This is a genomic window from Fusibacter bizertensis (genome assembly GCF_029914245.1).
In the GTDB taxonomy this organism is placed as follows: domain Bacteria; phylum Bacillota; class Clostridia; order Peptostreptococcales; family Acidaminobacteraceae; genus Fusibacter_C; species Fusibacter_C bizertensis.
In genome coordinates, this window is sequence record NZ_JARYZI010000012.1 from 1 (window position 1) to 57,671 (window position 57,671).

The following is a 57,671-nucleotide window of genomic DNA, read 5'->3' on the forward strand; positions in this document are numbered from 1 at the left end:
CTTTAAATCGACATCTTCAAAAGAATTACGTTTTTGGTTTTTTTCATTTGCGCTATTCAATTTTCAAGGTCCTGTTTCACCTCTTTGTTGTAAAGTTATAAGTTTTAAAACTTAGCGTTTACAACGCCGACAGCTATTTGATTATAGCAAACTTAAAATTCATTGTCAATAGAAAACTTTGTTTTTTTTAATTTGCTTTTTACATTGTTGCCGCAACATTTAACATTTGTTTTACTGTTGTGAAGCGACTTGATAATAATAACATCTCCATTAGTTAGTGTCAACAACTTTTAGCAAGAAATTTCAACATCTAAAAAGAAAATGTATTCGTAATTTTCAGACGAATTCTTCTGTAAAAAAAGGAACTCATTTTTTGAGTTCCTTAAATTAATCATTGTAAAGTTCCTACATTATATAGCTAATAATTATATTCACTTCTAGCTTCAACCGTTATCCATCGTAGATAGCTAATTGCTGATATATATACATCAACTAATCATTGCCATCAAAGGATATGGTGTAGATTTAAATCAAATCAAAGATTTCTCGAGTTGTTACTTCAAACACTAAGTAGCGATTGAAGTAATTTCGTTTTGTTATGAGGATTTCATATCCATCTTTTTCAAAGATCATACCTCTACCGTAGTGTTTCAGAAAATGCCAGCCCATCTCTTGCATCCTTAATATAAAAGCATCTTCACTATCGGTATAACCGACAAATGACAAGCTTTTCATAGAAATACGTTGTATTTGACCTTTTCTACTCGTTTCTAATCTACAAATTCCAGTTGCTACATCTAGGTACTTGAGTTCATAACTTGCTTTTACGATAAGCCCAATTGCTAAAGCCATAATAGTATAGCGAAAAGCTTTTTTTGTACGTTCACTAACATTACACATACCCGACCTCCTTAGAAAGACATTTTATGTTATACCCTTTAAATTTAAAACTTAATCCACTTATTTATAGTTAATTTTTCTAGAGGATCAATTTCTTCTCCAGATTTTGGTATATCAGTTACGCGGAATCTTTCAATATTTTCAAATGGATGTAGTTCAGTTTGAAACATTGCCGTCATTGTTGAGCCTTTTTTCAACCTAAAAGTTTGTATCCCTTTAGTATTTTTCGTTACTTTTTCAGTTATAACACTAGTATTAAATACAATTGCACGGATTTCTTTGCTTGATTCACGGATTGCTGTTATATCACTTTCCTCAGAAAAATACATAATCTTTACAACTTTAGATTCATCTGAGTACGCTTTAACCAGTTTTTTTCTATTGGTTTTAGTCTTGTAGGCTTCAAGAGGCACTCTTGCAACTTTACCATTTTCAAATCCAAATATCATAAAACCAGCAAAGTCATTTGTTACTACACAATATAAGACTTCTTCATTGGTCTCAAGACCTAAAATATTTGGTAAGTATACACCTAAATTACTAACTTTATGATCTTCTATTTCATGAAGTTTCATTTTATAAGCATTGTGTTGATTTGTAAAAAATATAATTTCATCTTTATTGGACCCATCTATTTCTTGTAGAATCTCATCTTCTTCTTTCATCTTGTGATCACCACTTGATCTCCATGAAACCAAAGAAACTTTCTTCAAGTAATTGTGAGCCGTGAAAAATACTTTTAAATTATAATCTTCAATATGTTCCTCTGGAACATGCTGTACAACATCGAGTTCAGAAACAAGATTTGTCTTTCTTGGTATACCAAATTTCTTGATTATACCTTGAAGTTCTTTGATGATAACTTTGTCAATTTTTTTATCATTATTGACTAGATCCATTAATCTTTTCATTTCGGCTTCTAGTCCTTCAATTTCGCTTACTCTATTAAGAATATATTCTTTATTCAGACTACGAAGTCTAATATCCGCAACAAAATTAGCTTGTATTTCATCGATACTAAACGCTGTCATCAGGTTGGGAATAACGAGTTTATCTTGTTCTGTTTCCCTGATAATCTTGATTGCAGCATCAATATCTAACAAGACTTTCTTCAAACCGTAAAGCAAATGAAGTTTCTCGTTTATCTTATCAATATCATAAAGGGCACCTCTTTTGATACAGTTACGCCTGAACATTAACCATTCCATTAGAATGCCTTTTACACCTAATACCATCGGTCTACCTGAAATAAGAAGATTCATATTACATGAAAAGCTATCTTCTAGCGTTGTAAATTTAAACAACTTAGCGATTAACTTCTCATAGTCAGTCCCTCGTTTAAGATCAATTGCAATTTTAAGACCTTTTAAATCTGTTTCATCACGAATATCATTTATCTCTTTTATTCTACCAGCCTTGATCAGTTCAACTACTTTTTCAATGATCTGTTCTACCGTCGTTGTATAAGGAATTTCAGTAATTTCAAGCATATTTTCACTTTTAAGATACTGAACCTTCCCCCTTATTTTAAAAGATCCCAAACCTGAATCATAAATTTTATGCATATCCGATTTGCTATAAATTAATTCTCCACCTGTTGAAAAATCAGGTGCAGGCATGATATCGATTATTTCAGCTCCAGGATTTTGAATAAACGCGATTGTCGCTTCACAGAGCTCCTTTAGATTAAAACTAGGAAAGTTGCTTGCCATTCCTACTGCGATTCCCTTGTTTGGGTTTGCCAATATATTAGGAAAAGTTGTAGGCAATAACATTGGTTCTTCCATTGTACCATCATAGTTGTCAACAAAATCTACTGTGTTTTTATCTATATCACCAAATATTTCTTCACATATCGCGTCAAGTTTGACTTCGGTATATCTAGGTGCTGCAAATTTCATATCTCTAGAAGTAACCTTACCAAAGTTTCCTTTTGAATCGATAAATGGAAGTAATAATGATTCATTGCCTTTTGCGAGTCTAACTAATGTTGCATAAATCGCTTGATCACCATGTGGATTTAATTTCATAGTTTGTCCAACGACATTTGCTGATTTCGTTCGATTACCTTTTAGTAATTTCATTTTATACATTGTATAAAGAATTTTTCTATGAGAAGGTTTAAAGCCATCAATCTCAGGTATCGCTCTTGAAACAATTACACTCATAGCATAAGGCATGTAGTTCTTCTCAAGCGTTTCGACGATCACTTGATCTGTATAATGTAGTTTCTTCATTTTGCACCTCTATTCTATGAATTAGCTTAAGTCGAGCATTTCTAAATATTGTTCTCCATGATCTTCAATAAACTCTTTTCTGCCATCTAAGTCATCACCTAAAAGCACATCAAACATATGTTGCGTCTCTATAATATCACTTGGTGTAACGCGGATTAATCTTCTCGTATCAGGACTCATAGTCGTTAACCACATCATGTCTGGATCATTTTCACCAAGACCTTTTGAACGTTGAATTGAGTATTTCTTGTTAAGCTTTTTGACATAATCATTCTTCTCTTTCTCATTATATGCAAAAAAAGTCTTTCCATCATGTGCAATTTCAAACAATGGCGATTCAGCAATAAATACATTTCCTCTTTCAATCAAAGTAGGAATCAGTCTATAAATCATTGTTAAAACCAGTGTCCTTATCTGATAACCATCGACATCAGCATCCGTACATATTATAATTTTATCCCATTTTAGATTTTCATAACTAAAGGTATCTAGATCTTTATTATGACGCGTTTTTATTTCTACGCCACACCCTAAAACTTTTATTAAATCAATAATGATATCAGACTGAAAGATCTTCTCATAATCTGCTTTCAAACAATTTAATATCTTTCCTCTGATTGGCATTAAAGCTTGAAACTCACTATCTCTAGCAAGTTTACATGAACCTAGGGCTGAATCCCCTTCTAGAATATAGACTTCTCGTCTATTCGTGTCTTTGGTGCGACAGTCAACAAATTTTTTCACACGATTCGTTACATCTATCTTAGAACTCAATGTCTTTTTCAGATTTAACCGCGTCGTTTCAGCCTTCTCGCGCGACCTCTTGTTGATTAATACTTGTTCTGCTATCTTCTCAGCATGTTCTTTGTTTTCAATAAAATATATTTCAAGGTTTTTTTTGATCATATCGGTAATAAACTCTTGTACAAATTTATTAGTGATTGATTTCTTGGTTTGATTTTCATAGCTAGTTATCGTTGAGAAACTCGTTGTAACTAAAATCAAACTATCTTGAATATCAATAAATGAAATCTTTTTCTCGTTTTTGGTGTATTTATTTAATTGCTTGATAAATTTGTCTAGTTCATATACAAAAGCATTTTTAACTGCTTTATCAGGAGAACCACCGTGTTCAAGGTAACTTGAGTTATGAAAATACTCAAGTGTATTTACTTCGTTATTAAATGCAAAAGCAACTTGGGCTTTTGCTTTATACTCAGGCATATCATCACGATCACGACCTCTGCCTTCATCTTCAAAGTATACAACACTTGTAAAATTCTTTTCCGCTCCAATTTCAGAGACATAGTCTTCTATCCCGCGTTCGTACATAAACTCAAAAGTTAGTTCAGAAAACTCATCTTTCAAAACAAAATTTATACCAGGATTTACAATTGACTGCTTTTTCATAATATCTTGAAAATATTCAATTGGAATATCTATGTCTTTAAAAACATCGAGATCTGGTCTCCATCTTATTTGTGAACCAGTGCTTTTATACTTTGCTGGTGTTTTTTTAAAGCCACCTTCAGCAATCTCGCCTTTCAAGAAATGTAATTCATATTCAAATCCATCTCTATGAATAATTACATCCATATACTCAGAACTATATTGAGTCGCGCATAATCCCAGACCATTTAGTCCCAAACTAAACTCGTATACTGAAGAATCATTGTTATTATATTTACCTCCAGCATAAAGTTCAGTAAAAACTAACTCCCAGTTGTATTTTTCCTCTTTGCTATTATAATCAACTGGAATACCGCGCGCTTGATCAATAACAGAAATTGATAAATCTTTATGCCTAATTACTGTTATTTCTTTACCAAAACCGCCTCGTGCTTCATCAATTGAATTCGATAATATCTCGAAAAAAGAGTGTTGACAGCCTTCAAGTCCATCAGATCCAAAAATTACCGATGGTCTTTTTCTTACCCTATCAGCACCTTTTAAGGACGTAATACTTTCATTATTGTAATTGGTTTTACTCATTTGTCACCTCTTTAAGTTATCTATCATTCTTTATAATATCAAACTTACCTATATTTGTGCAAGGACTTTCATCGGAACGTACGTTCTTGCTCAAAAAAAACCAGTCGCTAACACCAAAATGGCATCAACGCTGGTTTTATATTATTCAATCATAGTCACAATTTCGATATCAATATGTCGCCTTAAATCTATATAATCCTCACCCACTCTTACAAGCGGTCTTGCAGGATCATCTTTATATGTCATAATGATTTCGCCGTGCTGCTCGTTGTTTAAAATTACTTTATGTCCTATATAAAAATGAGAAATATTTGATAAAAACGTTTTAGACATTGAAAAATCTAAGGATTTATGGCATTTTTCTAAGATATAACTTATTGCTTCAAATGGATGCATTGCCTTTTTATAAACTCTGTCTTGTGTCATTGCACAATATACATCTGCTACTGCAACTATCTTAGCTAAATAATTAATCTCATTTCCTTTCAATCCGTTTGGATATCCAGAACCATCCACACGCTCATGGTGTTGCATCACACCTTGAAGTACGTCATACGAAATATTTGGAATATCTTTAATTAAAATATAACCAAGTATTGCATGCGTCTTCATAACTTTAAACTCTTCAGCTGTTAAAGTAGTAGGTTTATTTAAAATCTGATCTGGAATATTACATTTTCCAATATCATGGAGCAAGCCTGCTAAAGCTGCTTCTTTAATCTTTACATCATCTAGACCACACCATTTTGCAATTAAGCCAGAAATCATGGAAACTCTAACAGAATGATCAAATGTGTAATCGTCATACGCATGAATTTGCCACATTTTTCTGGTAAAGTGATCATCATTAAGAATCGCTTCATACAGTGGTTCTAAAGCATCATCTATCTCTTGATAGATAGGAACTCTTCCAAGTCTAAATTCAGTGTAAATCGACTTAAACTTAACCACAGTTGATCTATATTTTTCTTCAACATCACTAGGTGCTTCTTTTGGAATACGATAAGCACTTTTTTCAGAGTTTTGAATTTCTTCTGAATTCCCCTTTGATGAGATATTAACTTCAAATATCATTTTTCTTTTTAAAAAATCAATATGATTATCTGATAGCTCTGTATCTGCACCAATGAGCAGTATATCGTTTTCGTCAAACACGTCATCAAGCAATATCATGCCTGGTTCAACCTCTGAAACTCTTAGCTTTGCCATCTAGTCACCTTTGAATTATTTTATCTTACAAAAATATTATAATATTTTACAGCCAAAAACTCCAGCACAAATATTTATACTATTTTAACAAAGGAAACAATTCAGCGCCACTTTACGATTCAATTTCTTCTTGTGACATAGTATGTTTTCTAAATTCTGAGTTAACTGGCTCTAAAAAATGGACCCTTTCACCAACAATTTCTGTTAAGTATACATTCTCACCATCAGTGTTTTCAAACACCGACGTCGCAACTCTTCCTGCAACACTTACCATCGCCCCCTTTAAAAGATACTTGCAGCAGTTTTCTGCTTGCTTTCCCCAAACGATTACACGTGGAAAATCAGCCGTTGCTTTTCCTTCATTCTTTTTTTCTTCTTTTTGTGAATTTGCATAATAGCGATCAATTGCAATGCTAAATTTAGTGACACAATTCCCATCTTGTAATACTTTTAGTTCAGGTGTTTGCACCATTCTACCTACTAAACTCACTTGATTCATAACGCCTCCTTAAATTTGGGATATTTTTACAATTATAGTTTATCCATTTTTTACCATATTGTCAATAATTTAATAATTCAAACCACTTGTTTTCATCTTAAGATGCATTATAATGAATATGTATTTCGAAAGTCGAAGCATTAGGAGAATGTCATCTATGTGGCCAAAATTTATTAATCGTATTCACATTCGGTCAAATTCACCAATGGATCCTAAATTTAAAATAAATATTTTCAACGGTATTGCACTTGCTATTTCTGTGAACCTAGTAAATCCTTATTTTGCCAAATTTGCAGAGCGCTTAGGTGCAAATGCCTATCAGATTGCATCACTGAATTCATTACCTGCTTTTTTTAGTTTATTTGCTCTCATTCCTGGTGCAATTTTTTTAGATGTTTTAGGTAACAAGCAAAAAAACACAGCTTTATTGATGCTTTTTCATAAAATATTTTACTTGTTAATTGCTTTTGTTCCACTTGTAAAAACCGTATCCCAACCATGGCTTTTTATAATCTTAATCGCTATTATGAACTTACCAGGTTCAATTTATACGATGGGTTATCAATCGAGTATTGCTGATATCTTTTCGCCATCAGAACGTGGACAAGCAATGAGTTTAAGAAATAAATTTTCTGATATGTTCCGTTTGATCATTACTTTCTCGTCTGGAATTTTATTATCTATTCCCAAAGATTCTAATAATATCATAAAAATGTATCAATTTTTCTTTATCGTTTCCTTTGTTGTTGGGTTAGTTGAAGTATATACTTTTAACAAATTTTCTGAAGAACCTCTGCGTTTGCTTATTACATTTAAAAAAGAAAAAAAAGGCACAAAGTCTATTAACTTTTCAGCAATAAAAAAAACATTAAAAGAAAGCCTGCAGTTTATTATTCAAAATAAAAATTTCAAAAAATTTATGCTTGCATCAATTTTGTTTCATTTTGGATGGCAAATGGGATGGCCTCTATTTAACATCTATACCATTACAAAACTCGGTGCTACTGAAGCCTGGTTAAGTGCACTTTCTATCGCAGGCGGTCTTGCTTCTATTCTCACTGCAACGCGTTGGGCTAAATTCGCTGATAGATATGGTTATACACTTACTGCATTTATAGCCACTTTCGGTATGAGTATCACCCCTTTCTTATATGTCCTTAGCGATTCTTTAGCTATGTTAGTTTTATTCAACATCGTCATTGGCTTTTCAATTACTGGTACAGTTTTAGTTCTTTTCAACCTGTTGCTCGAGACTACTCCAACACAAAACAGAACTACTATCATCGCTATTTACAACACAATCATTGCACTTTCAGCGACAATCACACCAATTATCGGTGTGTGGATTATGAATTTTACTTCTCTAGAAACTTCTCTAATCATCACTGGTATCTTCAGATTTATTGGCTGCTTTGCATTTTTAATCATCAGTGGTAGTTTAATCAAAAGAAAAAAAAGCTACTACTAATTAAATATCAATAATTAGCAGCAGCTTAATATCTATAGTTTTTTAGCAAGCGTAACACCATAATCAAAACAAGCTTGTCTTCCTTCTTCATCTGGTCGCCACAAAACACCAAGTCCTTCTGCAACAACTTCAAGGCCACATTGCTTAAGTGCCTCAGTCATAAGTTTAGGTGATTCACCACTCCAACCATAGCTGCCAAATCCGGCAGCTTTTTTATGCTTGAATTTAAGACCTTTCATAATTTCAAGTATAGATGCCATCCCAGATAGTATCCCTTTGTTTATGGTTGATGATCCAGCTACCACGAGTTTAGCTTTAAAAACTTCTGTAATCACATCGTTTTTATCTATCTTTGATACATTAAACAGTTTGATATTTAGCGTTGGATCTACACTTTTAATGCCTTCTGCTATCGCTTCAGCCATATGTTTGGTTGCATCCCACATGGTATCGTATAACAGCGTGACTTGATGTTCTTGATAGTTGTTAGCCCAATCGACATACTGCTCTACGATCTGGACGGGATTGTCTCGCCAGATCACGCCATGTGATGGGCATATCATATTTACTGGTAGCTTAAAGCCAAGTACTTCTTCGATCTTTTTCCCAACAAGTGCACTAAAAGGAGTTAAGATATTGGCATAGTATTTAATCGCTTCTTGTTTTAGTTCAGCTTGATCAACCAGGTCATTGTACATCAGTTCAGAAGCATAATGCTGACCAAATGCATCATTAGAAAATAAAACTGCATCTTTTGTGTAATACTCAAACATACTATCAGGCCAATGTAGCATAGGAGCTTCTATAAACACAAGTTTACCTTCTCCTAAGTCAAGTGTATCTCCAGTTTTTACCACATGAAAATTCCAGTCCTGATGATAGTGTCCTTTTAAAGACTTTACACCATTGGCAGTACAGTATATTGGCACATTTGGGATTTCCTTTAACAGTTCAGGCAATCCACCACTATGATCTATCTCTGCATGATTGGCTATAATGTAGTCAATTTTCTTAAGATCGATGACTTCCTTTAACCTTTTCACAAACTCTTCATCAAATGGTTGCCAAACAGTATCTATCAGTGCTACTTTTTCATCTTGAATCAAATAAGAATTGTATGATGAGCCACGATGTGTCGAATACTCTTCGCCATGAAATTTTTTTAAATCCCAATCAATTTTTCCTACCCAAGTAATTCTCTCGTTGATTTTAAACATAACGTTCTCCTCTCTTATACTCTTTTAAATAAAATGTTATTTTCTGTATGCACGTGCATGTACATATCAGCAACTAATTCTTTTAGTTTTGCATACGCGAGTTCATATGTTTTGCAGCCATCTTTTGGCACTTTGAAATGATCTGTAATCTCTGTTAGCTTATGCAGTGCGTCTCCAGCACCATCGTGTTCTGCTTCAAGTACTCCAATTAAATCCGCTAACCCATCTTGCTTATTAAGTAGTGCTGGGAACAATTGTTTTTCTTCCTTAATCATATGGCTTTCGAGTTCAGTTTTTAGTCCCCCAAATATATGATGTACTTCAAATAGTTCTGGATGAGCTGTACCATGTACGTTTAATAGTTTGAAGAGTAATGTTGAAACTTCTGGTAATACGCCTCTTAAATAAGCATGATGCGTGTTGATGATTTTATCGATTAATTCAGCATCACTGAGGCTGGAGAGTTTAATGTTTCTACCGTTCATAGGTACCTGAAAAGCGTGAGCAAGTGCCACCGTAACCGCTTCTTTAAGTGCCTCTATTTCGTCTGTATCACGGCGTACTGCTTCTTCAAGTGAGCGATCTCCACCGCAACAAAAATCTATTTCATATTCCATAAACACTTTAACAAGTTCTGGATGTTCAGTCACAACTTGCCCAATTGACTTTTGAGAAAGGTGTTGATAAGTAACCTGCATAAAACTACCTCCTAATTTAATTCTTAATTTTAGTCCAAATTTCTCTTATAACCTTATTTTAAAGCAAAAAAAGAACGCATCATGTGATTTGCCTCACAGTTTGCGTTTTAATTTATAATTTAAAGATTAGTCCTTATGGTATAATGATGTTGTATCAATACTAGTTTTTAATCTAAGGAGGCCATTATGTCACCAAAAGCTACAGAATCCTTTCAAATAAACGGCTGTGCTACTTGTGGACACACACTTTGCGCTAAGAAAGTAAGCTTATTTGCATCACTTGATGAACTACATATACTTGAAATTATCTCGTTAATTGAACGAAAGCACTATAAAAAAGGTGATATTGTTTTACGTCATGGCGACTTATTTGATAGACTTTATATTGTCAATAAAGGCATGCTAAAAGCAATTAGTCTACAGGAAGATGGCAAAGAACAAATACTCCACCTTCTCAGTGATGGTGATAGTATCGGTGAACTTGCACTTTTAAAAAGCCAAGCTGCAATCTACGATATAGTTGCAGCTACAGATACGTACCTGTGTACAATCCCTAAATCTCGTTTTGATATTTTTTTAAAAGAAAATCCCGACTTAATGTTCGCGATTTTAACTTCAGCATATGAACGCATCAGTTCACTTGAAAAATTGGTTGGTGCTATTGCTTCAAATGACGCTGATGTACGTTTAAAGTTTTTGATTCAGCAACTTTACAAGCAGTCAGGCAATCAAGGCGATGTCTTATCTCTTTCACTCACAAGGGAAGATATGGCAAATTTTGTAGGTGTTACAAGAGAAACGATTAGCAGAAAACTATCTCAACTTTCAAAAGATGGTGCATTAGCATTCATCGATCAAAAGAAAATTCGTCTACTTGATTTTGAGTATTTTGATTTAGATAAAACATCTTAAATTCAGCATTTGTTCAATTAAGTGGTAATATCCGTCTACATTATGCACCCAATTTTTATACTTTTACGATATTCATAATCTTGCCTATAAATCTATTGTCAGCATCATGCATGTTAGCTGAAGTTACTTTTAGGTGGTATTGATCAGATGTATCCGTAATGATAAAGGACAAATTTTCAGTATAACTAGGTTGATATTTTTCAGCTAACTTTTCCAATTGATTTACCTCATAGTTGTAAAACTCTTTTTTCAAGTGGGCAATTAACAGTTCTACCGTTTCACACTGACTTTGCGAGATATCTATTTTCAAAAGTTCAACAGCCCCTTTGTTGATCTTATCAATAACACCATTATTTCTTATAACCACGATACCGTAAGACGCTTGTTCAACAACGTGTTCAAGTAACATTCTTGATTCTTCAAACCTTTGTCTTGCAATCATCTTTTCTGAAACATTTGCCATACTGCCAATGGCATACACAGGCATATTTTCATCGTCATAATATACCTGCCCTATAATGTTTACAAATGTAATTCTACCATGTGCATGAAATCTAACTATAATATCTAGCGCTTCTCCATTCCAAATAAAACGACGAAACTTATACTCGAAATAAGCTGAATCTAAAGGATATATGAGTCCAACTAAATTATCATAATAGATTTCATCTATCTCTTTTTTTAGGGCGAAAATTGGTCCAAACGTACTTGAAACAGAGAATAAGTTTTTTGACACACTAAATTTCCAATGTGACATATTGGCTATCTTTTCCGATTCTTCTAAGATGATTTTACTTTCTTCGAGTTTCTCTATAACATTTTTAATCTCACTGATATTTTGATTGATAATAATTACCGATGCGCCTTCCTCAGATACAATATACTTACCAGTTGCTCTGTACCACTCCCATCCACTATTTTTAAAATACCTATATTCAAAAACATGATGGTCGCTTTTCTCTGACGTTATAATATCAATCGCTTCATATACAATTGATCGATCCTGATCCGAGATACTATTAAGCCACTGTAAAAATGAAATCTCCATTCCAATTAATCCTTTTTCTGAGTCAAACTCTCTGAAAAAATTCACACTTTTATCTGGAAGTCTAATTTCAAGCACATTGTCTTGTAATGACTCAAAAATTTGCGCGTATCTCGATTGCGAATCTACTAATCTCTTTTTATATATAAACTTTTCACTGATATCACGTATTAGCAGCAACATTTTATCAGCTACAATATGTTCCATATTCATCGCTATAACTTCCGCTGGAACGCGGTAGCCTTCACGCGTCAAATATATCCTCTCAAAATGCAATGAGCTGTGTGCTTTTGTTAACTCCATATTTCTTTCTAACATCTCTTGCGTAAGTCCAAGTGATATATCCACAATTGCCTTGCCAACTAAAACTTCATCTTCATAGTTTAGTATCCTTTGCATCATTTCGTTTGCATATTCAATAGTTCCCTCTTTATTGACGATTATGATGCCTTCTTTTATATGATTTAATATCATGGTGCCAATCACAGGGAGATTATTTGTCATGATCTCCGGGTTCATATATCGAAGTATGACCCCTACCAAATGTCCACCCGACGATCTAATACATCCCTCAACACTAAAATAGAACAAATCACTATAGCAAATAATCTTGGAACTAAAATCTTGTTTCTCAAATATAATGTCGTTAAAGTAAGTACGATCTTGTTCTGAGAGTCCGCTTATAAACATACTCAATGAAGAAATATGATGCGGAATAATGTTTAATAATCTCTCTTTGAACAAAAGATCAAAATGAATTAAATCTGCTACAACATAGGTTGCACGATTGAGGTTGTTATTACCAACATGTATCGTTTGAAATGATTTGAATAACATTTCTAAGATATACTCTTTAGTAATGTCTATACCTGTTGTAAGTATATGTTTTTTTCCTTTATATGTTATAAATTGCTCTTCACATTTATAATACCCTACCGACTGTAGCGGATAAGTGTATCTTAAAATTCCCTTATATGATTCAATTTCACCATCTACTAGTTTCTTCGTAATTGATATATGCTTTAATTTTTCCGTCTCATCATTAAAAAGTGTACTGAAATCTTGGTCGAGCAAACTCAATCTAGATTTGTGTAAAAAATTAGACATGGGCTCGTTGAGATAAGCTATTTCACCAGTTAAAGTTCTCAGCATAACCAAGCTAGATGCACTCTCCCAGTTATAAATGATCTCATTAATCATATCATCGGTTAATTTTTTACTATATGATGCTTCTGTTATATCTTTAAAATAGAGAACAGCATATTTTCTGCCATATCCGTTTAATCTGAAGTGAAGTGTTTTTCTATGGTTGTTATAATCTGTAATTTCAAACTGATCATTTCCTCTTAAGACAGCACTTAAGATATCCGCAAGAGAGATAAATGAATAATTTGCTCCGAAAATTTCTTGAAAAGCTTTATTCGAAGCTAAAACATCTAGTGTATCACTCCTTAAAAGCGCAACACCCTCTTCCAAATTTTCAATTATCTCAGACTCAAAAAGAGTCTTTACATCAACAAAATTCCTCATAAAAGATGACAAACTCGAACGATCGCCTATTAATCTTGATAAAAAGAATATCAAAAAAAACAAAATAGCCAATTCGCTTGTTAAAGTTTGCGGTAGTGTTCCATTGAACAAATTACGTAAATCCACCATTACGATAAAAGAGATCACTAAGATTAGCATCACATTTTTCTCGCGCTTATCAAAGATTGCTTTTACAATAAGTTTATAAAGGATATACATTGCTACCGATAACTTAATAAAAAAAACGAAAATGGCCATAAACACCTCAACTAAAATTACATTTCGATTGTTTTGGTAATAAATACAGTTAAATAATCCATTAAGTCTAACTGTTCTGCTCTCTTTTTCTCTCTAATAATTTGTACCACAGGACGTGTTTGTGCATCAACGTTCTCTTTGATCACTATTGCAACATCCCCCGTCGAAAGTTGAACAAGAGTCCCTACGGGATAAATATTCACTACTTTTAATAGGTGATAATATATATCTCGATCAAGCTCATATACCGCTTCAGTTCTTATGAGCTCAAGTGCTTCATCTGCATTTAGTCTATCCTTATATGCGCGATTAGATGAAATCGCATTGAAAATATCGCACATTGTAACAATTCTAACATGTATAGGTATCTGATCACCCGATAAATGATATGGGTATCCTTCTCCATTGAGCTTTTCATGATGCAATAAAACGATTTGACGAGATATTGGAGAAATAAAATCGTTATCCTTTAACATATCGTAGCCAAACTGAACATGTTCTTTGACTAACTTTACTTCCTCTTTTTCTAGTGGATTAACTTTATTTAATACTTCACCTGGGATTTGCATCTTTCCAATATCATGCAAGATCGCACCAACACCAATTTTCTGAATAAAGTTTTCGCTTAACTTCATCCTTTTTGCAACTAGCATAGAAAGTACAGCCACTTCAGCACTATGATTATATGTGTACATATCAGTACCCATCAACTCTGTCATATGGTAAAGTGTCTCAGGATTATCATAGATTACACGCATCATTTCATCTACTACATTTTTGATGCTATTGATATCTTTGACATTGTAGTTATTGCCCTTGCGTTCGGATATATCTTTAAAAACAGTCTTCACGGCCGAAACTGACCTAATTTTTAGTTCATCAGATACGACGTTAGTTGGTTCTAACCCTTCTGATAGTTCATCTTCAATATAGATACATTGAATATTTGCTTTTTTAAGTCTCTCAATATAATTAAGTGTTAACTTAACTTCTTTTGCTAAAAGTAATTGACATTTATCATCATAAACTGGTTTGCCCAGTATATCACCAATTTCTACATATTCTAAACTTTTTAGTCTCAAGAGGACCTCCTATGACTTATTATAGTCATTATACCATAAAAAGGGTCATATACAACTTGATGATTTCTTCTCCAAATAGTGCAGTGATTATGCAGGAAACTGACATGAAAGGTGCAAAAGCAATTTCCATCTGTCTTTTAACTACACTTCCAATAATTTTACTAATCAAAATCCATATAAGAGCGACATAAAATGTTAAAAGTGCAGCTAACAAAGTTAATTTGACTCCTAAATAAAGTCCTATCACACACATGAACATGACGTCACCAAATCCAAAAGCTTCTTTTTTATAAATTGCTTTAGCAATAAAATAGATTAACCCGTATATGACGAATCCACTTATACCACCAAAGATCACATCTTTTAATAACATGCCCTTTGAAAAAGCGAGGATAACAAATAAAATGCCACCAAGATACATCATCGCTGAAACGATACTTTTAGTGTGATAGTCAATCACACCAACAATTACAATAAACAACATCATGATCAAATCTTGAATACTGTTATAGGAGTAACTAATCGTTAGCGCACCGACTGTCAATAAAAGCATACCAATGCCTATCGCTTCTTTAATGAAAATTTCTTCACCTTCCAAAAAATATCTCGATATCATAACGATTATGGGCGTTGAAATAACAGCGTAAGTTACGATTATTAATAATTGTATAATTGTCATGTCCATTAAACCTCAAATTCTAAAAGAGGGTCAAGATTACTCTCGCCCCTCTCATATATATTTATATTAATATTAATTCTAGTTCTGGTTCTAAAAAAGCATGTTTTAAATATTATCTAAAAAATACGGTTATCATATATGCAACTTCAGCTTTTGTAATGGCTGCATTTATGTCAGAAGCCCCTTGTGACCTTGCAAATTTTTCCATTAACATCTTATTCGAAACTTCTTTCCAGGACATGTTTCTTAAAAACATCTTACTCAGCATATTTTCGATTTCATGATATGATACAGTTTGATTTGGATTGAAATTCGAACTGCTATCTAAGGTTAAATACCTTTTACCAACCATATACTCAACAGCTTTTTTTGCAGTTCCAAGTGTTGAAGAATCTTTAATTGTTGGTACTGAAGTTCGCATAGGATCAACATTCGCTAAAGTATTATACATAAACGTAGCTAGTTCAGCACGTGTTATTTTGGCATTAGGCGAAAACATCTCATCATCTGAAATTACGTCTCTTCTCATCAAAGTATAGATTTCCTTATAAGCCCAATTGAAATTGATATCATCAACTGTTTTATAATCCTCATCTATAAAGATCGCGTATTCACCACCACCATAAGTGCCCGCAGGAATCTCAATTGAAAGTTCTTGGTCTGATAATGTCGTAAATTGATATACCCACTTGCTTCCAATCCACTGATAAATCCCAGCTCTTTCAGAACCATAATATTCAAAAGTAAGTGTAATCGGTTTTCTCAGTAAAACACTTCCGCTTGCGTTCATAACCGAAACTGTATACTTACTACTTACAGGCGTATATTTTGAATTTTCATAGTTAAATGAATTTTGAGTTTTAAATGTTGCAAAATATGTTGGCTGATATACTGTTGCTGTAGGAAAATATAGCGAAAGCGGTGTTCGCATCTCACTTTCAGAAACACCTAAAGAAAAGTGAATGTACTCTTCATCAAAATATAGTGTATCTTCATTCATACTAATCAATCTTGCATTTTTATTTCTAACTTCTGTTTCAAGGTTTTTGATCTGGAAGGTTTCAATATAACTATTCATAAAGGCTTCACGATAACCGGATGTAAAATAATTTTTATAAGCAATGCTTTCTCGATCTAAGAAATACCTTGCACTCAAACTACCTTCGCGTAAATAGTTGTTATATGCTCTTGACCAATCATCTGTTTTTCCTTGTACAAAATCGATCATTGCTGATAATTGACCTTGTACAGATCCAGCTTGCGAACCATGATCATACCCCATCTCAAAAGGAGATGAATATTCATCAATATTTACAGTCCGATACCCTGTATTATAGGCAATTTCAAACGCTGCACGATACGCCGCTATAAAAGCATTTTGAAACATTGAACTATCCTTGTTAAGTTGGTACTTTGTAACTAATGATGTACTTGAGGGAATCGACTGATTAGCGGTATTAGCTTTCCCCGCGTTACGATCAGCACGCCCAGCTAAGTCCCCATCAAGTGTCCCCATCAACGTACCAAAGGATTCTCCTTCAGCTAAAGTTGACTCGCCTGGATTCGCTGCGAAATTCAAATTTGTTACCGCGCTGACCATAATCATAATCAACATCAGCGTCAGTATACTTGTCTTTTTTAAGATCTCTATTTTAGTTTTCATTCGCCCCCCTATTGCAACGGATATGATACTTCTAATTGGTCAAATAGATATTTTCCAGTTAGTTTTTGATCATAGCCAACACCTTCTACATATATTCTCTGAATCATACATGGATATGTGATTTCTACAGGCATTAGAACTTCTAACTCCTGCCACTGTGTCCAGCTCACATCAGATACAAGCTCAAGTTTATATTCTTTTCCTTTTGAGTCAAGTAAAACAACTCCAATTGCATGATTAGAAGCTTCGTAAGCATAAACCCACAAGCCTAGGTATTCAACTTGCTTAGTAAGCATAATTGGACTTTTATCAAATACGAGACTTGCTTCACTGTATTCTCTACCTGTTTTGAAATCAAAATCAACCATTGCAGAATAGCCACCTGCAATCTTAGTTTTGCTTCTTGAAACGGTACCACTGATATCAGTCGTATTGGCTACAAAGAAATTGTCGCCCTCTTCAAATCCATGAATTTGAGTTTTAGGACGATAATTTTCATAATCAACTTCCGTTGGATCAGTTGGATACTCAGGATATATAATTACATCAGTTGGTTCCTGAACCTTAGTAACTTCAAATGATTCATATGGTATAAATGGGCCTGCTAGTACATCTCTAGTATTCAATTTAGCAGAAACTAACTTTCCTGAATCAGCTATAAATTCAGCAGCTTGAGGCAATGCATTGAATTCTAACATAAGCTTACCTTGTAATCCATCTAACATTGAGTTAGAAATGGCAATTTCTTTTACCAAGATCTTCTTCTCGTTGTTTCTGACGCTTCTTATATAGCTAAGCAGTGCATCATAGTCTCCATTAAACCCAACAGTTGCATTATACTGAACTGTACCTGGCGTTAAACTTATATCACTTGTAAACGTCATGTCTGTCAAACTTAAAGGTGAACCTTCAGCGTATCCAGAAAGCGTTGCAAGCATATCTTCTTGTGAAATTTGATCATAATAATCATTTGTCGCTAGATTTAGAGTCGTTGTTAAGTCTTCAATATTTCGATCAATAGACCGCTCTGATATGATCTTCATATCAACATCAGCTTTCATCGAAACCCAGTTTGAGTAATCTGCTTCCAAATCTTTAATTTTGTTTTCTTGCGGCTGCATAAGAAGAAAATAATACAGTGCAAACACTAAAACAAAGCCCAACAAAATTAATAAATATTTATCTCTTCGACTAATTCGCATCGTTTACCTCCATACCAACTGTAGCATTGATTGTAAATTCAAAGCTGCCATTATTTTCGTTAATAGAAGGAATTAATATATTACCCAGCCCACCGCTTTCTCTTAAGTTATATGCAAATTGTGCGATTGTAGGATATTCCATTGAATAGCCTCTTATCGTTATCAAGCTTTGATTAATATTAAGTTCACTTAAAAATGCATTTTCTGGTAACTGTGCATTAATCTGCTCAATCAACATATCGTCTAGCTTATCAGCTTGTTCAATTTGAGATGTTGCTATGCTGACATTTGCATAAATCCCTTGTAATCTTTCTAATTCTTTTTGCTTTTGTTCCACTATAACTAGCTTATTAGTAGTTTCTGAAGATTGAATGTACATTTGAATTTCATCAATATCAGTCTGTAAATTTTTGGCTTTATTCATAAGCATAAACTGATAATATACCATTAATGCGAGTAATAAAGCGCCTAGTACAACTAGTACGATCCTATTTGTATTGGGTTTAGCCTGTGTCTTCAAATAGGGATCAAAAAAGTTAAAATCTCTCATATCGCGCCCCCTATTGTCGTATTAGAGCACCAACAGCATTAACATATATTGGTAGCTCCTCCACAGTATTTTTTGTTGCAATCTCAATTGTTCTGAAATTAGTTAAAACTTCAGTTGGAATTTCAAACCTTTCTTTAAAGTACATCGAAAAATCCTTCATTTGCGATCCACCACCAAAAAGATAGATTTGATCAATTTTATTATCAGCACTTCTACTGGTAAAATATTTAAATACTTTTTCTATCTCTTCACTGCACTCGTAAATATAATTTGCGGTTTCCTTGAGTACAATTCCTTTTTCATCATTTGCCTCAAAGCCAGTTTTTTCAACTGCATCAAGAATAGAAGTAATGCTTGTTTTTCTTTTTCTATTTTCTGCTTCTATAGTATCGATATTAAAATGATTTTTTAATATCAGATCAAACTCGTTGGATCCAAGTCTTAGAAGTCTATTGAATTTAAACTGCCCCTTCTCAAACAAAGAGATGTCAATTAATTGATGTCCGAAATCTACAAATGCTATGGTTTTGTTAAGTGTAATTGAGTCCAATGAGAAGTTTACAAATTTATCAAGAGAGTTACTATGCATATCCAAGTATGCTGGGGTCAAACCACATTCAATTACTAGATCAAAAAGTTCTTTAACCATCTCTCTTGGCATTGCGCCTAATAACACTTTAATCTTTTGAACGTTTTCTTCTTCAAACTCTTCAAGGATTTTGTATTGTAGTACATAAGCATCAATATCGATGGGTAAGTATTGTCCAACTTCATAAGTGATGAGTTCCATTTGGTCTGCAGCATCTACCTTCTGAACGATTAGTTCACGCTTTATGATATCTTGTCCTTCACAAGTGATGACAACCTCTTTTTGCTTTATTTTCTCTTCTTTTAGCGTATGCATCAAGTGATTTTTAAAGGCTATGCCATCAACAATTCTACCATTATTGATAACCCCTTCTTCTACTTTGATCTTTGTCATGGCAGTTATTTTCAACCTACCACCATTGAATTGTCCTGCCACAACTTTTAGGCTATGGCTGCCAATATCAATCGATAACAAATTGGACTTAATCCGTGGCTTCTTAGTTCTCATGTAGTTCCCCCTTAACCAATAAGTTTTAGTATGGTCTCTCTTTCAGTTACATGCTCCAATAATGTGTTTCTCTCTATAACATTACTTCTATATAATCCAAGCAAATAATCATCCATGGTCTGCATCCCCGATTTTTGACCAGTTTGGATAAATGAGTACAGTTGGTGTACTTTATTTTCTCTTATAAGGTTTCTAATGGCAGGCGTAACAATAAGACTTTCTACAGCAGCAATACGTCCATTGCTGCGTTTTCTTGGTAATAATCTTTGAGAAAAAACCGCAACAAGCGAAGTTGCCAGTTGCACTCTGATTTGTTGCTGGTGAGGTCCTGGAAAAACATCGATAATTCTCTCAATCGTCTGATATGCGTTTCTCGTATGAAGTGTTGCTAAGACGAGGTGCCCAGTCTCAGCTGCAGTAATCGCAGTTGATATCGTTTCTAAATCTCTCATTTCGCCAACCATGATGACATCAGGATCTTGTCTAAGTCCTGCTCTAAGTGCATCAGAAAAGTTATTACAATCCCTCCCGACTTCTCTTTGTGTGATAATCGATTTTTTGTTTTTATGAATGTACTCTATAGGATCTTCAATGGTTAAAACATGACAACTTTTCTTTTTGTTGATGGCATCTATAATTGACGCAATGGTAGTCGACTTACCACACCCTGTTGGACCTGTTACTAACACTAACCCCGAAGTGAATCCCGCTACACGCTCAATAGTCTCTGGAAGTTCTAACTCTTTTGCAGTTGGAATATGTTCACTTATGACTCTACAAGCCAATCCAATTTTATCACTATATCTAAATGCATTGACACGATAAACATTTTGATTGGGAATTCGATACGCGAAATCAACTTGACCATCATTCATAAGTTTCTCATATTGTTCGTCGGTCAGCATGTCTTTAGCATAAGACATCGTGTCAGACTCCTTAAGAATCCGTTTCTCCAACGCCTTTAATTCTCCATCAACTCTTATCGTAGGAGGATTTCCTACGGCAAGATGTACATCAGAAGCATTAAGTTGTACAGCAGTCGTCAGTATCTCAGTGATTGTCATGATTCATCTCCAATTGTTAAAATTATTAGTTAAAATATGCTACTTTACAATTCTTATAAAATCTATAGAAAACGTTCCTGTACTATTAACGGCTGGATCAATCCTCAGTTGCTTTAAGCTACCTGTCCATAGTGATGAACTGGACATATCTATGATATAGTCTGTGTAATCACTATTTGGTAAAATTGGGAAAGTCACAACTTTATCCTCTCCCCAACCGGTTGAAGACGTTGTGGTGTAATACACCTGTGCTTGAGTACTTGCAGTACTATTTTTAAGTCGTAACACAATATTTTTATTTGTTGAGATATTGATTCCCAAACTATTACTAGAAACTATATAGGGGTCATTACCCGTAATATTACCTTCTAGATAGCCACCACTGACTTGACCTAAACCCGTTGTATTACCACCAGCGGTCCATCCTTCGGTATCATTGCTGGTAGAAAAATACCAACTATTTGCTACAGTTGCGAGCCATTTTTTGTCTAGATAGTTTTCAACTAACTCTCGATCTGAATCTGATAGATGATCATTGAAAACTAAGATTTCAGCAATGTCACCTTTATAGTAAAAATTATTTCCGCCACCTGCAGCGCCAATTACTATAAATTGTGATTGATTGTTCTTATTTCCCACATCATTATGTCCATCAACTTCCATACCATTTACATAATACAAATGCGTTCCACCATCCCATGTAGAGACGTGAATGTTGAAATCAGCATTTCCACTGGATGCATTCATGGTTCCCCTAAGCACTTGAGCAAAATCAGTTCCAGATACGCCAAACGAATAAGTTGCCGATCCACCCCATCCTCCAGATTTACTGATGAAGGTTCTGTTGCCACTTGTACTTGTAGATTTTGTAAGAACAAAAACCGTAAACTCATTTGAACTGTCTAAATAGAAGTCTTCATTTGATCCTGAAGATACATTTAACTCATTTGTTCCCAAAGTGAAAAAATCGTTACTACCATCAAATCGGATGATTGGCATGCCATTTAACACACCATCAACTAAAACTGGACGATCACTTTGGATAGTTTGCTTAAAATTGTTGTTTTCGATTGAAAGGTCATTCCAATTAGTAACTGAAGTTGAATTTAAGACTGTACCAAGAGAAGCATCTAAATGTAAAATCATGCTGCTTGGCCAGTAGTAGCTTGATTGCACAGTTACAGCACAGGTACTACTTGCTTCGCCATCACCTGATGTAGCTGTGATCGTTGCATTGCCATTTGCATGTGCCGTTACGACACCGTCAACTACAGTTGCTACTGAATCATTGCTACTAGACCAATTGATAGACAGATCATGGGTATTTGTAGGTTCAAGTGTTCCTACTATGGTTTGAGTATCACCTATGTTCATCGTTATACTTGTCGGCGACAAATTAACCGCAGTTGCTAAAATAATCGGTTTAATCGTCACAGTAAGTGTCATTGTCTTAGATGTATCTGTGACTGCAGTACCTGTAAGCACAACAGTTTTAGGAGAATCCGCTATAATAGAGCCATTCCAAGTAACCTCAACCATTTTGTCTGCTCCCTCTGACATATCTGCCATTACAGAGCTTGGTAAGGTATAAGTATCTCCAACAAAAATTTCATCAGTTTGATCGTATAGAGAGACGATAGTCGCTTCAGAGTCAAGTGGTAAATATTTAGTTTTCAAATGTTCTGACACTACATTGACATCCACTGCGCCTTTATATAAAACGAGTTCAATTAAATCAATATTATCGTTACCCATCGTGAAAATATTGTTATCTGATGTATAATTCCCTGTTACTAAATACCAGCCATCAGCTTGGATCAAGTTTTCGGGTGCCTCAGTGACTTTTGCTGTATAACTTCCATTGACAAAAAGCGTTTCTTCTCGACCAACATCACGTCCTCTAACAATTGCAAAGTAAGAAATAGATTGGCCTGATGTACTTTGCGCATCGATGCGCATGTCCTTAGATGTATTAAATTCTATATACCTTGCAACAAATGAATTTGAGATATCTGTGTCTACTACAAGCGGTCTTTTAGACGTTGAAGTCGCTGTTGCCACTCGAGTTGGATTAGCAACACCAATATTTGAAGCCAAATCATTCCACTTAATGACGCTTCGGTTGGTTGAAGATAGAACTTCTGTGCTATTATATGGATCAACATAAGATGCATCAAGATGCAATGCCAAACCAGTGGTTTCAGGCAAGCTGTTAATGTGAACGGGCAAACTGATACCAGGATTACCAATTTTCCCTGATTTTGCTGCTGGTGTTACAGTAAGTATAATTTGCCTACCGGCATAACTCGAAACGTCTGCTAGATCTGCTGTCGTTTGTGACGCTATTAAATAGAAATCACTTGGAAAAATCGGATATCGATCAATGACTTCAGCTTCTGGCAAGTCCGTCATATAAAAGAAAGTACTACTGTTTCCCCTAGGAACAGGTATATTATAACCAGGTTTTGATACATACCAGTTATAGATATTGACCATCAAATCATCTATTGTTGCAGGATCATTTGTAAAAGTACCTTTTAAATTGGCATTCGAAACAGGATACAAATACTTGGTAGTTATTGCATCAAATCTTGGAATTGCTGAAACGCCGGAAATGTTAAGTTTTGCAATTGAAGGTAATCGCTGATCTGATACATAGGTATAATATGTTTTCCCATCATATACATTTGCAAGTTCATAGTAGCTAACTGAAACACCTTCAAAAAGTGATAGTGTTTTCATTGTCAGGCCACCATTACTTGGACTTGCAATAAGCTCTTTAGCATTTTCTATTCCAAGCTCCATATCTTGTTGCGCCAAGAAAGCTTTTTCGGTGATCTTTTTAGTATCAAATAAAAACTGATAGTTGTTACTGATTACACCTAAGAATCCAGCAGAAATAATCCCAATCAAACCGATTGCGACAATAATTTCTATAAGTGTAAAACCTTTCACTCGATTCTTCATGCCATCAACTCCTAGTTCATAATTTGAGGTCCAGTCACTAACCAAAGTTCAGCCAAAATATCTTGAGCAATGTTATCAAATACCTCATCTAAATCAAAATCATCATTATAGTTATATATTTGTTCAGCATCTAATGCTGTACCCAAATTGCTAATCTCAGTTGTAATACCATTTGAGAAACCAATAACATATGATTTGGTTTCAGCTGCAACAATCATACTTCCAATAGTTGAGATGTAGCTGCTGTTATTTCTGCTATAAGGGTATACGCGTGTAACATTATCATAACTGATACTTGGCGTAATTCCACCTCTTCCAGTATATTGAGAATAATAAGTATACTCATCGGTATACCATGTAAAACCGAAAAAAGAATGCAACTGTTGATAGCCTTTGCTTTCCCATGAAGATTGGTTTGTCTCTCCATCTACAAGTAAAATCATATAATTGTACTGTTCAGTTTCAGTATTGTAGCCTTCTGCTACCGGACTGAAGTCAATTAGACGATAATAAGCGCGTCTTAATCCATCTCCAGTGTTAGTGTTACCATAAGTTTCAATATTGTTCACAAGTGTTACAAGTGTAGATTTATCATCTTCTGCATTATAAAATGGATGTTCTAAGTTCGATGCTGAATTTGGCGTTGGGTAATTTGCTGTTTGCGAAAAAGGAACAATACTAATTTCAATGTTATTCTCTCTAGAGAATGTATTTATAATGCCTTCAACAATGGTACCATTATCTTTGGTATAACCAAGCAGTGCATTTTTCACTCTAGCAATCCTAGACAATCCGTTGAGGCTAGTATCCATACTGCCAGATACATCAAGCACTATAGTAATCGTTGCAACTTGAGTTCTGCCTGTTCCCTGTGCAGAACTATCATTTCTAAAGGCAAGCGCAACTGAAGGTGATAGCACCGTCCCTTTATCAACTATTTGAAGTGCATTTTGCGCTTCAACTTCAGATTCAAACGCAATTTTTTGACCAGTTCTGACGAGTGTACCGTCAGATTCAGTTTTGGTGACATAACCAACAATTTGAAACTTTAAGAGGTTATCACTTGATGTAGTAGCATCTTTGACAAACTCAATTTCATATTCAACGTTTGGACTTGCATCTACTAAAATTTGCTCAAGATGTGTCCCGGCAGTATCATCATATACGTACTGTACTATCCGGCGTTTGTCAGGAGATATGGCAAAATAAGACCATCCTGGGTCCATCTTGCTAGGGTCACTGACAAAGTCTACTGGCACTGCAAAAACTGCTTTTGAATAGCGGATGATTTCATTGGCTCTTTGAGAAGCCTGTCTAATGGTGGTATTTATTTCATATTCATCCATTGTTTTTTTCTGTGCTGTCATGGTTAAACTGATCATACTTGTGCTGAGCAATATAATCATTGAAAGCAAAGAAATTGTGATGATCAGTTCTATTAATGTGAAGCCCCTCTTCAGTTTTGTCGGTTTCATATGTGCCTCCTAACTAAGGGGTAAACGATTCCCTAATGGTATGTTGGGTGTTATCTGGATTAATTCTAAGAATTGATGCAACTGACTGCGTGCCATCTAAAAGCGTACCCACTGAATAAACACGAATCCATCTTTTAGAATCTACTGTGACACTTTCAAGTGTAACGACTGCTTCTCCTTTTTTGGTTAGCCCATCAAAGATCTCTATCGTATCAGTCACAGTTTTGGTGCTATCATTTAAAAACTGGTTGATGTAAGGTTCACTCCCAGAGTTTGCCATTAGCGAAGCATAACCAAGATCAACACCAGCCAGTGCTATATAATATGTTTTTAAGCGTTCCTCATGGAGGCGCGTCTCATGAATGTCTTGACTTGCGACATAAGTCATAGAGGCTGTTAACGTGATCACAATTGTCATCAAAATCAACACCCATACAAGTGCAGCACCGTCTTCTGTTTTGAGTTTTAGTTTGTTGTACTTATTCATGAGAGCACCTCGTAGGGGAATATGTATCGTGTGCCTTTGACGAAAGTCAAAGGTACACGTATTCGTTTTTTAAAGCAACATATAAAATTATTTAGGAAATATAATTCTAAACAAACACTTCTGGACTTCCAACTTCCATAATAACTGCCTGGCAATTATTCGGAAGTTTAAACGAAATTGTTCTTGTACCTGTTGCAATTAAATGTGTTCAGGCACTGAAAAATCCGAAATTCCTTTTTCTTGCCTGGGAGTGATAATCTCCCCTTATAACTCCCAGGCAATTTTTGGAAGTCAAAAGAATATTAATCTTAAGTGTATTACCATTAAACGATTGTAAGCACTGAAAATTTTGAACTTCCGTTTACTTGTCCGGGAGCGTTATTTCTTACTTAGATTCAAACAAACCTGAACTCCCATAATGTTGCAAGGGTAGGGTGATTCATTCAGAATGAACAGAATACTTATGGAGTTACTACTATTCTCCCCCATACTCCATCAGTTGGTACTAATGTTAAAGTAACATCTTTAACATTAATTGTTATTTCAGCTTCAGTACCAGCCGCACCATCAACATAGGTAGTTGGCCAAGTTCCAGAAGTTTTATCAACTGAATATATTTGCCAAGCACTATTTACAGTTCTAATAGTAGCATCTTCAGCCGCTGTTTGAGCTTTTCCTGTTACATCCGTAAACCTAGGAATAGCTATCGCTGCCAAAATCCCCAAAATTGCAATTACCACGATCAATTCAATCAATGTAAAACCTTTTTTTCTTTTTTTGTTTAAAGCTTTCATCATGTGTTTCTTCCTCCTTAACATTATTAGTATCTTTGGCATCTTTATGCCTCTATATTTTATGCTTTACGCTATTACACCGACATGTTTGAATACATATCAAACATAGGCAGTAACATCGCAATAACAATAAAACCAACAATTAGTGCCATAACGATGATCATTACAGGTTCAATAAAACTGATCATCTTACTGATGGCTGCATCAAGTTCTTCATCATAATAGTCCGCTGTTTTAGAGAGCATCTCTTCAAGCGCACCAGACTCTTCGCCGATGTTGACCATGCTGATCATCATCGGTGGAAATACACCAACTTTTTTCAGAAGTGAACTAAGAACAATTCCTTTTTTTATATCTTCAGAAACCACGTAGATGCCATCGATCACCACTTGGTTCCCTGTAACTTGCGCAGAAGTCTCAAGTGCCTGGATAATAGGGATCCCACTGGCAAGTAGTGTTGATAGTGTTCTTGTAAATCGCGAGGTTGCTATTTTAGCAATAGACGTCTTTATAATAGGCATTTTAAGTTTTAACCTATCAAAGAACCTTTTTCCTTCTACCGACTTGCCTATGCGCCTAACTGCATAAGTAACTGCTATAATCACGCCTAAAAAAATGTACCAATAAGCTTGCAACGCATCACTCAAACCCATAACTATACGGGTTGGAAGGGGAAGGGCATCGCCCGTTTGATTGAACATGGTTATAAACGTCGGCAAGACAAAAGTTAGCATAAATACCACTACAACCACTACAAGTACACTTAAAATAGTTGGATACATCATTGCACTTTTAACCTTCGAATTAATACGGTTCTCTTTCGTATAATGTTCTGACATTTTAAGCAGTACATTGTCAAGATTACCTGTAAGTTCACCCGCTTCAACCATGCTTATCAGTAGTGAGGGAAACACTTTAGGATGTTGTTTCATACTTACTGATAATATATCCCCTTTTTGCACTTGTGTTGCCATCTGCTTAACTGTTTTTGCAAGTGTTACATTTTCAGTCTGTGCACCAAGTACATCTAGTGATGTGAGCAGTGGCATACCAGCATTGAGCATGGTGTGCATCTGCTTACAAAAGATTGAGATGTCGTTGACTTTTACTTTCTTTTGAAAAAGTTCAATTTGAGCTATATCATTTCCTTTTTCTTCTTCAATGTTCACAGCAACTGGTCTGTGTCCTTTTGAACGGATCAAGTTTATAATCTCACCTTTTGATTCAGCTCTATAGACGGTTTCAATCACTCGACCTCTGAGGTCGATTTCTTTACATCTGTAAACGCTAACCATAATGCTCCCCCTCTTGTCTAAGTTTATAGATAACCGATCTGTTTCATCAACGCATCACTATCAACCGCATATTTACGTAGTGTTGCTTGGTCAATAATTCTCTTTTTGTAAAGGTCAAGTAGCGAAGCATCCATGGTCTGCATCCCTTGACTTGATCCTGTTTGTATTACAGTTTGCATCTGATGCGTTTTACCTTCTCGTATCAAGTTTCTAATGGCAGTGTTTGCTATCATAATTTCAAATGCTGCCACCCTACCAGTGCCATCGACTTTAGGTAGAATTTGTTGTGATACTACCGCTTCTAGCACCGAGGCTAATTGAATCCTAATTTGTTGTTGTTGATGTGGAGGAAAAACATCAATGATACGATCAATTGTCTTAGCTGCACCAATTGTATGTAGTGTCGAAAGTACGAGGTGTCCAGTTTCCGCTGCAGTTATAGCTGTAGAAATCGTCTCAAGGTCACGCATCTCTCCCACTTGAATGACATCGGGATCTTGTCTCAATGCTGCTCTGAGTGCATTTGCAAAACTATGAGAATCATTTCCGATTTCTCTCTGATTGATTATACTTAAGTCGTGCTTGTGCAGATATTCAATTGGATCTTCAATCGTGATGATATGTTCATTTCGTGTGTGGTTCATATAATCAAGCATAGAAGCTAAAGTCGTAGACTTACCACTCCCAGTTGGTCCCGTTACAAGTATCAAGCCTCTTTGTTTTGACGCTAACTCCTTAAGCACAGAAGGCAATCTCAAAGCCTCCATAGAAGGAATGCTTAGTGCAACTACACGTAGTGCCATGCTTGCACTTCCCCTTTGCTTATAGATGTTAACTCTGAATCTTCCTAAACTTGGATAAGAATATGAAAAATCAAGTTCACCTTTCTTCTCAAAAGCAAGCCTTTGCTCATCCGTCAGCATCGCTCTGATAATTCGATGTGTATCTTCTGGCATCAACCTTGTTTCATTCATCCTTATGAGTTTGCCATTGACGCGCATAATAGGAGGAGATGCCACTGTGATATGCACGTCTGATGCACCTGCTTCTGTTGCGATTCTTAGTAATTCTAAAATTTCCATAAAAACCTCGTCTATTTTTATATTACTTTTAAGTTCTTACTTTATATATCGGCACAAAAGTCAAAACTACTCATCAAAACTAAAAGTCATTCGCATCATTTCATCTATTGTTGTGATGCCCTCTTTTACAAGTGACTTACAAGTTTCATTTAAAGTAGTCATTCCCTTGCTAATAGCTTTTTGTTTGATGAGGTCAGCTTGCTTGCCAGAACTGATCATATTACGTATGTCTCTGTCTACAACTAAAACTTCATGAATTGCAGTTCTTCCAGAGTAACCAGTATGGTTACACGAGTTACATCCAGCACCCACTGAAAGTTCTAAGGCTTCACTTTCAGGTAAACCTAAAATTTTAAGTTCTGAGACTGTAGCTGGCTTGGTTGTTTTACACTTTAAACAAATCTTCTTTACCAATCGCTGCGCGATGACACCAACAGTTGCCGAACTGACAAGATAGTTCTCAATCCCCATATCTTCAAGTCTCGATATAGTACTTACCGTATCGTTGGTATGAATCGTAGATAAAACAATATGTCCTGTTATCGCAGCTCTTACCGCTATCTCAGCAGTCTCAGCATCACGTATTTCACCTACCATTACTATATCTGGGTCTTGCCTTAATATGGATCTAAGACCGTTTGCAAATGTTAATCCCGCTTTGACATTAACCTGTACTTGGTTGATGCCCTCTAGTCTATATTCAACAGGATCTTCAACGGTGATGATGTTTTTAGTTTCTCTGTTGAGTTCTTTTAATAGCGTGTATAAAGTTGTCGTTTTTCCACTACCAGTTGGTCCTGTAACTAATACAATCCCTTCAGGTACTTTCATGATTTTGTTAACAAGTTCTAAATTCTGCTCACTAAATCCAAGTTCTTCTTTAGTAACCACTAAACCTGACCGATCAAGTAGTCTAATAACTATTTTTTCACCATATACGGTAGGTAATATGGAGATCCTCATATCAATAGGCATACCATCTATTACAGTTTCCACACGACCATCTTGTGGTAATCTTTTTTCAGAAATATTGAGCTTACCCATAATTTTTATACGAGTAACAATAGCAGAATGTGTAGATTTGGCAGGCGTCATTACTTCTCTAAGTTCACCGTCAACTCTATAACGAATACGTAAATGTTTTTCATAAGGCTCTATATGAATATCACTTGCTTTACTCTTTACCGCTTGCGTAATAATCGTATTCACTAGTCTTACCATGGGAGAATTAACAACGTCAGCGTCCTCTTCTTCAGTATCCTCTTCTGTAAAACCAGATTGTGATCTAAAGTCTTCTACAGCTTTTTCTGCACGCTCTGAAGCATCATAATATCGATTAATTGCTCTTGCAATATCTTGCTGAGCACTGATGACAATATCGAGTTCAATCCCAGTAATAATACGGATATCATCTTTAGCAATCATATCCAGTGGGTCAACCATAGCAACAGTTAATCTGTTTTTCTCTAGTTTGATAGGTATCGCCATGTGTTTTCTGGCAAGTGATTCACTGATCAATTTTGGGACTTTAGGGTCAATATAGATATTGTTTATATCAAGATATGGAATCTGGTATTGTTCTTCAAGCACACGAAAAAGCTGTTCTTCATTTAACCAACCTTGTGTAATCAAGACAGCACCTAGCTTTTGACCTGTTCCTTTTTGAAGTTCCAACGCTTTTTGAAGTTGTTCTTCAACAATTATTCCGTTATTTACGAGTATATCACCGAGTCTCATCTTATACCTGATCATAAATTATTATTTCCTCATCTATATTTTCTGTAGTTTACTTTCCCTATAAACGACGAAACGGCTAGCTGATCAATCTAGTAATAGATTAAACAATTACTAGTCATTCGAACAGTGCCATTCGTCATTTGTCATTGACAAAATCATTATATACTTACATAAAAACGCTAACAGCAAATTCTAAATTTATCTTGTAAAATAGAAAAAACTGCAGTAATTATACTGCAGTTGAACGATCGTAGCACTAAAGCCTTAGACTTCTAACTTTGCGTCCTGCATTTTCATGCAGTTTGCCAAAATATTCATTTATATTAATTAAGATTATACACTATTCGTATTTCCTTGTAAATGCTAGATGTGGGGATTTAACAGCAATTTATTTGAAAATTTACACAACAATTCGTGTTCATAAATTAAAACAATACACGAGATTATTATTGTTTGTATAAAAACGCTAAAATTGATACCCCATAAAAAACTGAGACAAAAGTACCAATAACGATAAAAGGAGCAAATGGGATATAATCTTTGCTGCTTTTCTTGAAAGCAAAAATCCATATTAATCCAAAAATTCCGCCTAGGAAAAATGCAATCCATATACTTAAAAGAGATAGTTTCCATCCTATGAAAAGTCCTATAACAGTATAGATTTTAACATCTCCCATCCCAAGTCCACTCTTTTTTAGAATCAGCAAGGAACCGAAAAGAAAAAGGAACATTAAAACTGTAGGCACTAATACCCCATATAAAGGTGCTAACTTTTCACTTGATTGATATATAGGATATGTCCAAAGTAAATGATATAAAACAGGAAAAACGCTAGAAATCAAACCAAAAATCACAACTTTGTTTGGAATAATTTTATGGTCTAGGTCAATAAAAAACACAACCGTCATAATTGAAAAGAATAGCCAAAATATAAGTGTCAGTAGTGATAGCTCAAACTTTAAATAAGTAAGCAAAAATATGATCCCAACCAAAAGTTCTACAATAGTATATCTCACAGAAATTTTTGAATGACATTTTTTACATCTTCCTCTTAAGAATAACCAACTAATAATAGGGACTAACTCACTACCCGATAAAGTATGACCACAATTGCCACATCTCGACCTTGGCTTAACAATACTCATCCCAGCAGGTATTCTATAGATACAAACATTTAAAAAAGAACCAATGACAGTACCTAATATAAAAGTTAATACTAAAAAATATACGTCAAAAAAATTCATGTTGAAACCACCTCTGCTTTTAATAATTAAATGCTTCCTCTGTCATAATAACACATTGATCGAATTAATTTATCCTTAATTTATTTTTAATGTATTTAAAGTATCTATTTAAGCAAATATGGGTATAATAAACCATATGAGTCACCACACTATTGGGAGGATTTATGCAAGACTTTGATAAATTAGATGATCTCGCAAAAGAAATGGCACAAAGGGATTATTTGATAAAAAAACGAAAACATTTAGCAGAAGAACTCAACCAATTGTCACAGGAAGAGATCCGTTTGCAATCACAGTTAAAAAAGGAGACACACGATTATAAAAGCATAGAAAATCTTTCCGTAAAACGGCTTTTAAAACTTTTTGATGAACAATATGAAGAGATGATGGATAAAGAATATCGTGAGATGAAAATTGCTGAGTATAAGCACGATTCATTAATTGAAAAAATGCAAACAGCTCAAGACGAAATCGTGGGAATTACAGAACTTTTGAAAAACTACACCACTATCGAATCAGAATATAAAACGCTTTTAAATGCTAAGCGTGTATGGGCTACTTCCAACGGGCACATGGAAATAGACAATTTTGAGAGTGAGCTCATACTACTTAAGGGAAAACAAAAAGAAATTGAAGAAGCAATTAATGCATGTAAACAGCTCATTTTGAGTTTAGAAAATGCCAGAGAGGATTTATCTTCTGCTCAAAGCTGGGGAATGTTTGATATACTTGGAGGTGGGCTAATACCAGCATCAGTAAAACATGATTATCTAAAACGCGCTTCACAGTATATTAAAGATTCTAGTGATAAAGCAGTTACTTTAACCCGTGAATTACTGGATCTAAAAACATACTTTAGTATCGAAAGATTAGAAGTAGATGCTTTAACGCATACTTTCGATACGTTTTTTGATAGTGTTTTATCCGATCTAAACATTCAAGAACAAATTGACAAAGCCTATCTTTCTATTTGTAATAACCATGCGCATGCAGAAGCTTTGATGAAACTTCTAGATGAACTTAAAATAGATAATGATGAACGCATGAATCAGTTAAAGCAAAAAAGAGAAAAAGTGCTTATATCATTATAATAAGCACTTTGCAGCTCCTAGAGCAGATTGATGCATGGCAGAAAGATAACTTTCATCTTTTATACCTAGTGATAAATTCCGCTGATATATATCTTTCAGCTTGTGTTTATCACTATTTTTATGTTCTACTACATATTGAATTTCTACAAGCAGTTCTGAAAACTGTCTCAGTACCATTAAATCAGCAGCACCTTTGTCGTGTTTGATCCTAAACATAATTACATCCAATAGGTAATGTGTAAAATCTCTAAGTTCCATTAAAGCACATTTGTATTGATCAAATGGTAACCCCTCAGCATCAAATTTTTTTATATCGCCAATTTGACCAATGACTAAATCAATATCAGCAAATAATCCAGTAATATCTTTTTTTAACTCTTTTAAGTCGCCTTTTTCCTCTTCGTTAATATATATCCCGACATAATTAGTCAAGCTCTCTACAATATATACAATTCTTTTTCTCAACATACTGTGGTAGAAAAATTTAGAAAAAAGGAAATTATAAAAAATTGCAATAGAGATACCAGCACCCAGTGCAAGTAATCTGAGTCTTAATGTGATAAGCATACTTGGCTCACCTAATGCATTAAGCTGAATATACTGCGTCATATAAATAGCTGTAAAGATCGCAACTGGAGAAACAAAACGCCAATTGAACTTTAAAGAGATATACATAGTAAGTGCAACTCCCAGTGGAACCGTTAAAGCATTGACGCCAAAGATGCTTACTAAAAGTGCAGTGACAACACCACCGAGGATACTTGCTTTTATTTGATCCAGACCGCTTTTGATCCCGATTATATTTACAGGTTCAAGTGTTAGCATCATACCAAACAAAAGTGAAATCATATCTTTCCCAATAATTGAATGTGTATGAAATAATATGTAGCCAGTCATTATACTTAAGAAACCCTTTAAAACATACAGATAAGAATCAAACAAAGTTGCTTGACGTCCAAGTCTTATCTTATTCCAAAAAAAACGCATATATAGTAACTCCCCTAAATTATATTTAAATGATTAGTTGAAAACTTTACTTACCAATCAAAATACTCCTTAGCTGAATTGTACCTTACTCGTTTTACAGAAGCAATTTTTTTATAGAAAGTATACAATAAGAAAAAGAAAGAGGACCATCACATAGTGATTAATCCTCTAAATGTCTTTATATATTTTTCAACTCATCCACTATGTTTTTTGCCTTATTTGTAATGATTTTTTGATCCTCTGAAATATCATTTAATTTAGTGATTTCCGACGAAATTCTGCCATTTTCAAATTTAAGCGACTTAAGAAGTTCTGAGATTTGCGTGGCAAAATCACTTGTAGAATCAGACATCTTCTGCACTTCAGTTGCTACAACCGAAAAACCCCTACCATGTTCACCAGCTCTTGCCGCTTCTATATTAGCGTTAAGACCGAGAATTTTGATTTGTTGTGTAATCTTATTGACAGCCCGCGTCATTTCATCTGTCTGCTCAATAAACTTATTAGATTGTTCAGCCGAAGCTGCTAAATCAAAATTAATCTTGTTGAGATTCCCAGTTATATCAACAATCTTGTTCATTTCTAAGTGAAGTTTTGAACTTGATTTGTTGATTTCTTCAAGTTGAAAGTTCAATCGATTTCTTATCTCTATTTGTCGATCTACGATGAACATCATTAGTTGTGCCGCATCCGAATCAACGATTCGCTTGTTATCACCAAAAGTTTCTTTGATCATCTCATAAACACGATGACTTCCAGTTGCTTCAACAATCATATCTGCTCTTTGATCAATATCAGCGATATTTGTTGAACAATGGATACCAAGACGCCTTGCAATTTCTATCCCTGGTGTCTGAAGATTTTTGTCAATTACTGAAACTACTTCAATTTCTGGAATTTCATTAAAAAGTTCAATAAGTTTACTGCCTCCAGCACCCGCTCCAACTACAGCGATTTTCATGACTACCCCCTATTTTCCTCATAATACACATACCGACTCATTATAACATATTACATGTGAAATGAAATTAGAAACGCTTTAAGTTTATTTAATTATTAGCTCAAAAAAAAACGGTTCTCCATAAGGAAAACCGCACTTTCTTTTATTATTAATCAACATTTCACGTTGTTATGGTGTTACGACTAGAACTGCAGTTGCTTCAAACGCATCAATTAATGCTTCCAAATCAACAATATAGTTCTTTAATATCTCATATTTATGAGATGTGCCATTTAAATAAGCATCTGCTAATGTAACTTTATTCAATAGCTGTGCTCTTTCAGTGTCACCATAGGTATTTGTTGTATCAACTAGTAAAGCATTTGCAACGTCAAGTTGATTTTGTAATTCAACTTTTATTGCATCATATAGGTCTTTAATATAAACTTTAGACGCATCTAAAAAGTAGTTGAACTTTGTTTGAGATAAAGGATTAGTCTTGTCAATATAGGTCTGCATATCAGTGATCAAAGCATCTAATGTTGTTAATGGATTTGTAACTGCAACATAAAATGTGTCATAATACGCTTTAAGTTCAACTTGAACCATCGTTAATGTTGCTATGTCATCGTCACCCAATATAATACTGTTTTTAAACGTACTAATCGCCATATTCAGTGTATAGTATGTGTTTTCAATGACAGGTACACTTTCACTTGAATATGCAGCTATAAAATCTTGTGTCGTTTTAATCGTAGTTTCAAGCGCAAGGTTCGATCCAACTAAATAACTGCCAGTTGATGTACCTTCAGTGTTTTTAAATACTTTTATAGCTAAAGTAGGATCTACATACAATAAAGCTTCTGCTTCACTAACTAGTGCCTTAAGTTTATCAAGATGATCTTTAAATTGATCTGCGTTTAAAACAAAATCGTTGTACACACCAAGTGTAAGTAACAAGCTTGAATCTACTACAGTATAACTTGTGATTGATGCAATCAAATTATCCAATACAGTTTTTTTAGCAGGTAACAATTTATCATAGTAATTTGCTTTATAAATAGTTAAGTCCGCTAGTATCACTTTAAGATTAGTCATATAATCACCAGAAACGATTTCACTATTATCAAATTCTTGAATTGCTGATTTTAGCTTATCATACTCAGTTTTGATCAAATTGACTTGATCACTATTAAAATTGGTTACAAATGTTTGTGCTGCAACTAATGCTACTTGTAATTTTACTTTTGCATCAGGAAGATAAACTTTTGTATTTTCGACTGCTAATTTCGTTTGAGCGCTTACGATTAAGTTTTGAATAGCCTCTAAAGTTTGACTAGAGTCATAATCACCACAGTGAAAATCTCTAATTTTCTTTGCTAGACCATAAGGAAAATCGCCATGGGTATATCTTTTAGAAAGTCCAAATGGAAGATATCCTTTTTTTTCCATCCCACTTGGTAATCCTAACCAATTTCCGTCTCCAAAGCTCACCATAAGTTTAAGTCTCTCTCTTAACTCAGCTCTATCCTCGTCATCGATTTTATTGAAATAATAATTGTAGTCATAGTTTTTGTCATAGTCATAGTTTTTGTCATAATTGTAATCTTTCAAATTGTTACCTCTGCCGTTGTTACCATTATTTTTGTTGTTGTCTGCAAACGAAAGTACAGAAACTTGTGAAAATACTAGTGCAACCGCTAACATAATCAATAATCCTGATTTAATATTTTTTCTCATTTGTTTTCACTCCTTTTAATTTATTTGATCGACCTTCGCTATAATATACGGTATCTCCTTTACTTTTGGGTGACAAAATGGATATTTTTTAAAGAATGTAATAAAATTGAAACAAAATGTAAATTTTTTTGATATGCCACTATAACTTTTGGATATATACTATATACAACATCATTTTACAATATTTAAGACAAAATCTTATTAGGAGGGAACACCATTGAATCTATCGCTCAAGAATATAAAATTTATGAAGCAGATGATGATGAGAAAAGTGGTATATTCACTTATACCCTTAGTACTTGCAGGCATCTATTTTTTCGGATGGCGGGTACTAGCACTACTAATCGTCGTTAATTTCTTTGGATGTGCAACAGAATGGGTCTTTGTAAGAAAAACGACAAAAAAAATAACCGAGGCAGTCTTTGTCACAAATGTACTATTCACTTTAACACTTCCACCTAGTACGCCTTATTGGATCGCCATTATCGGGATTATTTTCGGAGTATTGTTTGGAAAAATGGTATTTGGTGGGTTTGGTAAAAATCCATTTAATCCAGCTTTAGTCGGTCGTGCATTTATCTATGTAAACTTCCCTGAATTTTTGACCCTTCACTGGACAAAACCGGTCGGTGGTTTACTCGGTGGGTTCACTTCATATTTAGGAGAAAATATCGACGCTGTCACTCAATCAACACCAATGCTTATCTTTAGAGCTTCTGGTGATCAACTACCGCTTACCAAACTATTATTTGGTAACATCGGTGGTTCAATTGGCGAAACAAGCGCAATTCTAATCATCTTAGCAGCCATTTACTTAATCTATACTAAAACAGCAGCAAAAGAAACAATCTTTTCAGTCATCACTGGTTTTCTCGTGATGAGTGGTGTATTTTACATTGCAGGATTTGAACAAGTATTAAATCCGATTTACGGTCTATTTGCTGGTGGTCTTTTATTTGGAGCAGTTTTTATGGCAACCGACCCAATTTCGTCACCTAAAACCTTTGAAGCGCGTATCGTATATGGTCTTTTAATTGGCGCAATCACAGTTATTATACGTAGTTTTGCGCTATTTGCAGGTGGCATTATGTTCGCAATCCTTATTGGTAACACATTTGCTCCGATTATGGATGAAGCAGTAAAATCCATTAAGAATTCGCGAAAAGCAAAGGAGGTAAAAAATGGCTAAGAAAAAACAAATTCTTTACCCTGTCCTCTTTATGCTACTTGTAACCGTTGTCTACACTTCTGTACTTGCTTTTATAAATGAAAGTACCGCATCTACTATTAAAGCTCAAGAAGAGCTTCGCGTAAAACGCTCTGTTTTATATGTTTTGGATTTACCTGTATCAGATGTTGATTCAGAAGTTAATGCACTTTATGATGGCAAAATTAATGAAACGACAAAAGATGGTCGAGATTATTTCGTTTACGCCAACGATGGTACAGTAGAAGGATATGCATTTATCTTCTCTGGAACTGGACTTTGGGGGAGCATCACTGGCTACATTGCCTTTAATCCTGATTTCACTAAAATACTTGGTATAGACTTTGTCTCTCACTCTGAAACACCTGGCCTTGGTGGTCGTATAGATGAACCGTGGTTTAAAGAACAATTTAGAGGAATTACACTTAACGATGATATGTCTATTATCGTCAAGCCAGCTTCTGGAGGCAACATTGATGGTATCACTGGTGCATCGTTAACTACTGACTCCGTTAAAAAAATGGTTAATACCTTTATCGAGGAAACACTCACATTTGCAAAGGAGGCTAAATTATGAAGGAGGTCATGCGCGTCGTTAAAGCAGGGATCTACAAAGACAATCCTGTTTTTAGACAAATTTTAGGCATCTGTTCCTCATTGGCTGTAACTAACCTTCTTACAAACTCATTTGTTATGGGTGTAGGTTTAATGTTTGTTACTGCATTTTCTAGTTTTACTGTATCGTTAATTCGAGTATTTACACCTAAGCATATCCGTATGATGGTCCAAACACTGATCATATCAGCGTATGTCATCATGTTAGATATATTTCTTAAAGCATATTTCCCATCGATGTCAAAAGCACTTGGACCATACGTCGGCTTAATTATTACGAACTGTATCATCATGGGACGTGCTGAAGCATTTGCTCAAAACAACAAACCTTTTATTTCATTTATTGATGGGTTAATGATGGGTGTAGGGTATACCATCGTGTTGATGGCAGTTGCATTTGTCAGAGAGTTACTCGGTTTTGGCTCATTATTTGGCATCCAAATCTTAGGTGATGGTTGGGTAAACTGGACACTTATGATTATGCCACCAGGTGCATTCTTTATGATTGGAATCGTCATTTGGGCATCTTCAAGGTTATTCCCTAAAGAAGATCAAGAAAAAGGAGGTGCTAAGGTATGATAGAAATTAATCCGCTCGTAATATTTTTCGCATCAATTTTCACAAATAACATGATTCTTTCAAACTTTCTTGGTATGTGTTCATTCATTGCTGTTTCAAGCGAAATCAAAACTTCACTTAGCTTAGGACAGGCGGTAACTTTTGTACTTGCAACCACTTCTGTTCTCAACTACTTGGTTTATCACTTGATTTTAGTACCACTAGGTCTTGAGTATCTTCGTTTCATCGTCTTTATCATAGTTATCGCTGCATTTGTACAACTTGTTGAGATGATCATTGAAAGATATTTTGAATCACTTTATTATTCACTTGGTATTTTCTTACCTTTGATCACTGTAAACTGTGCTATCTTAGGGGTTTCCCTTTTTATGATTATTAGAGATTATGATTTAATTCAGTCTTTTGCATTTGGAGTAGGATCTGGTCTCGGTTGGACGCTTGCAATTGTGGCAATGGCAGGTATTCGCAAAAAAATCATGGGCGCAAAAATTCCAAAAGGACTTGAAGGTGCTGGTATCACATTGATTATTACAGGTATTATGGCACTTGCCTTCTTAGGTTTTTCTGGCATCGTACAAATTCAGTAGGAGGAAAGAATGGAGACAATTGGAGTAACCGTATTAACAATTAGCGGCATAACTGGCATACTCGCTTTACTTCTTTCAATTGCGAATAAAACGATTGCCAATTATGGTGAAAAGAAACTGATTATTAACAATAAAAAGGAACTCACTGTAGAAGGTGGGGACACTTTACTTTCAGCACTGATAGAACAAAAAGTCTTTATACCTTCTGCTTGTGGTGGAAAAGGAAGTTGTGGTTATTGTAAAGTAACCGTTACTGAGGGTGGTGGTGAAATCTTGGCAACTGAGCTTGGATACGTATCACCTAAAGAACGTGAGGAAGGCGTTCGCCTCTCATGTCAATGTAAAGTGAGAAATGACATGCAGATCGAAATTCCTGAAGAACTATTCAGTGTCAAACAATATGACTATCATGTTGAATTTGTCAAAGACCTTACACCTACAATTAAACATCTACGTTTAGCACTTCCTGAGACTGAAGAAATTGAATTTTCAGCAGGACAATATGTTCAGATCTTAGCACCTAAATACAAAGGAAGCGACGAAGAAGTATACAGAGCTTATTCAATCGCTTCGTCTCCTGTTGATAGCAAAGCGGTTGAACTGTATATCGGTTATGTAAAAGATGGAAAAGCAACCACGTATGTTCATAACTATTTAAAGCCAAGCATGAAATTAACAGTTGTTGGACCCTACGGCGATTTTTTCTATCAGGATACTGATCGGGAGATGGTGATGGTGGCTATCGGTACTGGTATGGCACCTATTATGTCTATTTTAAAATACATGCGTTCTAATAATATCCAAAGGAAAGTGACTTTCTACTTTGGTGCTAGAACTGCAGAAGACCTCTTTGAGATGGATACACTTGAAGAGCTTCAAAAAGATTTACCAAACTTCAAGTTAGTCTGTTGCTTGTCTCGACCTGCCGAAAAAGACAATTGGACGGGAGAAGTTGGACGTGTTACAGATATGTTAGAAAAACACTTAGATGATGGTTCGGAGGCTGAAGCATATCTCTGCGGTAGCCCTGTTATGATTGATTCAGTTATTCCTATCTTAAAAGCAAAGGGGATGCCTGAAGAACAAATTTTCTACGATAAATTTGAGTAGAACTTAATTTTAAAAAAAAACGGTGCAATTGCTCATCTAAGTATTAGATTTGCAATTGCACCATTTTTATGTGTTAAAACTAACAGATACTGTGTTACTCTTTGCTTTCATCTTTGGGTGCTGTAAATTCCCACTCTGGAAAGACTGTATCTTCTGTATATTCCATTTGAATCATTTCTCCATAGGCAACATGTCTTCCAGTTAGTGATTGTATCACCATACCATGTGCAACTACAATCGCACTAGAATAGATCCCAAGATAAGGCTTGATTGACGCATTTACTCTAGTTCTAAAACTTTCAATATCTTCCCAAAGCGTAAACTCCGTGTAGTCTTCTTTATTGGGACGAATACCTTTGTTTTTATAAAAATCAAGGTAAATTGATTTTAAATCACTATATGAATCGTAATTATAAGATAAGTCTGGAATCCACTCATGTAAATCATGCACAACTTTAGTGATTAAACCCGTTTTGCTAGCAACAACTGCAGCAGACTGAAGCGCTCTGGTATATGGTGAAGATAAAATAATCTGAGCATCATTGCCAATCATTTGTGGCATCGTAACAGTGATCATCTGGTTGATTCCCTCTTCATTTAAAGCTGCTAAGTCACGTCCTTGTCCTTTTAAGTTCCTGATCGTACAAGGCGAATAGCTTGGTTCACCATGTCTCACTAAATATAATTTCATCGCAGCCTCCCAAAAAACATTTATTATATTTTACCCGCAATAAAGATTATAAATCAAGAACTTTTTTAGTTAAACTGATGGTTAATTATTATATTTAGGCTGATGGTAAAGTAAATCATATATATTCCCTGTGATTTCAATGTCATCAATTGTTAGTTTATTTGATTTATTACCCTTTATCGCAGTAACTGCACACGAGTAAGGGGATGCCAGTCTAATATCCTGCCAATCCATCGTCTCACGTGCAAGCGGCAAAATATACTCCCCCTCCCATATAGATAAGGTTGAATTTCCGCTTTTCATTGACAGTTGAATAGGAAAGGTTGGCTCGTACCCCACTTCACTTTGGTATCGATAGGTTTGTCCTAGCTTATTAATATAAACCATCGCTTCAAGTTCCGGTGAAAAATTCAAGAACACCTCATCTGGTTCACCAATTACTTCAGCTCTAATTTTCACCTTCTCATATGAAAGAAAGCGATGGGGATTAAAGGTCATTCTTTGATCAAAAGCATCAATTTGACCTCGCCAGTGGTTCCAATACCCTTCAATTAGAATTTTTTTTATTTTTAGAGCAATTACTTCTCTTTGGGTTTGATAAGAAGCTTGATTGCCACTTGGCGTCTGAGCAGTAAATGCAAATGTATACTGATCTTCTGGAATCACTTCACTGATCAAGAACTCATTTTCCCATGTGATTGACTCATCATCAAGTTGATTCGAAGATTTATTTAAACTTACCGTAGTTTGGTATGAGGTGTCTTTAAATAAGACCACATTGACTTTGTTTGCATACTTATTGGTATGTGCCGTAATGTGAGCAACTTCTCCTAGAACTAACTCATCTACATCTCCGATTATAGTTACTGGTGTCTGTACATGAAAGTCTAAATCTAACGTGGTTTTTATTGAAGGCTTTGATACCGCATATGCTTCGAGCTTTACTTTATAATGATCATCTTGATAAATTTCAGGAATTTCAATGTCATGTGTTTGCCACTCGTAAACATTGCCTTTTATGTTATAATTTGGAATGTTAGAACTGAATAATAACGCTTCATCTTTTAGTTTTAGACCATTTATATCATAGATACTAATTCTTAGATTATGCGCTTCGTGGTAATTCGTAATTATTTCAAATACTTGAATTTTTTCTGATGCTGGGATATTGTACGTTTCGTATGGTGGTGATATAGACCTTATTTTGGCCTTTAATTGAACAGGTGGTTCAACTGATAATGTAAAAAATCTAGTAATTTCATCATTCCAAGCCCCTTCAAGGTCTTTTACCGTGTATCTAAGTTCGTAGGTTCCTGAAGTAAGATTATCAGGAATTGCATAATGCCAAACATTATCGCCACTTGTTTTTCTGTACATGATTTTTCTATCAGTTATGCCCTTATCAGGATCAGAAAATTGATGGTCAAGATCATAAGACTTATCTACCCATGTTGTTTTATAAGAGGATGAAGCAGAGTCATAATCCCAATCAAGCGTAAAGTCTGCAATAGGTTTTCTATGAACGTAAATATCAAGCTGTGGCACGTTTGAATCCTTTGTATATGATGGATAATCAGTAGGTATATCTTTAATCTTTCTAAAGACTTTATAATGCCCTACTTTTGTAAAACTACTTTTAAGAGTACTTGTATATGAGCTGTCACTATAAGTTGCTACTGCGCCTATTTCAAGCCCCATACTGTTATCATAGTAGTTTGCATCTTGAACATATTCATAACCAATATCGGTAATTGGATCTCCTTCTTGGTCATAATCTGCCTTTTGAATCATGAAAGTTTCTCCAACTTGAACAAGTTGTTTATTTTCATAAGGATTGGCATCAGCAACGATTGTGTTTACTTCACCCATGATCTGAGAGAGCGTTTTACTTGAATCTATATAGTAATCATATGTGAGAAGCGATTTAGTAGATGCTTTACCTACCATTATGACTTTAACTGTTCCTTTATCTTTGATGGCTTGTATATCAACTTGATTATTGATATTACCATCTGCAAAGTAAACAAGGTATTTGTCGCTATTGATCCTAAACGTAGGCGTAAAAGCTTGTTTCACATTTTTATAAATTGTGCCTGAGTAATAACCCGTGTAATCGTTATACCAAACCCAATTTGATTGCCATACTTGGACCGATTTTGACGCTGTTCCTGTGTAGATGGCTTCCCAAGTAGTTGTACGTGAATACGTGTCCCCTGCTTCTCCACCACCACTAGGAGGACCATCATCTGAAGTAACGCCACCACCACTTTTAGACATAGTTCCAACATAACCTCCTGAGTTGTAAGAAATGGTTGATGGTAATGAAGTCATGCCATAGGACTGAGACACATACCAACTTGAACCCGTATAAGTGTAGGTTGCTGTACCCGTTTGGGACTGACTATCACTTATTGGAATGGTATCCGTAACTGTTTTATAATAACCGTTATCTACTTGGTACTGATTGTTGACAGTGTTGTATTTTGAAAGTGTACCTGAGTAACCACCGCTTGAATAACTTGTTGTTGCAGGGGGTGTAGAACCACCTGAATTCACTGTGGTAGATGCGCTTTGTGAGTAGATGTAAGTGTATAAATCCCACACCTGAACACTTGCATCAACACTAGATTGTCTTAGTCCGTTGATCCAGTTCACACGTTCAGACACGATGCTGTTATTAAGTTCTCTAGTGATTTCTTGGTCGTTTAAAACAATGACATCTGCTTGTGGAAAATCGTATTCAATATCTGTAAAGAGCTTTGTCATTGGTGCTAGATTGTCTACATAGAATTCTCTTTCAAGCGTAAAGGTACGTTGATCATCTGCTGTGATGAACTGAGCAAGTGTTGGCTGACCGAAAGTTTCTTCCGCATAGAAAATGATTTTATAATGTCCTAGTGAGCTAGGCTGATAAGCGGTAAAATCTGCATAATTACCTTGCTTAACAACAGTTTCAAAGACACCATCATCATTTGCATCAAATAAGATTTTATAGGTATTCACGCTGATTAAATCATTATCTGTACTAACTGCATCATAGTAAAAATCTAGTGTTTCATTTCTTGTAAGTGTACCGTTCCAAACGTTTGCAATTAATGAAGGTGTATAATCTTCAAGGGTATAAAGCGTATAAGTGTAAAGATTTGAAGTGTGGTAGCCTGAAGGTATATCACTTCTTTCAATCTTGCTTGGATTTACTGTGGCGGTCGCCCTTATCTGAATGTTCACTTGTTCTTGACCTTTTACGATAAAAGCTAAGTTACTGGTATTTTTAGTACCAAACTTAACAAGTCCATTGTTACCACTACTCGTTGTTGCATCAAATAGAAAAGGTGTGATGCTTGCGTTTGCCATTAAATAAGCCGAATTGACACTTCCTATATCTGAAGATGCACTGATCAAACGATTTTCTTTAAAAGTGCCTGTCACTGTCATTTGCGCTTTAGGTTTAGTGGTATAAACCAAAATGTAGTTCATAAACGCGTAACTATGATCAGTTACATTATCCAGGTAAGTGACGCTGTAGGTATAAACCTTATCTTCTCCAATGAGCGGAAAAAGATGATTGCCTGATAGAAATTCATCCGCTTCAGCTTCACTTAATATAGCACCGTTCAGTTCAACTGTTCTAGTGAAATCATCCCCTGTGGTGCTATCCACGATTTTGAATTTTTCAGTATCAAGCATTTCATGTGGTGCTGTAATGTTGATTGCCACTTGGTCTTTTTCATCTATGATTAACGCTTCTATCTTTCCACTTGTGGTAGCAGTTTCACTTGATTGATCCCCTGTTGTGAAGATACAAGTCGCTTTTCCTGTGAATATTGGCGTTATAGATTGTTCATCTTCTGTGAGCATTGGTTCGTAGGTATCATAAGGAATGACAACGGTAAATTCCATTGATCCTGCTTCTGCGCTTGTTCTCTTACCTACTAGGGTTTGAACTTCAGGTGTAAAATTATTTTTTAGTTCCATTGACCAACTACCGATATCATCCCTAGTATACCTAGAAGTCATTAAAATATCATCCGCATAAAAGGCTTCATCTAGTAGCAAACCATCTACCTTAACGGAAAACTTCTTATCTACTTTACCGTTATTAATGACATCTGATACGCCTATAATCGTTACAGTCGCTTCAACTGGCGTAATTTCTTTTGCCTTTATTTGAGTCAGTGAAAAGACTTGATACCACGGATTACCATCATACTTAGAAAGATGGTACATCAGTGTTTCCCCTGCCATCCTTGTAGTAGGTGGTGTGAGGACTTGTGCATAATTATAACCACTTTTATCTGTGTTGTTGGTGTTGCTAATTTCAAATGGAATCCCATCATTGATCCATTTTTGAATCTTATCTTTGTCTTTCGTAGGGGTAGGCAAAGTTCCCGTTGCAACCTGATTATATAAACTGGCTTCTTTGATACGAGAATCACTGTAGTAAGGTGTTTTTTGATCCCAAATACGGTATATCCAGTTTTTAGCGGTGGCTTTCATGCCTGAGTTGGCATCTATAGGAAAATCACCGTTGGTATATAGGGAATGATTGGCATCATACCCATGATAGCGGTACTCGCCTGTGCCACTTTCATAGTAGCCCTTGTTCGGGGTTTCAATGTACTTTCCTTCTGCATCAAGATCACCCGTAGCGTTTTTAAAGTCATTTACAGTACTAGAAACAGCACTAAAATCACCGTAGACAATGATATTTTTCTCTTTCCAAAGTTCAATATTAAAGGGAAGATTTTTAATATCCACCCTTGGCGTAAGTGCAGGAATGTTATAGTCAATTTTGACTTGTTCCCATTCAGTAGCCGTAAAATATTTGTTTTTATGCGTCCCATCATAATAGGCTGTAGAAGTAGAATAAGTACTTGCAGACACGATAGCATGTGGAAATATTGGCACAATTTGAAGTAGCACAAAGAAAATCAGTAAAAGTGAAAATTTACATTTATTCATATAAAAGACTTCCTTTTTTTAACTAGCGTTTAATTGAAAACTGCATATAGACACCATTTGAACCCGATACAAAACCGATATCACGACCATTAATTTGATAAATCACTTGCTTTGATGCGCCTTTTGCATTGAGACCCGTTACAAAGATGTTCCAAGCCTGTTCATAGTCATTTTCAAAAAGGTACTGAAAGAGTGGTTTAAGTTGGTCGCCATAAGTGTTGACGATATAAGTTGAATAATTAGGGTACTGTTCACTTACTGAAACTCTTTTGAATATTTGTAGGGTATACGGGCTAAATTTATTTGCAAAGTCATTGTTTTCAACTGAGAAGCCTAAATCAACATAATCACCCATTGCAAGAATTCTTTCAAGTGAACTTGGCAAACCATAAACATATTCTTTAACGGCTTTAGATTCATACCCTGCCGTAGCAAATGTATTTTCAAGCACATTATATTGATATTCAATGTACCCTTTTCCAAGGTCATGCAGTTTCGCCACAAGTTCAGCTACTTCTACCACTTCATTAACGGGTTTACCGTTATAAAGTGGTGCGTAAAAGGCAGTTTCAACTAATTCTTCGTTACCGAACTGGTCAACTACATACGTTGGCAACATAACGTATTTTGCATCTGTCTTTACAAAAGGCTTTCTTAAATCCTTATTGAGAATTTTAGAAATAACAGCAGACGCTTCAGCTCTTGTAGAGAAATCTTTAGGTCTAAAAGTCTTGTCAACAAAACCCGTGATAATCCCAAATTTATAGCTGTCTAGGACATTTTGTTTATAGTAATCACCTACTAGGTAATAATCTTTCGTTTCATTTTTAATGTATTGATCCAATGCACTAGACGGACGATATTCAGAAAGAGCTACTGCATTAACCACAATTGAAGTCATTTGTTCGCGGTTAATTTGAGCACCATAAGAAGGAAATTCTTGATCTTGAATAATTTTAAGTTCAATTGCCTTGTCTACATAAGGTTTCGCCCAATCACTTGACATAGATTCAAAGCGATAACCAAGCGCTTTTACAGTCATAGCGATAAATTCATTGATCTTAACATTTGCCTGTGGCTTAAATGTGCCATCGGTATATCCTGCGATAATTTCACTTGATTTCAGTGAGTTGATAAACGGTAACGCCCAGTGATTTGATGCAACATCGATAAACATATTATTTGATTGATTTAACTCATTAGCCGCCGATAAACTCACACTGGTGTCGTCTGCAAAAGTTATATCGCTTGATGCAACAAATCCAAAAGTAGCTGTCATAAGTAAGAACACTAGTGTTAAACTTGATATAATGATTTTCTTAAATACATCATATTCATCAAAGTCATCCTTGACAGAAAAATACTCTGAAGCTTGAACGGCTTCTTCTTCTCTTACAAAACTATCTGTATATCCAATCTTTATGTAATGACAATTTTTTGATGTTTGCTCTTGATTGATTAGTGTAACTGTAGTTTTTTCATGTGCTTTAAATGCCATAGTATGATTCCTCTCCATCTTTTAATTTTAATTTATCATCAAATCTATAATGGTTCTCATTGTATAAGTATAACCGATATTCTCTCCATTTAAAAGTTAATTATGTAAATTAATGTAAAATGTGTTCAAAAAAGAAAAACAGCCCTTCGTTAGAAGAGCTGCTTTTCAGTGGGGTCGGTAGCGCCGATGTTGTGCTCGGCACTGTATTGATTAATCCCTATATAAAGGGAATTTATCACAAAGTGCTTTTACTCTAGCACGTGCAGGGTCTAAATCTGCATCGCGGTTATCAATGGTCCAGCTGATGATATCAGCGATTTCAAGCATCTCTGCTTTACCAAAACCTCTAGTTGTAGATGCTGGTGTACCAATACGGATACCGCTAGTTACAAATGGGCTAGCCGTTTCGTTTGGTACAGTATTTTTGTTAGTTGTAATACCGATTTCATCGAGTAATTTTTCTGCTGCTTTACCAGTGATATCTTTGTTTCTAAGATCAACAAGCATCAAGTGGTTATCAGTTCCACCAGAAACGATTTTAAAGCCTTTATCATGAAGCGCTGCTGCCAATGTTGCAGCATTTTCAACAACATGCTTTTGATAAGTTTTAAATTCTTCTGACATTGCTTCTTTAAAGCAGACAGCTTTTGCTGCGATGATGTGCATAAGTGGACCACCTTGGATACCAGGGAAGATTGCTTTATCGATATCTTTTGCATATTTTTCTTTACAAAGAATCGCGCCACCTCTAGGACCTCTAAGTGTCTTATGTGTAGTCGTCGTTACAAAGTCAGCATAAGGAACTGGACTTGGATGGATACCAGCAGCTACAAGGCCAGCGATATGCGCCATATCGACCATCATTAAAGCACCAACTTCATCACAGATCTCTCTTATTTTTGCAAAATCTATTGTTCTAGAATAAGCACTTGCGCCTGAAACGATCATCTCAGGTTTTTCTGCAATTGCTTGTGCTCTTAAAGCATCATAGTCAATAAAACCTTCTTCGTTTACACCATATGAAACGAAATTATATAGTTTTCCAGAAAAGTTAACTGGGCTACCATGTGTTAAGTGACCACCGTCTGATAAATTCATACCTAGGATTTTCGCATTTGGCTGAAGTACTGCCATGTAAACACCCATGTTTGCTTGAGAACCTGAATGTGGTTGAACATTGGCATGTTCAGCGCCAAATAAAGCTTTCATTCTGTCTCTCGCAAGATTTTCGCTGATATCAACAAACTCACAACCGCCATAGTAGCGTTTGCTTGGATAGCCTTCAGCATATTTATTGGTTAAGTGAGAACCCATTGCTTCCATTACTGTGAGACTTGTAAAGTTTTCTGAAGCAATTAATTCGATATTACTTGATTGTCTTTTAAGCTCAAGCTCCATAGATTCATAAAGCTCTGGATCATTTTTCTTAATTAAATCAAAATTCATCATCTTCTCCTCAATCCTCTACTTCTTTACTTTGGGTGGTGCCATGTGAATTGCTTCACCTCTAAGCCCTAATGTTGCTTCAGCAAATGATTCTGCTAAAGTTGGATGGGCATGAACAGTGTTTGCAATTTGATCAACTGTCATTCGATTTGCAACTGCAAGTGTGCCTTCTGCTATTAAGTCAGATGCATGTGGTCCCATGATATGAACACCAAGTACCACGTCGTTCATATCTGAAATCACTTTTATAAACCCATCTGGCTCGCCAATTGAAAGCGCTTTGCCATTGGCACCAAACATAAATTTACTTTTCTTAATCTCTATGCCTTTTTCGTTTGCTTCATCTTCAGTGATTCCTACACCTGCAATTTCAGGAAATACGAAAATACAGTTAGGAATCGCATCGTGATTGCCCTTATGTTCAATACCCATAATCGATTCAACCGCTGCAATCCCTTGATGTGAGGCAGCATGAGCTAACATGATTATCCCATTGACATCACCAATTGCATATACATTGTCAACATTTGTTTTAAATGTATGATGATCTACTGCAATTCCTTTTTTAGTCACTTCAACACCAGCAGCATCAAGGTTAAGGTCCTTGTAAACTGGTACACGGCCTGTGGATAAAAGAACAGTGTCAGCTGGAAACTCCACAGGTCCTTTCTTGTTATCTCCTGTCACTTTAAGGCCCGATTCAGTTTGAATGATCTTCATATTTTCAACGGACTTATTCAGTTCAATGCCCTTTTTCTTTAGCATTGCACCAAAACGCTTCGTGATCTCAGAATCTACTTCTCTAAGGAATTTATCGCTTCTAATGACAACAGAAACTTCTGAACCAAGTGCTGCAAAAATACCAGCAAACTCCATACTAATAACACCGCCACCTATAATGACGAGTTTCTCAGGAATACTCTTAAATTCTAAAAGTTCTTTAGAAGTAACAACGCCTGGTAAATTTACGCCTTCAAATGGTGGTACAGCTGATGTAGAACCTGTAGCAATGATGATATCATCGCCACTTACTTCTATCGTTTCACCATCAGCTTTAACAACCTTCAATGTTTTTGCATCGATAAAACTTGCAGAGCCATCGATGATTTCCACACCGTTGGCTTTAACAACTTGTTCAATTCCACTAACAAGGGTATGAACAACTTCATCTTTGCGACTCTGAATTTTATCGACATCGATACTATAATGATCTACCTTGATCCCAAAATCTTCGATATGTTTCAAGGTATGGAGTAATTCAGCATTTTTATACAGTGTTTTTGTGGGAATACATCCGTAATTCAGACACGTTCCGCCGATTTTGTGTCGTTCGATTAAAGTGACCTTAGCACCTAGTTGAGCGCCTCTTATAGCGGCAACATAACCGCCCGGTCCGCCACCTATTACGACGATTCTCTTTTGCATTGCTGCCTCCTAGTTATTTCTTTTCCCATTTTAAGATTGGTGATCTTGCTGCTAATACTTCATCCACTCTTCTGATTTGAGTCGTTGTTGGCGCATTTTTAAGGAGTTCTGGTGTCTCATCAGCTTCTTTGCTAATCTGAATCATAACATCAATAAATGCATCCAAAGTTTCTAAACTCTCAGTTTCAGTTGGCTCAATCATTAAAGCATTTGGTACAATCAGTGGGAAATAAATCGTAGGTGGATGATATCCCATATCGAGTAATCTCTTCGCCACGTCTAACGTACTGCAATGATTTAGCTCGTTCTTAAGTCCAGCAAATACACATTCGTGTTTACAAATGGTATCCACAGGCAAGTTATAATAAGGTTTAAGTTTTTCTTGAACATAATTTGCATTAAGTACAGCTATTTCAGATACACGTTTTAAGCCTTCAGCACCCATCGTCAAGATATAAGTGTAAGCTCTTACTAATATCCCAAAGTTTCCAAAATACGACTTCACTTTACCGATAGAATCTGGTCTATCATAATCAAGATAATAACGATCTGAACCCTTGCTCACAACTGGCGTAGGCAAAAAAGCCTCAAGGTATTTCTTAACACCAATTGGACCTGAGCCTGGACCACCACCACCGTGAGGTGTCGTAAATGTTTTGTGAAGATTATAGTGGACAACATCAAAGCCCATATCGCCAGGTCTAGTTTGACCCATGATCGCATTGAGGTTTGCACCATCATAGTATAAAAGTCCGCCTGCTTCATGGACAAGTTTAGCTATTTCTACTATATTTTTTTCAAATAAACCAAGTGTACTTGGATTGGTCAACATAAGTCCTGCAATTTCGTCGCTTAAAACTGCTTTTAAGTTATCAAGATCAATTGCACCATCTCGTGTTGATTTGATTTCTACAATATCAAAGCCCGCAACGTTTGCACTTGCTGGGTTTGTACCATGTGCAGAATCTGGAACGATAATTTTAGTTCTCTTCATGTCCCCACGTTTTTCGTGATATGCTTTGATGATCATCAATCCAGCGAGTTCACCTTGTGCACCTGCTGCAGGTTGAAGCGAGAACGCATCCATACCACCAACTTCTCCAAGCATACCTGAAAGATCATACATTAGTTCAAGTGCGCCTTGAACCTGTGTTTCTTCTTGTTGTGGATGAAGATGTGCAAATTTGCCTAAGTTCGCCATATCTTCATTGATCTTAGGGTTATATTTCATCGTACAAGAACCTAATGGATAGAAACCTGTATCTACACCAAAGTTCTTGTTACTTAATAATGTGTAATGTCTAACGAGTTGAGGTTCACTTACCTCTGGTAATACCAACTCTTGTTTTCTACGTAAACCAGCTGGGATCACATCGTCAAGATTTACAGTTTCAACTTTGCAGGTTGGGAGTCTATAAGCTCTTCTGCCCTCTTGCGAGATTTCGAATATAAGTTGATCGTATTTTACCATGAGATTTCCTCCATTGCTTTTACGAGACAATCGATTTCTTCAATTGTACGTTTTTCTGTGACACAGAACATAATGAGGTTTTTGTCAGATTTATAATCTTTACCAACATTATAGCCTCCAAGGAATCCTTTAGAAGCAAGTTCAGCGTTTAGAGATTCAACATCCATAGTTGTTTCAAGTACAAATTCTCTGAAGAATGGTTGATCGTAAACTGGTTTAAATTTACCTGTTGCAATCAATTTATTGTAAGCGTAATACGCTTTTTTAGCTGATTCTTCTGCAACTTCAGCAAGACCTTCTTTTCCAAGAGCGCCTAGATAAATAGTCGCTGCAAGTGCGTTGAGTGCTTGATTAGAACAGATATTTGAAGTTGCTTTATCTCTTCTAATATGTTGCTCGCGCGCTTGAAGTGTCAACGTAAATGCACGTTTACCATCTAAATCTACTGTTTGACCAGCGATACGTCCTGGTAACTTTCTCATTTGTTTTGTAGATGCAGCCATAAATCCTAAATAAGGGCCACCGTAGTTTAGTGAATTTCCTAGCACTTGACCTTCACCAACTGCAAGATCTGCACCATACTCACCTGGTGTTTTTAACATGCCTAGTGAAATTGGATCAACATTCATAATAAAAAGTGCTTTATTAGCATGTGCAACTTCCACTGCTTCTGTACAATCTTCTATATTACCAAAGAAGTTTGGTGTCTGAATAATCACACCTACTGTATCTGAAGTTACGATATCTTTTAATGCTTCCATATCTGTAATACCATCTTTAGCAGGTACTTCCACAACTTTTACGCCATAAAAACGCATATACGTTTTAACAACATCTCTCGTTTGTGGATGTACAGTTTCAGAAATTACAATGGTATCACCTTTTTGATTTGCTGCTGCAAGCATAGCTGCTTCAGCTGTTGCAGAAGCACCGTCATACATAGATGCATTGGATACTTCAAGACCCGTTAAGTTAGCAATCATTGTTTGGTATTCAAAAATTGCTTGTAATGTCCCTTGACTGATCTCTGGTTGATATGGTGTATATGCTGTATAAAACTCCGATCTTGAAATCAAGTGATGAATCACAGATGGAACAGAGTGATCATATGCGCCTGCGCCTCTAAAACAAACGAGTTCATCAGTGCCTATATTTTTATTCGCGATACTTTTAATCTTTTTGGAAACCTCAATTTCTGATAAAGGTTTACCGAGATCTAATCTTCTACCAAGCTTGATAGCCTCTGGAATATCATCGAATAATCTATCTATCGAATCAATACCCAGTACTTCAAGCATCTTTTGCTCATCCTGCTTAGTATTTGGGATATATGGAAACATTCTATGCCTCCTCGTTACAAAATGCTTCGTACTCTTCAGCGTTCATTAATTCATCAAGATCTGCTGGGTTAGAAAGACTAATTTTCATAATCCAAGACTCATAAGGTGCTGTATTAACTAAAGAAGGATCATTCTCTAATTCTTCGTTAACTTCTATAATTGTACCAGTTACAGGCATAAGCATATCTGAAGCAGCTTTAACTGATTCGATTGTACCAAAGCTTTCTTCGCCTTCAACTTCTTCATCCACTTCAGGAAGCTCTACATAAACAATTGAGCCAAGTGCATGTTGTGCAAAATCAGTAATACCAACCAAAGCTTCTTTACCTTCAACCTTAACCCACTCATGGTCTTTTGTATAATACAATCCGCTAACTATTTTCATCTTAATACCCTCCTGATAATTTTTAATATTTATGAGGAACCTTTTGTTCCTTAAAATCAGTATACCGCAAACTTTAATTATTTTTTATAGTTTTTTTGATAGAATCTTTTACTGATAACAGTTGCTGGAAATACTTTTTTACGAACTTGTACACTTAGACTAGAACCCATCTCACCATATTTAGCATCAACAAGAGCTAAGGCAATGTTTTTCTTAAGTGTCGGTGAGAAATAACCTGTTGTGATCACACCAATTACTTCACCTTCAGCTAAAACTTCATAACCTTGTCTAGGTATTCCTTTTTCCATTTCAAGACCAACTGTCTTTCTTGGTAAACCCTTAGCTTTTTGCTCGACAAGTGCATCTTTTCCAATAAAATTATCTTTTGCAAGTTTTACAAAGAATCCAAGCCCCGCTTCAAGTGGTGTAATACTTTGATCGATTTCATGTCCGTAAAGTGGTAAAGCAGCTTCAAATCTTAAAGTATCTCTACAACCAAGACCTGCTGGTTTAAGCCCTTGATCTTTTCCTACTTCAAGCAATTTTCTCCATACTTTAACGATGCCTTCATGGTCAGCGTATATCTCAAATCCGTCTTCTCCAGTATAGCCTGTTCTTGATACCAAGCATTTTACACCTTCAATCGTTACATTACGGTTACAATAGAAGAATTTGATTGTTGATAAATCTACGTCAGAAATTTTTTGAAGAATTTCTTGCGCCAATGGTCCTTGTAACGCAATCTCAGAAACTTCATCTGATAAATTTTCAAGTTTCAAATCATAGCCTTTAGATTGCTCTACCATCCAAGCAAAATCTTTTTCAACATTGCTTGCATTGATGACAAGATAGAAATGTTCTTGGTCAAATTTATAAACTAATAAATCATCAACAACACCACCATGTTCATAGCACATCATGCCATAAAGAATTTGATGATCTTCAAGCGTTGCAACATCATTAGTTACAAGGTTTTGGACAAATGCAAAAGCATCTTTTCCAGTAACCTCAACTTCACCCATGTGTGATACATCAAACATTCCTGCAGCATTTCTTACAACTTCATGTTCTTCAACAAGTCCCTCATATTGAACAGGTAAAGCCCATCCAGCAAAATCAATGATTTTACCACCCGCTAAAACATGTTCATCATAGAGAGCGGTTTTTTTAACTGAATCCATAATGCAACCTCCTTATATTCGTTAATGATATTTAAAACGGAGTAGATAAAGAAAAAGAGGTATACAATGGTATAGCAATGCTAGCCGCCATTATATACCTCTGTATTTTTACCTGAGAGTGTTTCGCAAAGCTAACGCTTTGCACTTCCGCCTTCGGTGCCTACTTAAAGGGCTCTCCAGAGTTCCATCAGATAACACTACTTTTGCCTGAGAGATTCTGTGGTGTCGGCAAACACACACATTGCTCCTTCGGCTACCTTACGGTATCTCGCATTATCCTCACTTGGTTCTTTATTCAATTAATCACGAAAAAACATCCTTCGTCTACTACATTTTATGCGAAAGTTACACGTTTTTCAACTCATTTTTTCGTTAGAATTATGATATTTTTTTAACCACTAGGCGTTTTTTTGAATACGCAAAGTGAAATGTGGCTCAATCTACTCTGATTAGAGGTTTCTATCGTCTATACTTCCAAGCACATTTCGAAGTGCAGGAATCACTTTTTTAATTGATCCTTCTTCAAAAGGACTGTCTAATCCAGCTACTTTTAAAAGACCTGTAAATGGTAAACTTCCACCCATATTACATAATTTAAGGTATTGATCCCAAGCAGATTTTCTATCCTCAGTTGATTTAAGGAAAAACTGGAATGCACACACTTGTGCTAACGTATAATCAATATAGTAAAAAGGATTACTAAAGATATGACCTTGTCTAAACCAATATCCGCCTCTTTCTAAGAAATCGTTGTCTTCATAGTTTTTATAAGGTTGATATTTTTTCTCAAGTTCACGCCATTTGGCTTTACGATCAGCTGGTGTTGCTTCAGGGTTTCCATAGACGAAATGTTGGAATTCATCCACTAAAACACCATATGGTATAAATAAAAGTGCTTCACTTACATGGTTAAACTTGTATTTAGTCACTTCATCTTTAAAGAAACTTTCCATCCATGGATAAGTCAAGAACTCCATGCTCATAGAATGAATCTCACAAGCTTCGAGTGTCGGGAACTGATACTCTGGAAGTTCATAGTCTCTGCTTTGGAAACATTGGAATGCATGACCAGCTTCGTGAGTAAGAACATCTATATCGCCTGAAGTCCCATTGAAGTTTGAGAATATAAATGGCGCTCTATAGTCGCTGATATAAGTGCAGTAACCGCCACCTGTTTTTCCCTTTTTCGCTTCAAGGTCCATGAGTTCACTATCTAGCATAAAGTTGATAAATTCTCCTGTTTCAGCGGATAATTCTTCGTACATTTTTTTCCCATTTTCGATAATCCATTCAGAATCACCTTTTGGCGTTGCATTACCACTTGTAAATGCAATTTGTTCATCATAATATTTCAGCGTATCTATTCTAAGACGTTCTTCTTGACGTTTGCGTAGCTCAAGTGATAATGGTACAAGCTCATCTTGAACTTGCTTTCTATAAGTTGCTACCATTTGATCATCATAGTCAGTTCTAGAAAGTCTCATATAACCTAACTTGATAAAATTATCAAATCCAAGTTTTCTAGCAATTTTATGTCTTACTTCTACGAGGTCTTGATATAAATCATCAAAAGCAGCTTCATTTTCTTCAAAAAACTTCGTTGCAGCTTCTTGTGCTTCTTTTCTTACGAGTCGATCTTTTGACTCATAATAAGGCACCATCTGAGCAAGGTTGCGTTCTTCTCCATCAAACATGATCTTTGCTGATGTTCTAAGTTTAGTATATTTGGACGCAAGCATGTTTTCTGTTTTTAAGTCCTCAATAATGTCAGTGTGAAATGTTTTCAGTTTTACTTCTATAATATTGAAAATATGATCGCCTAGCTCTTTGCGAAGCGCATCCTTAAACTTCGATTGATCAAGTGCACGATAATATTTGTCCACCATCTCCATATATAGTGGCATTGCATCATCTATAAAATCATTTTCTGCATCATAAAAAGCATCCGTCGTATCAATCGTATGTCTTATTTGGACAATTTGTGAAAGTGATTCTATATGGTTTCTCATGGCGTTGATTTCTTTAATTATAACT

General features: G+C 35.4%; 44 protein-coding genes and 2 riboswitches (1 of these 46 running past the window's edge). Of the genes, 8 read left to right on the forward strand and 36 right to left on the reverse strand.

All coding sequences use genetic code 11. The features are described 5' to 3' along the window. Positions 1-525 precede the first annotated feature (525 nt). The 5 genes from QE109_RS14670 to QE109_RS14690 all read right to left on the reverse strand — a co-directional run bounded on the left by QE109_RS14670 (position 526) and on the right by QE109_RS14690 (position 6,837). Complete coding sequence (locus tag QE109_RS14670) at positions 526-900, reverse strand: hypothetical protein (protein WP_281095298.1); 375 nt, start codon at positions 898-900, stop codon at positions 526-528. 44 nt (positions 901-944) lie between these two features. Then, positions 945-3,137 (reverse strand): DNA gyrase/topoisomerase IV subunit A, encoded by a 2,193-nt coding sequence (locus QE109_RS14675; protein ID WP_281095299.1) that lies wholly within the window; start codon positions 3,135-3,137, stop codon positions 945-947. 21 nt (positions 3,138-3,158) lie between these two features. Then, the gene (locus tag QE109_RS14680) at positions 3,159-5,129 is read right to left on the reverse strand and encodes a DNA gyrase/topoisomerase IV subunit B (protein WP_281095300.1); all 1,971 of its coding nucleotides are present in this window, start codon (positions 5,127-5,129) and stop codon (positions 3,159-3,161) included. A gap of 141 nt (positions 5,130-5,270) precedes the next feature. Then, positions 5,271-6,338, reverse strand: a complete 1,068-nt coding sequence (locus QE109_RS14685; RefSeq protein WP_281095301.1) for an HD-GYP domain-containing protein — start codon at positions 6,336-6,338, stop codon at positions 5,271-5,273. Positions 6,339-6,450: 112 nt separating this feature from the next. Continuing rightward, the gene (locus QE109_RS14690) at positions 6,451-6,837 is read right to left on the reverse strand and encodes a single-stranded DNA-binding protein (RefSeq protein ID WP_281095302.1); all 387 of its coding nucleotides are present in this window, start codon (positions 6,835-6,837) and stop codon (positions 6,451-6,453) included. Between the two features lie 157 nt (positions 6,838-6,994). On the opposite strand from QE109_RS14690, the gene QE109_RS14695 reads away from it, so the two are divergent. Continuing rightward, entirely contained in the window at positions 6,995-8,305 is a 1,311-nt protein-coding gene (locus tag QE109_RS14695; RefSeq protein WP_281095303.1) for an MFS transporter, read from the forward strand. 32 nt (positions 8,306-8,337) lie between these two features. Here QE109_RS14695 and QE109_RS14700 read toward each other — a convergent pair whose 3' ends face one another. Both QE109_RS14700 and ric read right to left on the reverse strand, forming a co-directional pair. Next, a complete protein-coding gene (locus tag QE109_RS14700; protein WP_281095304.1) occupies positions 8,338-9,522 on the reverse strand; it encodes an anaerobic nitric oxide reductase flavorubredoxin in 1,185 nt (394 codons plus the stop codon). A 14-nt stretch (positions 9,523-9,536) separates the two neighbouring features. Continuing rightward, positions 9,537-10,220, reverse strand: coding sequence for an iron-sulfur cluster repair di-iron protein (ric, locus tag QE109_RS14705; protein WP_281095305.1), 684 nt, complete (start codon positions 10,218-10,220; stop codon positions 9,537-9,539). A gap of 186 nt (positions 10,221-10,406) precedes the next feature. On the opposite strand from ric, the gene QE109_RS14710 reads away from it, so the two are divergent. Then, positions 10,407-11,132: a Crp/Fnr family transcriptional regulator gene (locus QE109_RS14710; RefSeq protein ID WP_281095306.1), complete on the forward strand. Its 726-nt coding sequence runs from the start codon at positions 10,407-10,409 to the stop codon at positions 11,130-11,132. A gap of 55 nt (positions 11,133-11,187) precedes the next feature. Here the strand turns inward: QE109_RS14710 and QE109_RS14715 are convergent, their stop codons facing one another. From QE109_RS14715 to QE109_RS14790, 16 genes are all read right to left on the reverse strand, one after another. Next, a complete protein-coding gene (locus tag QE109_RS14715; RefSeq protein WP_281095307.1) occupies positions 11,188-13,965 on the reverse strand; it encodes a PAS domain-containing protein in 2,778 nt (925 codons plus the stop codon). A gap of 17 nt (positions 13,966-13,982) precedes the next feature. Continuing rightward, on the reverse strand, positions 13,983-15,047 hold the full coding sequence (locus QE109_RS14720; protein ID WP_281095308.1) for an HD-GYP domain-containing protein: 1,065 nt from the start codon (positions 15,045-15,047) through the stop codon (positions 13,983-13,985). A gap of 28 nt (positions 15,048-15,075) precedes the next feature. Continuing rightward, on the reverse strand, positions 15,076-15,732 hold the full coding sequence (locus QE109_RS14725) for a prepilin peptidase (RefSeq protein ID WP_281095309.1): 657 nt from the start codon (positions 15,730-15,732) through the stop codon (positions 15,076-15,078). Positions 15,733-15,838: 106 nt separating this feature from the next. Next, positions 15,839-17,389, reverse strand: coding sequence for an S-layer homology domain-containing protein (locus QE109_RS14730; RefSeq protein WP_281095310.1), 1,551 nt, complete (start codon positions 17,387-17,389; stop codon positions 15,839-15,841). Between the two features lie 8 nt (positions 17,390-17,397). Further along, complete coding sequence (locus QE109_RS14735; protein ID WP_281095311.1) at positions 17,398-18,591, reverse strand: hypothetical protein; 1,194 nt, start codon at positions 18,589-18,591, stop codon at positions 17,398-17,400. Then, positions 18,581-19,141, reverse strand: a complete 561-nt coding sequence (locus QE109_RS14740) for a PilN domain-containing protein (RefSeq protein WP_281095312.1) — start codon at positions 19,139-19,141, stop codon at positions 18,581-18,583. The genes QE109_RS14735 and QE109_RS14740 overlap by 11 nt, the downstream gene beginning before the upstream one ends. A 10-nt stretch (positions 19,142-19,151) precedes the next feature. After that, positions 19,152-20,237 carry a type IV pilus assembly protein PilM gene (gene pilM, locus QE109_RS14745; protein ID WP_281095313.1) on the reverse strand — a complete coding sequence of 362 codons (1,086 nt, stop codon included), beginning with the start codon at positions 20,235-20,237 and terminating at the stop codon, positions 19,152-19,154. 11 nt (positions 20,238-20,248) lie between these two features. Then, positions 20,249-21,301, reverse strand: coding sequence for a type IV pilus twitching motility protein PilT (locus QE109_RS14750; RefSeq protein ID WP_342637161.1), 1,053 nt, complete (start codon positions 21,299-21,301; stop codon positions 20,249-20,251). 39 nt (positions 21,302-21,340) lie between these two features. After that, positions 21,341-24,268 (reverse strand): Ig-like domain-containing protein, encoded by a 2,928-nt coding sequence (locus QE109_RS14755; RefSeq protein WP_281095314.1) that lies wholly within the window; start codon positions 24,266-24,268, stop codon positions 21,341-21,343. Between the two features lie 11 nt (positions 24,269-24,279). Next, positions 24,280-25,743 (reverse strand): VWA domain-containing protein, encoded by a 1,464-nt coding sequence (locus tag QE109_RS14760; RefSeq protein ID WP_281095315.1) that lies wholly within the window; start codon positions 25,741-25,743, stop codon positions 24,280-24,282. A 13-nt stretch (positions 25,744-25,756) separates the two neighbouring features. Then, the gene (locus tag QE109_RS14765; RefSeq protein ID WP_281095316.1) at positions 25,757-26,230 is read right to left on the reverse strand and encodes a hypothetical protein; all 474 of its coding nucleotides are present in this window, start codon (positions 26,228-26,230) and stop codon (positions 25,757-25,759) included. Positions 26,231-26,691: 461 nt separating this feature from the next. Then, positions 26,692-27,027 carry a type II secretion system protein gene (locus QE109_RS14770; RefSeq protein ID WP_281095317.1) on the reverse strand — a complete coding sequence of 112 codons (336 nt, stop codon included), beginning with the start codon at positions 27,025-27,027 and terminating at the stop codon, positions 26,692-26,694. A 71-nt stretch (positions 27,028-27,098) separates the two neighbouring features. Continuing rightward, a complete protein-coding gene (locus tag QE109_RS14775; RefSeq protein WP_281095318.1) occupies positions 27,099-28,319 on the reverse strand; it encodes a type II secretion system F family protein in 1,221 nt (406 codons plus the stop codon). A 23-nt stretch (positions 28,320-28,342) separates the two neighbouring features. Then, positions 28,343-29,401, reverse strand: a complete 1,059-nt coding sequence (locus tag QE109_RS14780) for a type IV pilus twitching motility protein PilT (RefSeq protein WP_281095319.1) — start codon at positions 29,399-29,401, stop codon at positions 28,343-28,345. Between the two features lie 66 nt (positions 29,402-29,467). After that, positions 29,468-31,153, reverse strand: coding sequence for a GspE/PulE family protein (locus QE109_RS14785; RefSeq protein ID WP_281095320.1), 1,686 nt, complete (start codon positions 31,151-31,153; stop codon positions 29,468-29,470). 217 nt (positions 31,154-31,370) lie between these two features. Continuing rightward, a riboswitch (cyclic di-GMP riboswitch) is annotated at positions 31,371-31,455 on the reverse strand. Positions 31,456-31,584: 129 nt separating this feature from the next. Further along, positions 31,585-32,382, reverse strand: a complete 798-nt coding sequence (locus tag QE109_RS14790; protein WP_281095321.1) for a prepilin peptidase — start codon at positions 32,380-32,382, stop codon at positions 31,585-31,587. Positions 32,383-32,546: 164 nt separating this feature from the next. Between QE109_RS14790 and QE109_RS14795 the strand changes: the two genes are divergently transcribed. Then, positions 32,547-33,473 carry a hypothetical protein gene (locus QE109_RS14795; protein WP_281095322.1) on the forward strand — a complete coding sequence of 309 codons (927 nt, stop codon included), beginning with the start codon at positions 32,547-32,549 and terminating at the stop codon, positions 33,471-33,473. Here the strand turns inward: QE109_RS14795 and QE109_RS14800 are convergent. The 3 genes from QE109_RS14800 to QE109_RS14810 all read right to left on the reverse strand — a co-directional run bounded on the left by QE109_RS14800 (position 33,468) and on the right by QE109_RS14810 (position 37,140). Further along, positions 33,468-34,460 carry an aromatic acid exporter family protein gene (locus QE109_RS14800; RefSeq protein ID WP_281095323.1) on the reverse strand — a complete coding sequence of 331 codons (993 nt, stop codon included), beginning with the start codon at positions 34,458-34,460 and terminating at the stop codon, positions 33,468-33,470. The two genes, QE109_RS14795 and QE109_RS14800, sit on opposite strands and share 6 nt — an antisense overlap. 178 nt (positions 34,461-34,638) lie before the next feature. Continuing rightward, a complete protein-coding gene (locus QE109_RS14805) occupies positions 34,639-35,421 on the reverse strand; it encodes a methyl-accepting chemotaxis protein (protein WP_281095324.1) in 783 nt (260 codons plus the stop codon). A 168-nt stretch (positions 35,422-35,589) separates the two neighbouring features. Then, positions 35,590-37,140: a hypothetical protein gene (locus QE109_RS14810; RefSeq protein ID WP_281095325.1), complete on the reverse strand. Its 1,551-nt coding sequence runs from the start codon at positions 37,138-37,140 to the stop codon at positions 35,590-35,592. Between the two features lie 247 nt (positions 37,141-37,387). Here QE109_RS14810 and QE109_RS14815 point away from each other — a divergent pair, with 247 nt between their 5' ends. Genes QE109_RS14815 through QE109_RS14835 form a run of 5 tightly spaced genes read left to right on the forward strand, consistent with a single transcriptional unit; the run spans position 37,388 to position 41,238 of the window. Beyond that, positions 37,388-38,329, forward strand: a complete 942-nt coding sequence (locus tag QE109_RS14815; protein ID WP_281095326.1) for an RnfABCDGE type electron transport complex subunit D — start codon at positions 37,388-37,390, stop codon at positions 38,327-38,329. Beyond that, complete coding sequence (locus QE109_RS14820; RefSeq protein WP_281095327.1) at positions 38,322-38,924, forward strand: FMN-binding protein; 603 nt, start codon at positions 38,322-38,324, stop codon at positions 38,922-38,924. Before QE109_RS14815 ends, QE109_RS14820 begins: the two co-directional genes overlap by 8 nt. Continuing rightward, complete coding sequence (locus QE109_RS14825; protein WP_281095328.1) at positions 38,921-39,541, forward strand: NADH:ubiquinone reductase (Na(+)-transporting) subunit D; 621 nt, start codon at positions 38,921-38,923, stop codon at positions 39,539-39,541. Before QE109_RS14820 ends, QE109_RS14825 begins: the two co-directional genes overlap by 4 nt. Further along, positions 39,538-40,128, forward strand: coding sequence for an NADH:ubiquinone reductase (Na(+)-transporting) subunit E (locus tag QE109_RS14830; RefSeq protein ID WP_281095329.1), 591 nt, complete (start codon positions 39,538-39,540; stop codon positions 40,126-40,128). The genes QE109_RS14825 and QE109_RS14830 overlap by 4 nt, the downstream gene beginning before the upstream one ends. Before the next feature lie 9 nt (positions 40,129-40,137). Beyond that, positions 40,138-41,238: an NADH:ubiquinone reductase (Na(+)-transporting) subunit F gene (locus QE109_RS14835; RefSeq protein ID WP_281095330.1), complete on the forward strand. Its 1,101-nt coding sequence runs from the start codon at positions 40,138-40,140 to the stop codon at positions 41,236-41,238. A 94-nt stretch (positions 41,239-41,332) separates the two neighbouring features. Here QE109_RS14835 and QE109_RS14840 read toward each other — a convergent pair whose 3' ends face one another. From QE109_RS14840 to QE109_RS14885, 10 genes are all read right to left on the reverse strand, one after another. Continuing rightward, on the reverse strand, positions 41,333-41,929 hold the full coding sequence (locus QE109_RS14840; protein WP_281095331.1) for a histidine phosphatase family protein: 597 nt from the start codon (positions 41,927-41,929) through the stop codon (positions 41,333-41,335). A gap of 81 nt (positions 41,930-42,010) precedes the next feature. Then, entirely contained in the window at positions 42,011-46,891 is a 4,881-nt protein-coding gene (locus tag QE109_RS14845) for an Athe_2463 domain-containing protein (RefSeq protein ID WP_281095332.1), read from the reverse strand. A gap of 22 nt (positions 46,892-46,913) precedes the next feature. After that, positions 46,914-48,389 (reverse strand): S-layer homology domain-containing protein, encoded by a 1,476-nt coding sequence (locus QE109_RS14850; RefSeq protein ID WP_281095333.1) that lies wholly within the window; start codon positions 48,387-48,389, stop codon positions 46,914-46,916. A gap of 210 nt (positions 48,390-48,599) precedes the next feature. Next, positions 48,600-49,835: a serine hydroxymethyltransferase gene (gene glyA, locus QE109_RS14855; RefSeq protein WP_281095334.1), complete on the reverse strand. Its 1,236-nt coding sequence runs from the start codon at positions 49,833-49,835 to the stop codon at positions 48,600-48,602. A gap of 18 nt (positions 49,836-49,853) precedes the next feature. After that, positions 49,854-51,260 carry a dihydrolipoyl dehydrogenase gene (gene lpdA / locus QE109_RS14860; protein WP_281095335.1) on the reverse strand — a complete coding sequence of 469 codons (1,407 nt, stop codon included), beginning with the start codon at positions 51,258-51,260 and terminating at the stop codon, positions 49,854-49,856. A gap of 13 nt (positions 51,261-51,273) precedes the next feature. Next, entirely contained in the window at positions 51,274-52,731 is a 1,458-nt protein-coding gene (gene gcvPB, locus QE109_RS14865; protein WP_281095336.1) for an aminomethyl-transferring glycine dehydrogenase subunit GcvPB, read from the reverse strand. Continuing rightward, positions 52,725-54,071, reverse strand: coding sequence for an aminomethyl-transferring glycine dehydrogenase subunit GcvPA (gene gcvPA / locus QE109_RS14870; protein WP_281095337.1), 1,347 nt, complete (start codon positions 54,069-54,071; stop codon positions 52,725-52,727). The genes gcvPB and gcvPA overlap by 7 nt, the downstream gene beginning before the upstream one ends. A gap of 1 nt (position 54,072) precedes the next feature. Continuing rightward, complete coding sequence (gcvH, locus tag QE109_RS14875; protein ID WP_281095338.1) at positions 54,073-54,456, reverse strand: glycine cleavage system protein GcvH; 384 nt, start codon at positions 54,454-54,456, stop codon at positions 54,073-54,075. 77 nt (positions 54,457-54,533) lie between these two features. Next, entirely contained in the window at positions 54,534-55,637 is a 1,104-nt protein-coding gene (gcvT, locus tag QE109_RS14880; protein WP_281095339.1) for a glycine cleavage system aminomethyltransferase GcvT, read from the reverse strand. Positions 55,638-55,822: 185 nt separating this feature from the next. Beyond that, positions 55,823-55,920, reverse strand: a riboswitch (glycine riboswitch). 166 nt (positions 55,921-56,086) lie between these two features. Beyond that, positions 56,087-57,671: the 3' portion of a M3 family oligoendopeptidase gene (locus tag QE109_RS14885; RefSeq protein WP_281095340.1), read on the reverse strand. The gene runs 110 nt beyond the window's last position; 1,585 of the gene's 1,695 nt are visible here — the last part of the coding sequence; the start codon falls outside the window, past its right edge; the stop codon is at positions 56,087-56,089.

What these genes read in the sequence shown, in the direction of transcription:
- QE109_RS14815 (WP_281095326.1), top strand. Translation starts at nt 37,388, where the DNA reads ATGAAGCAGATGATGATGAGAAAAGTGGTATATTCACTTATACCCTTA.
- QE109_RS14845 (WP_281095332.1), bottom strand. Translation starts at nt 46,891, where the DNA reads ATGAATAAATGTAAATTTTCACTTTTACTGATTTTCTTTGTGCTACTT.
- QE109_RS14760 (WP_281095315.1), bottom strand. Translation starts at nt 25,743, where the DNA reads ATGAAACCGACAAAACTGAAGAGGGGCTTCACATTAATAGAACTGATC.
- QE109_RS14800 (WP_281095323.1), bottom strand. Translation starts at nt 34,460, where the DNA reads ATGCGTTTTTTTTGGAATAAGATAAGACTTGGACGTCAAGCAACTTTG.
- QE109_RS14725 (WP_281095309.1), bottom strand. Translation starts at nt 15,732, where the DNA reads ATGGACATGACAATTATACAATTATTAATAATCGTAACTTACGCTGTT.
- QE109_RS14810 (WP_281095325.1), bottom strand. Translation starts at nt 37,140, where the DNA reads ATGAGAAAAAATATTAAATCAGGATTATTGATTATGTTAGCGGTTGCA.
- gcvH (WP_281095338.1), bottom strand. Translation starts at nt 54,456, where the DNA reads ATGAAAATAGTTAGCGGATTGTATTATACAAAAGACCATGAGTGGGTT.
- QE109_RS14770 (WP_281095317.1), bottom strand. Translation starts at nt 27,027, where the DNA reads ATGATGAAAGCTTTAAACAAAAAAAGAAAAAAAGGTTTTACATTGATT.
- QE109_RS14710 (WP_281095306.1), top strand. Translation starts at nt 10,407, where the DNA reads ATGTCACCAAAAGCTACAGAATCCTTTCAAATAAACGGCTGTGCTACT.
- QE109_RS14785 (WP_281095320.1), bottom strand. Translation starts at nt 31,153, where the DNA reads ATGATCAGGTATAAGATGAGACTCGGTGATATACTCGTAAATAACGGA.
- QE109_RS14685 (WP_281095301.1), bottom strand. Translation starts at nt 6,338, where the DNA reads ATGGCAAAGCTAAGAGTTTCAGAGGTTGAACCAGGCATGATATTGCTT.
- QE109_RS14805 (WP_281095324.1), bottom strand. Translation starts at nt 35,421, where the DNA reads ATGAAAATCGCTGTAGTTGGAGCGGGTGCTGGAGGCAGTAAACTTATT.
- QE109_RS14835 (WP_281095330.1), top strand. Translation starts at nt 40,138, where the DNA reads ATGGAGACAATTGGAGTAACCGTATTAACAATTAGCGGCATAACTGGC.
- QE109_RS14755 (WP_281095314.1), bottom strand. Translation starts at nt 24,268, where the DNA reads ATGAAGAATCGAGTGAAAGGTTTTACACTTATAGAAATTATTGTCGCA.
- QE109_RS14830 (WP_281095329.1), top strand. Translation starts at nt 39,538, where the DNA reads ATGATAGAAATTAATCCGCTCGTAATATTTTTCGCATCAATTTTCACA.
- QE109_RS14775 (WP_281095318.1), bottom strand. Translation starts at nt 28,319, where the DNA reads ATGGTTAGCGTTTACAGATGTAAAGAAATCGACCTCAGAGGTCGAGTG.
- QE109_RS14670 (WP_281095298.1), bottom strand. Translation starts at nt 900, where the DNA reads ATGTGTAATGTTAGTGAACGTACAAAAAAAGCTTTTCGCTATACTATT.
- QE109_RS14675 (WP_281095299.1), bottom strand. Translation starts at nt 3,137, where the DNA reads ATGAAGAAACTACATTATACAGATCAAGTGATCGTCGAAACGCTTGAG.
- QE109_RS14690 (WP_281095302.1), bottom strand. Translation starts at nt 6,837, where the DNA reads ATGAATCAAGTGAGTTTAGTAGGTAGAATGGTGCAAACACCTGAACTA.
- QE109_RS14740 (WP_281095312.1), bottom strand. Translation starts at nt 19,141, where the DNA reads ATGAGAGATTTTAACTTTTTTGATCCCTATTTGAAGACACAGGCTAAA.
- QE109_RS14695 (WP_281095303.1), top strand. Translation starts at nt 6,995, where the DNA reads ATGTGGCCAAAATTTATTAATCGTATTCACATTCGGTCAAATTCACCA.
- ric (WP_281095305.1), bottom strand. Translation starts at nt 10,220, where the DNA reads ATGCAGGTTACTTATCAACACCTTTCTCAAAAGTCAATTGGGCAAGTT.
- QE109_RS14795 (WP_281095322.1), top strand. Translation starts at nt 32,547, where the DNA reads ATGCAAGACTTTGATAAATTAGATGATCTCGCAAAAGAAATGGCACAA.
- QE109_RS14820 (WP_281095327.1), top strand. Translation starts at nt 38,322, where the DNA reads ATGGCTAAGAAAAAACAAATTCTTTACCCTGTCCTCTTTATGCTACTT.
- QE109_RS14840 (WP_281095331.1), bottom strand. Translation starts at nt 41,929, where the DNA reads ATGAAATTATATTTAGTGAGACATGGTGAACCAAGCTATTCGCCTTGT.
- QE109_RS14730 (WP_281095310.1), bottom strand. Translation starts at nt 17,389, where the DNA reads ATGAAAACTAAAATAGAGATCTTAAAAAAGACAAGTATACTGACGCTG.
- QE109_RS14735 (WP_281095311.1), bottom strand. Translation starts at nt 18,591, where the DNA reads ATGCGAATTAGTCGAAGAGATAAATATTTATTAATTTTGTTGGGCTTT.
- QE109_RS14680 (WP_281095300.1), bottom strand. Translation starts at nt 5,129, where the DNA reads ATGAGTAAAACCAATTACAATAATGAAAGTATTACGTCCTTAAAAGGT.
- QE109_RS14700 (WP_281095304.1), bottom strand. Translation starts at nt 9,522, where the DNA reads ATGTTTAAAATCAACGAGAGAATTACTTGGGTAGGAAAAATTGATTGG.
- gcvPA (WP_281095337.1), bottom strand. Translation starts at nt 54,071, where the DNA reads ATGTTTCCATATATCCCAAATACTAAGCAGGATGAGCAAAAGATGCTT.
- QE109_RS14780 (WP_281095319.1), bottom strand. Translation starts at nt 29,401, where the DNA reads ATGGAAATTTTAGAATTACTAAGAATCGCAACAGAAGCAGGTGCATCA.
- pilM (WP_281095313.1), bottom strand. Translation starts at nt 20,237, where the DNA reads ATGAGAACTAAGAAGCCACGGATTAAGTCCAATTTGTTATCGATTGAT.
- lpdA (WP_281095335.1), bottom strand. Translation starts at nt 51,260, where the DNA reads ATGCAAAAGAGAATCGTCGTAATAGGTGGCGGACCGGGCGGTTATGTT.
- QE109_RS14765 (WP_281095316.1), bottom strand. Translation starts at nt 26,230, where the DNA reads ATGAATAAGTACAACAAACTAAAACTCAAAACAGAAGACGGTGCTGCA.
- QE109_RS14715 (WP_281095307.1), bottom strand. Translation starts at nt 13,965, where the DNA reads ATGGCCATTTTCGTTTTTTTTATTAAGTTATCGGTAGCAATGTATATC.
- gcvT (WP_281095339.1), bottom strand. Translation starts at nt 55,637, where the DNA reads ATGGATTCAGTTAAAAAAACCGCTCTCTATGATGAACATGTTTTAGCG.
- QE109_RS14850 (WP_281095333.1), bottom strand. Translation starts at nt 48,389, where the DNA reads ATGGCATTTAAAGCACATGAAAAAACTACAGTTACACTAATCAATCAA.
- QE109_RS14825 (WP_281095328.1), top strand. Translation starts at nt 38,921, where the DNA reads ATGAAGGAGGTCATGCGCGTCGTTAAAGCAGGGATCTACAAAGACAAT.
- glyA (WP_281095334.1), bottom strand. Translation starts at nt 49,835, where the DNA reads ATGAATTTTGATTTAATTAAGAAAAATGATCCAGAGCTTTATGAATCT.
- QE109_RS14790 (WP_281095321.1), bottom strand. Translation starts at nt 32,382, where the DNA reads ATGAATTTTTTTGACGTATATTTTTTAGTATTAACTTTTATATTAGGT.
- gcvPB (WP_281095336.1), bottom strand. Translation starts at nt 52,731, where the DNA reads ATGGTAAAATACGATCAACTTATATTCGAAATCTCGCAAGAGGGCAGA.
- QE109_RS14750 (WP_342637161.1), bottom strand. Translation starts at nt 21,301, where the DNA reads ATGACAATCACTGAGATACTGACGACTGCTGTACAACTTAATGCTTCT.